Raw genomic sequence first — 54,406 nt, 5'->3', positions numbered from 1 at the left:
ATCGCAGGAAAAGACGTCGCGTTGACGAGCAGCGAAGCCGGTCTCGAGAGGGTCGTCAGAGACCTCAAGGCTGCCGGCCAGACGGCGCAGTCCGGCAAGTCCCGGACGAAGGGCATCCCGTTCTGCACGTTGGAGACGACCAAGGACGAGAAGAACGTCCTGTCCATCACCTTCCGTGAGGCGCTCGCCCTTCCGAGGGGCCGAACCAACACGGACGGGTCAACCGGCTACGCCACGGGTGAACGAGCCACGTCGTCCGACTCTTTTGCCTCGATCTACTTCGCTTGTCGGATGGAGCCGCCGGCTCACGAGATCGTCGTCGTCGCCGAGCTCGAGCGCTCGGACGAGAACGAAGCCGACCACCAGGGCCTCCGGGATGACCAGATCACTCTGGCCAACGCCGCCGCAAGCGATGTGGCCGAAGCGCTGGGCTGCCAGAACACCGGACTGGCGACCGGAGTGCCGGCGAAAGCCGTCGGCTAGCAGGGTCGACGATCAGCATCCCTGACGTCCTGGCTCTGACGCTTCGTCCGTCAGTCGGTCACCCGTCCTCGGTCGGGCGTGGGACGCCGACGAGGGACAGGGCGAGGATCGAGGCGCGGGTGATCAGGGCTGCCAGGAGGATGGTGGTCACGCCGGTCACCTCGAAGGGGGCGATCTTGCTGCCCAGCCAGGACAGGAGCCACCAGATCAGGGCGTCCTGGACGAAGCCTGCCGCTGCGAAGGCCAGAAGCGGGAGGGCGGGGACCTGGGCCGACGGGCCGATGAAGATGAGTTGGGTGAGGACGGCGATCACCACGCCCGCGATCACCACGGAGAGGATCGCGTCCGCCGTGTCCGCGCCCAGGGTGATGCCCGGCAGCAGGGCGCCGGAGAGACCGGCTCCGATCATCGCGCCCAGTCGGCGTCTCTTGCCGGTGTCAGTCATGCGACGGACTCTGGCATACCCCCGACGTGCCTGTGAAGATCCTATGGAGGCCGTGATCGGAATCGAACCGACGTAACTCGCTTTGCAGGCGAGTCCCTGAGCCACTCGGGTACACGGCCGTGTGGGGTACGGATACGACCGTAGGGCGGGGGTCGGGGGCGCTCAAGGGTTTGCTCGGGCGTGCAACATGACTGACATGGGGCGTTCATGGTCGTACGCCGAAGGGACCAGGACGGACCCGACTCCAGACAGGGGTCATCCAGGGGTACGCCACTTACTCTGGGGACATGAGTGCCCTCGAACCCCGTGACTCCGACGTCGCGCCGAAGACCCCTACCGCCGCCCCCGTGGGCGGCGGGTCCGTGCTCGATCGGGAGCATCGGGCGCTCAGTGTCGGGATCGTCTCCGTCGTGCTGCTGATCGCCTTCGAGGCGACCGCCGTCGGGACCGCCATGCCGGTCGCGGCGCGCGAGCTGAACGGCATCCCGCTGTACGCCTTCGCCTTCTCCGCGTACTTCACCACCAGCCTCTTCGCCATGGTCCTGTCCGGGCAGTGGTCCGACCGCAGCGGGCCCCTCGCGCCGCTCACCGCCGGCATCAGCTCCTTCGCCGCCGGACTGCTGCTCTCCGGGACCGCCGGCACGATGTGGCTGTTCATCCTCGGGCGGGCCGTGCAGGGGCTCGGGGGTGGGCTGGTGATCGTCGCGTTGTACGTCGTCGTCAGCCGCGCGTACTCCGAGCAGCTACGGCCCGCGATCATGGCCGCCTTCGCCGCGAGCTGGGTCGTCCCCTCCGTCGTCGGGCCGCTCGCCTCCGGGACCATCACCGAGCACCTGGGGTGGCGGTGGGTCTTCGTGGGGATTCCGGTGTTGGTCGTCTTTCCGCTTGCCCTTGCTCTGCCGGCCATCCGCCGAACCGCCTCCGGGCCCGCCGATCCCGGCGCGCCCCTCCCTCCGTACGACCGGCGGCGCATACGGCTCGCTCTCGGTATCTCCGCCGGCGCCGGTCTCCTCCAGTTCGCCGGGCAGGAGCTGCGCTGGCTCTCGCTGCTCCCGGCGGCCGTGGGCGCCGCGCTGCTCGTGCCCGCCGCGCTCGGGCTGCTGCCGCGCGGGACCTACCGGGCTGCCCGTGGGCTGCCGTCCGTGGTGCTGCTGCGGGGGATCGCGGCGGGGTCCTTCATCGCCGCCGAATCCTTCGTACCGCTCATGCTCGTCACCCAGCGCGGCCTGAGCCCCACGCTCGCGGGCCTCTCGCTCGCCGTCGGTGGCGCGACCTGGGCGCTCGGCTCCTGGGTTCAGGCCCGGCCGTGGACGGAGCCGTACCGGGAGCGGCTCGTGGTCGTCGGGATGCTGCTCGTCGCGGCCGCGATCGCCGCCGCGCCGAGCGTCCTGATCCCCTGGGTGCCCGCCTGGATCGTCGCCTGCGCCTGGGCCTGGGGTTGTCTGGGGATGGGCCTGGTCATCTCCTCCACCAGTGTGCTGCTGCTCAAGCTCTCGGCGCCGGAGGAGGCCGGCGCGAACTCGGCGGCCCTGCAGATCTCGGACGGGCTGTCCAACGTGCTGCTGCTCGCGGCGGGCGGGGCGGCGTTCGCCGCGTTGGGCGGAGGAGAGGTGGGGCATGCGGTGACCACGACGACGGCCGCGCACCCGGCCGCCTTCGCCGCCGTCTTCCTGCCGATGGCGGGGGTGGCGCTGGTGGGGGCGTGGGTCGCCACGCGGCTGGGGGAGCGGAGTAGGTAGTACCACTCTGTCGCGGCTGGGGGAGCGGGGTAGGTAGTGCCGCCCTGTCCCCGTGGCCGTACAGCCACGCCCCGACCCCGAGGCTGCTCAGCGCCTGGTCAGCGCCGTGACGGCGGGTGAGCTGGCCGAAGTGGAGGCGATCTCCGGGGCGCTGCGCGAGCCGAGCCTCCCCGACGTGAGCTGAGTCGCACCCGCCCGACCCCCGGGGCGTTCGTACGAGGTTCCGGTCGGGCCGCCGGTAAGGTGGCCCGGTTGTCATATCTGGACGAGCGTCGAACCGGAGACCGTGACTACCACCGCCACCTCCTCCCATCACCTCTCTCCCGCCTTCCCCGGCCGGGCCCCCTGGGGCACCGCCAACAAGCTGCGTGCCTGGCAGCAGGGGGCGATGGAGAAGTACATCCAGGAGCAGCCCCGTGACTTCCTCGCGGTCGCGACACCCGGCGCCGGAAAGACCACCTTCGCGCTGACCCTCGCGTCCTGGCTGCTGCACCACCATGTCGTGCAGCAGGTCACGGTCGTCGCGCCCACCGAGCACCTGAAGAAGCAGTGGGCCGCCGCCGCCGCGCGGATAGGGATCAAGCTCGACCCCGACTACAGCGCCGGGCCGCTCAGCAAGGAGTACCACGGCGTCGCCATCACCTATGCCGGTGTCGGCGTGCGCCCCATGCTCCACCGCAACCGGTGCGAGCAGCGCAAGACCCTCGTCATCCTCGACGAGATCCACCACGCCGGTGACTCCAAGTCCTGGGGCGAGGCCTGCCTGGAGGCCTTCGACCCGGCGACCCGCCGCCTCGCGCTGACCGGTACGCCCTTCCGGTCCGACACCAACCCCATCCCCTTCGTCACGTACGAGGAGGGGAACGACGGCATCCGGCGGTCGTCCGCGGACTATACGTACGGCTATGGGAACGCCCTGGGCGACGGCGTCGTCCGGCCCGTCATCTTCCTCTCCTACAGCGGCAACATGCGCTGGCGCACCAAGGCCGGTGACGAGATCGCCGCCCGCCTCGGCGAGCCCATGACCAAGGACGCCATCTCGCAGGCCTGGCGTACCGCCCTCGACCCGCGCGGCGACTGGATGCCGAACGTCCTGCGCGCCGCCGACCAGCGGCTCACCGAGGTCAGGAAGGGCATCCCCGACGCCGGCGGGCTCGTCATCGCCTCCGACCAGGACTCCGCCCGCGCCTACGCCAAGCTGATCCGCGAGATCACCGGCACCAAGGCCACCGTCGTCCTCTCCGACGAGGCCGCCGCCTCGAAGCGGATCGACGAGTTCAGCGAGAACAACGACCGCTGGATGGTCGCCGTCCGCATGGTGTCCGAGGGCGTCGACGTCCCCCGCCTGGCCGTGGGTGTCTACGCGACGACCATCTCGACTCCTCTCTTCTTCGCCCAGGCCGTCGGACGTTTCGTACGTTCGCGCAGGCGCGGCGAGACCGCGTCGGTGTTCCTTCCCACCATCCCCAACCTCCTCGGCTTCGCCAACGAGATGGAGGTCGAGCGCGACCACGTCCTCGACAAGCCGAAGAAGGACGGCGAGGAGGACCCGTACGCCGAGTCCGAGAAGGAGATGGCGGAGGCCGAGAAGCAGCAGGACGAGGACACCGGCGAGCAGGACATGCTGCCCTTCGAGGCGCTGGAGTCCGACGCCGTCTTCGACCGCGTGCTCTACGACGGCGCCGAGTTCGGCATGCAGGCGCACCCGGGCAGCGAGGAGGAGCAGGACTACCTCGGCATCCCCGGCCTCCTCGAACCCGACCAGGTCCAGCTCCTCCTCCAGAAGCGGCAGGCCCGGCAGATCGCGCACAGCCGCAAGAAGCCGGACACCGAGGCGGATCTGCTGGAGCTGCCGGCGGAGCGGCGGCCCGTCGTTTCCCACAAGGAGCTCCTTGAGCTGAGGAAACAGCTCAACACGATGGTCGGTGCGTACGTTCACCAGAGCGGCAAGCCGCACGGCGTCATCCACACCGAGCTACGTCGGGTGTGCGGCGGCCCGCCGAGCGCGGAGGCCACGGCCGGGCAGATCCGCGAGCGGATCAAGAAGGTGCAGGAGTGGGCCACGCGGATGCGGTGAGGTGGGGCCGGTGAGGTGGGTTCGGTGAGGTGGGCCGCCTGAGGTCGGTCTCGTGAGGGCCGGTGCTTTTCATCCCTTGCTACGACGGCCCCGGCTGGCCTGAATCAGTCGAAAGACAAAGCCGATCTTGTCCGCAGAAGTCCTCCGACGCGCCGACTTACGACCCGAACCGGCACTATCGGGGCGCACGCGCCCGGATTCTGGACGAGGTCTTCCGCTGAGCGGAGTGGCTCGCTAATGTCCCGGCACATGCAACCGCCCCGTGGCAGCGCCGCCGCGGAGCGCAGCCGGTGCGCATGGCCTGCCGGCGGCCTCTGACGTGCGTCGCCGCGGGACCGGCGCCGCAGCTCTCGTTTGAAGGTCCGCCGTCACTCACTCCGAAGGAGAGGGCGTCGTGACCGCGGAAACCTCCCAGACGCTCGACCGGGGCCTCAGGGTCCTCAAGCTGCTCGCCGACACCGACCACGGCCTGACCGTCACCGAGTTGTCCAACCGACTCGGGGTCAACAGGACCGTCGTCTACCGTCTGCTCGCCACACTCGAACAGCACGCGCTCGTCCGACGGGACCTGGGCGGTCGCGCCCGAGTGGGCCTCGGCGTGCTGCGGCTGGGCCGCCAGGTCCATCCGCTGGTACGGGAGGCAGCGCTGCCCGCGCTGCGTTCGCTGGCCGAGGACATAGGCGCCACCGCCCATCTGACCCTGGTCGACGGTGCGGAGGCGCTGGCGGTCGCCGTCGTCGAACCGACCTGGACGGACTACCACGTGGCCTACCGCGCCGGTTTCCGCCACCCGCTGGACCGGGGCGCGGCAGGCCGCGCCATCCTCGCCGCCCGGCAGGGCAACCTGATCGAGCCCGGGTTCACCCTGACCCACGGCGAACTTGAGGCAGGCGCCAGCGGCGCGGCGGCCCCGCTGGTCGGCATCACCGGCATCGAGGGCAGCGTCGGCGTCGTCATGCTCGCGGACGCCGTCCCGGAGCGTGTCGGCCCGAGGGTCGTGGACGCGGCCAGGGAAGTGGCGGACGCCCTGCGCTAGGGCGTGCGGAGGTTTACGGGACCCCAGTGCGCCGACCCTGGTTCCGGGCCCGACTTGCCCGCCCCCGGCACCGGCCTCTTCTGTCGTGACCACCCGTTCCCGCAACAGGTCAGGTGCCGCCCACCAACATCGTCCCCAGTGCCGTCCTTCGGTGTTCCACCGAGCGGCCCGACCGGGCCGTCGTGATCAGGCCCGCGCCGCGGAGGGCCGCGGTGTGGGACGAGGTTGTCGCGTTGCTGATGCCCAGGCGCCGGGCCAGGGTCGTCGTCGTGTGGGGGGTTGAGAGGGCGCGGAGGAGTTCGAGGCGCGTGCGGCCCAGGACCGCCGCCAGGGAGTCGTCCGTGCCGGGGGAGACGTCGGGGGTGAGCGGCAGGCCCGGGCCCGCCGCGTACGTCACCACCACCGGGCGGTCCGGGAGGTCCTGGACCAGAGGGTGGCCCGTCCAGTGGAAGGTCGGGAGGAGGAGCAGGCCTCGGCCGGTGAGCGCGATCTCCCGCTCACCCTCGGCGGCCGGCGCCGGCCACTCCCACACGCCGTTCCGTAGCCGCGTGCCCGGGACCAGGGCCGGCAGGGCCGCGCCGATCCCGTGTTCGGCGACCGTCAGAGCCTGCCGGGTGAACTCCGCCCGGTGCAGGTCCTGCACCAGGGGCCACACCGGTGCGACGACCGTCTCGAACGCCGCCCGCTGCGCGCGGCGCAGCACCCCCCGGGCGCCCGGCTCGCCCGCGTGGAGCTCGCGGACCCAGCGCGGGGAGCCCCGGCCCGCGTACACCCGTTCCAGTTCCGCCCGCACGAGCTCCGCCCGTGCCGCTTCCACCAGGTCCAGGCCCTCCGCCACCGTCTCGCCGAGGACGTCGAGGAAGCGCGGGGGATCGCCCGCCGGAACCAGGTCGGCGAGGGGGGCCACCGCGTCCGGCAGGGAACGCAGCACCCGTCGTCGCCAGCGGCCGAAGAGCAGCTCGTCGCCCCCGCCGAACATCATCATGAAGGCCGCGTTCAGCTCCTGGACCGGCGCCGGCCGGGTGGCGAAGCGCACCCGGGCGAAGTCCTCCGCCGCGAAACGGATCCGGATCACCACGCAAGCCTTTCGATCATGGCCTTAAGGTTCGTGCGAGAGCCCTGTCCGGCGCCAGCCTCTGCGTATGAAATCTCCCGCGACAACTCCGCCGACGGCTCCCGCGACGACTCGCCTCATTCGACGACGCGTCGTCCACCAAGCCGGTCTCCTCGCCGCCGTCCTCGCCTTCGCGCCTACCGACGCCCACGCCTTCGCGCCCGCCGCGCTCCGGCTGCCCGCGCCCACCGGCCCGTACCGGATCGGCGCCACCACCCTCCACCTGGTCGATCCCTCCCGTAACGACCCGTGGGACCCCGCGATCGGGATACGGGAGGTCATGGTCACCGTGCTCCACCCCGCCCGCACCGTCCGCGGCTTTCCCCGCGCGCCCCAGCTGACCCCGGACGCCGCCGAGCTCTTCGCCCTCCTCGGCCCCGAGATCCACCCCGGGCTGCCCCGCGCCGGCGTCGACTGGGCGGCCACGCCCACCCACACCCACCCGGGCGCCCCCGTCGCGCCCGGCCGACGGCCGGTGCTCCTCTACAGTCCCGGCGGCGGCGAGGCCCGCACCATGGGTACGTCGCTCGCCGAGGAGCTGGCGAGCCACGGCTGGATCGTCGTGACCGTCGACCACCCGGGTGACGCCAGTCAGGTGGAGTTCCCCAGCGCGCGGCCGACGCGCCCGCAGGTGCGCCCCACCGTCCTCCTCGGCCCGCCCGACGCCGAGCAGTTCCGCACCATGATCGACACCCGGCTCGCCGACCTCCGCTTCGTCCTCGACCGGCTCGAAGCCCTGGAGGGGCCTCTCGGCCGCGCCCTCGACCTCGGGCGGGTCGGGATCTACGGGCACTCGGCCGGAGGGACCGCAGCCGCCCAGGCGCTGTACGACGACGGGCGCGTCGCCGCCGCCGTCAACCTGGAGGGGTACCTGGACCAGGCCGACGGCACGCTCCTCCCCGTGGCCCGGGACGGCGTCGACCGGCCGTTGCTGCTGCTCGGGACCGACGGCTTCCGTGACGCCCGGCTCGACCGCTCCTGGAGCGCACTCCTCGCCCACCCCGGTGGCCGTACCCGACGGCGTCAGCTCGACGACGCCGACCACCTGGTCTTCACGGACTACGCCGCCCTCGTGCCGCAGCTCCAGGCCGCCGGGCTGGTGACCGCCGCCGACCGGGTCCGGCTCGTCGGCGCGATCGAGCCCGGCGTCGCCGTGCGGGCCGTGCGCCGTCAGGTGCGGTCGTTCTTCGGCCGTCGGCTGCCGGTCGGGGCCGACCAGTAGATTGGGGGCGTGCTCACCAGTCTCACGCGTAACCGTGCGCTCGCGCTCTGCGCCCTGCCCGTCGCCGCGCTCTTCGCCGTCGTCGGGCTCGCGCCGTTGCCGTTCGCCATCGCCTCGCCCGGTACGACCGCCGATGTGCTGGGCGCCGTCGACGGGCGTCCGGTGATCACGATCAGCGGGGCGCCCGTCGAGAAGACGGACGGCAAGCTCCTGATGACCACGATCGTGGCCACCGGGCCGAGCGTCGACAACGACTTCGCCGACATCGCCGACGCCTGGTTCCGTACCGACCAGGCCGTGCTGCCGCGCGACTCCGTCTACCCGCCCGGCAAGTCGGACGCCGAGGTCCAGAAGCACAACCTCGGTGAGATGAAGGCGTCGCAGGACACCGCCACCGCCGCCGCCCTCGGCTATCTGAAGCTCGACCCGAAGGACGTGAAGGTCACCCTCCACCTCGCCGACATCGGCGGGCCGAGCGCCGGGTTCATGTTCTCCCTCGGGATCGTCGACAAGCTCGACGGTGACGGTGACATCACCGGCGGGCGGACCATCGCCGGTACGGGCACGATCGCCCCGAACGGTGCGGTCGGCGCCGTCGGCGGGGTCTCCCTGAAGACCCAGGCCGCCGCACGGGACGGCGCGAGTGTCTTCCTCGTGCCGAAGGCGGAGTGCTCCGACGCGCAGGCGGAGCTGCCGAAGGGGATGCGGCTGATTCCGGTGACGAACCTCAGCGACGCGGTGGACTCGCTCCGGGCGCTGGAGCAGGGGCAGGACGCCCAGGTTCCGAGCTGCTGAGCGGCCCGCTCTTCGCTGGTGCCGCTGGTGCCGGCGGTGGCGCCAGTGTTCCCGGTGTCCCCGGTGGCGCCAGCGTTCCCGGTGTTCCCGGAGGTGCCGGAGCCCGTGTCGTCGGTGCTTCCATCGTGCGCCAGGACGGGAAGACCGTCGGGGAGAGCGTCGCCAGGAAGTAGATCCCGCCGAACGCGAGCAGCGCCGTCGTCAGGCCCGTCCGTTCGACCAGCTGCCCGGCGGCCAGGCCGCCCAGCGGGGTGGCCAGGAGAACCCCGGCCGTGGTCACACCGGAGACCCGCGTGCGCAGCTCCTCCGGGACGACCTCGTACATCACCGTGGTCAGGATCGGGTTCAGCACCCCCGCCCCGAACCCGCCCGCCGCCATGACGACGAGCAGCGGCGCCGTGGTGTCGGTGAGGGCGGCCACGACGTACGGCGGTGCGCCGCACAGCAGGAAGCCGCCGGTGAGAACCGCCCGGCGCGGGAAACGGTGCCCTACGGCTCCGTACGCGAGAGCCCCGAGCAGCGCGCAGCCGCCGAAGACGGACGCCAGCAGACCGAGGGCGGCCGGGCCCCCGAGGTCTTCCCGGGCGTGGACCGGCAGCAGCACCGAACTCCAGCCCTGGCTCAGCCCGTTGGTGACCATCACCAGCAGCATGACGCCGAGGAGCAGCCGGGAGCGCAGGACGAAGGTGTAGCCCTCGCGGAGTTCGGCGCGGTACGCGGGGAGGGAGAAGGGGGCCGGGTCGCGGCTCGGCGCGGCGGCCGGCAGGCCCCGCAGGCCGACGAGGACCAGCAGGGCGGAGAGCCCGAAGGTGCCCGCGTCGAGGAACAGGACGGTGTCCGCGCCGAGGACCGCGACGAGGACGCCGGCGAGGGCCGCGCCGGTCATCCGGGCGCCCCGGGACACCGCGTCGTAGAGGCTCGCCGCCCGGGTGAGCGGCGTTCCCGCGTGGCGGGCGAGGTCGGGGATCAGGACGGAGCGCGCGGTCTCGCCGGGCGCGTGGAAGAGGCCGGTCACGGCCATCAGCGCGCACAGCATCCAGAACTCCAGCAGTCCGGCACCCTGCAGGAGCGGGATCGCGGCGAGGGCGAGCGCGCAGACGAGATCGGAGGCGACACTGATCCGCCGACGGCCGATCCGGTCGATGACCGGGCCGCCGACGATCGCGGAGACGACGACGGGGGCGGCCGCGCAGAACGCGACCAGGCCCGCCTTGCCGGGGCTGCCCGTGGTGTCGAGCGCGAACCACGGGACCCCGATGAGGGTGAGCGAATTGCCGGTGACGGAGATCGCGTTGGCGGCGAGCACCGTCGCCAGCGGGGCACGTAACGGCGTTGTGCCTTCCGGTTCTGCGCGTACCGGCTGTGGCCGTCCCCCCTGCGCGCTCATGCCGCGAAGGTGACCGGCCGGGCGGTGGCCGCCTTGCCCGGGAGGGCGAGCCGCAGGCCCAACGCGACCAGGGTCCAGCCCAGTTGGGTGCGGACCGGGGTGCGGGGAGCGGGCGGGCGCGGGTTCGCCTGGTGGGCGGCGGTGCTGTGGAGTTCGGCGGCCCTCAGGTCGTGGAGCAGGAGGTGGACATCGGCGTGCATGGCTTCGTGATCCCTTCCGGCTGTGGTGCGTGGCCGTGTCGGTGTCAGTTCTCGGCTTGCGGGAAGGCGTGCAGATGCACGCGTACGCGGTTGGCGTCCGGTGCCTGGGAGGCGGCGGAGTCCCGGTAGCTGTCGATGAGTTCGTGGACCTTGTCGCTGAGCTCGCGCAGCGCCGCCGGAGGCAGGCGCAGCGTGAAGTCGCTCATGTCGGAGGCGCCGAGCCAGTTCTCGTCCCAGTCGTGCCGGGTGCCGAGGTAGGTGTTCAACTCCTGGGTGTGGATGGTCGCGATCTCGTGCAGATAGACCTCCACGGCGCCCTGCACCTCGGGGTCCCGGTTCCGGTACAGCGACTCGTCGAACGTCGTGCCCTCCTGGGCCGCCTTCCACCACCGCTCCCTGCCCTTGCCCCGGGTCGGGTCGTCCTCGACGAAGCCGTGGACGGCCAGCTGACGGAGGTGGTAGCTGGTCGCGCCGCTGGACTCGCCCAGTCGCTCGGCCAGTTGGGAGGCGGTCGCGGGGCCGTGCCGGCGCAGGGCGCGCAGCAGCTGGATGCGCAGGGGGTGGGCGAGCCCGCGCAGGGAGCGCGGGTCCAGCGGGCGAATCAGATGCTTTTCGGGCTCGGGGCCGGGCTCGGACTGGGGGGCGGGCTCGGGCGCGAGGCCGGGCTCGGGCTTCGGGTCGGGCATGGCATGAGCGTATGTGTGCAAAGAAGTAGTTGCAAGGATTCTTTGCAACTACTTCTTTGGAACTTCCCCGCCCTCGGGCCGAGGGCTACTCCGCTCCGTCCTCCGCCGCCTGCTCCACCAGCGGGATGATCCGCAACGGCACGGGGTTCTCCATCACGATCGCCGTCGACGCCCGCACGATCCCCTCGAAGCCGACGACCCGGTCGATCACCCGCTGAAGGTCGGCGTTGGAGCGGGCGACCAGCCGGCAGAGCATGTCCCCGTGGCCGGTCGTCGTGTGCAGTTCGAGCACCTCGGGCACGGTCGCCAGGTGCCCCCGTACGTCCGCCCCTTGCCCCTGCTTGATCTCCAGCGTCGCGAACGCCGTCACCGGGTACCCCAGCGCCGCCGGGTCCACCTGCGGGCCGAAACCCCTGATCACCCCGTTCGCCTGGAGCCGGTCCAGGCGCGCCTGCACGGTGCCGCGTGCCACCCCGAGCCGACGTGAGGCCTCCAGGACCCCGATCCTCGGCTCCCGTGCCAGGAGCACGATCAGCCGGCCGTCCAGATGATCGATCGCCACAGCCGTCTCCCCATGGTCATCCTGTACAAGTCTTCCGGCCATACTGGCCCGTCGCTGTACACATTGCCCAGTGGCTCGGCGAACTATTGCGCAGCTTGCCGATCGGCGGGACTCTGCCGTCATGACTGAGACCATCGATCACACCCCCTCCACGGCGCGGCAGGCCGATCCCTTCCCCGTGAAGGGAATGGACGCGGTCGTCTTCGCCGTCGGCAACGCCAAGCAGGCCGCGCACTACTACTCCACGGCCTTCGGCATGAAGCTCGTCGCGTACTCCGGACCGGAGAACGGCAGCCGCGAGACCGCCAGTTACGTCCTGACGAACGGCGCCGCCCGCTTCGTGTTCACCTCCGTCATCAAGGCCTCCACCGACCGGGGCCGCTTCCTCGCGGAGCACGTCACCGAGCACGGTGACGGCGTCGTCGACCTGGCGATCGAGGTGCCCGACGCCCGCGCCGCGTACGCCTACGCCGTCGAGCACGGCGCCACCGGCCTCACCGAGCCGCACGAGGTCAAGGACGAGAACGGCACCGTCGTCCTCGCTGCCATCGCCACGTACGGCAAGACCCGCCACACCCTCGTCGAGCGCTCCGGCTACGACGGTCCGTACCTGCCGGGCTTCGTCGCCGCCAACCCGATCGTCGAGCCGCCGGCCAAGCGCACCTTCCAGGCCATCGACCACTGCGTCGGCAACGTCGAGCTCGGCAAGATGAACGACTGGGTCGGCTTCTACAACAAGGTCATGGGCTTCACGAACATGAAGGAGTTCGTGGGCGACGACATCGCGACCGAGTACTCGGCGCTGATGTCGAAGGTCGTCGCCGACGGCACCCTGAAGGTGAAGTTCCCGATCAACGAGCCGGCGATCGCGAAGAAGAAGTCGCAGATCGACGAGTACCTGGAGTTCTACGGCGGCGCGGGTGTCCAGCACATCGCGCTGGCCACGAACGACATCGTCGCGACCGTCCGCTCGATGCGTGCGGCGGGCGTGCAGTTCCTGGACACGCCGGACTCGTACTACGACACGCTCGGCGAGTGGGCGGGCGAGACGCGCGTGCCTGTGGAGACGCTGCGCGAGCTGAAGATCCTCGTGGACCGTGACGAGGACGGCTACCTGCTGCAGATCTTCACCAAGCCGGTCCAGGACCGGCCGACGGTCTTCTTCGAGATGATCGAGCGGCACGGGTCGATGGGCTTCGGCAAGGGCAACTTCAAGGCGCTCTTCGAAGCGATCGAACGCGAACAGGAAAAGCGCGGCAACCTGTAGTCGGCGTCGGCCGCCGGCCCCGGGCGGCCGCCCCGCTGGGCCCCTTTTGCGGGCGTCCCACCCGCCCGTCGCCCTGGTTGTGGGCAGGCGTTCCGCATGGCGGAACGGGTGGGCACAACCCCGACGGCGCCGCACCTGTAGGCACCGCAGGGCACCGGGAGCCTGGGCCCGGCAAGGGGCGTTGTCCCGTGTGCCCACCCGTCCCGCCCAGCGGGACGATTGCCCACACGGGGGTGGGCGCCGCTCAGTAGGGCGGATGGGCTCAGGTCGTCGTTTGGGCCGGCTGCTGGGCCTTGGGCGGGTTCGGGAGCGTTGGGGCCGGCTCCGGGAGGAGTTCCTTCGGGAGGGTGGCCGGGGGGTCGCCGAGGGCTGCCGCCGCCTCGCGGGCCTTCGGGGCCAGCAGCGGCGAGAAGGCCGGGTTGATGCGGAGTGCCTCCGCGAGGTGGCGGCGGGCGGGGCCGTCCGCCGCCACGGCCCGCTCGATCTCCCCCCGGTGGTACGAGAAGAGCGCGCTGCGCAGCCCCTCGTCCGTCGCCCTCTTCGCGTACTCCAGCGCCTCCTTCGGCTCCCCGGCCCGGAACAGCGCCCACCCCAGCGCGTCCGCCACCTGCACCGACCGGTGCCCCCGCGCCCACTCCGCCTTCAGCCGCCGCACCGCCGCCGCCGGATCGCCGTGGTCCGCCTCGAAGAGACCGAGGACCACCTCCGCGCCCACCCACGGACCCGTTCGCAGCCGCTCGTACTGGATCCGCGCGTCCTCGTCCATGCCCAGCGACTCGTAGAGTTCGCCCGCCTCCAGGACGTACTCCGGGCTCGGCATCCGGGCCAGGGCCGCGCGGTAGTCGGCCAGCGCCTCGGCCGTGCGGCCCAGGGCGGCGAGCGCGCGGGCCCGCCCGGCCAGCGACGGGGCATGGTCCGGTACGAGACCCAGCGCCGTCCCGTACTGCGCCACCGCCTCCTCCGGCTCTCCCCGCTCCCACGCCAGATCCCCGAGCCGCGCCACCGCGGCCGCCTTGTCCGCGCCGGACTCGGCCCGCGCCACCGCGTCGCTCGCCGCCGCCGACGCGTCCTCGCGCCAGCCCCGGTTGCGGTACATCTGCGCCGCCCGCGCGCTCACCGCCGGCCCCGAGTGCAGCTCCTCCAGGGTGGACAGCGCCTTCTGGGCGGCCTTGTAGTCGCCGAGCCCGTTGTACGCGTCGATCAGCACCGGGTACGCCGACCAGCGCTTCGGGTCCTCCTTGCGGACCGCCTCGCCCCAGGTCCGCGCCGTCCGCCAGTCGCCCCGCGCGCTCGCCAGGGCACCGAGCCCCAGCTGTGCGTCGAGGTTCCCGCGCGTGGCGGGCCGTACCTCCAGCGAGCGCTTCAGGGCGTGTTCGGCCCGCGGGTAGTACGTGGCGTCGGCGAGCCGCGCGCCCCGCTCCGCGTACGCCGTTCCCAGCACCGCCCATGACGCCTCGTCCGCCGGATGCTCCTTCAACCACTTCTCCCGATCGCCGATCAGCGCGGCCAGGTCGGGCAGTGAGGCCTGCGCCCCGGCGTTCGCCGCGAGCACCGCACGGTCCGCGGGGCCCGGCGGGGGCGGTTCCCCCTGGCCGAACAGACCGGGTGCGAGATCGGGGGCGTAGAGCAGTGCCGTCGCCGCGAGCACCGCGCCCACCCCGGCGGCCAGGACCGACCGCGACACGTTCTCCGTCTTCATGCCGCTCACTGTGCGCCCGAGGGCGCCTGTACGAAGAGCACACGAAGGGGCATGGCGGGCGGGTTCACACCGATGGCCCCGGGTGCCACGCTGGTCGCATGGACGATCTTCTGACGCGGCTCCACACCGATCTGCGTGCGGGGCTGCCCGCCGAGGCGCTGATCACCGATCCGGACGTCACCGCCTCCTACGCGAACGACATGGCGAGCTTCTGCGCGGCCGGTACCCCCGCGGTCGTCGTGCTCCCGCGCACCGTCGAGCAGGTCCAGCACGTCATGCGCACCGCGACCGCGCTGCGCGTCCCGGTCGTTCCGCAGGGCGCCCGTACCGGCCTGTCCGGCGCGGCGAACGCCTCCGACGGCTGCATCGTGCTGTCCCTCGTCAAGATGGACCGGATCCTGGAGATCAACCCGGTCGACCGGATCGCCGTCGTCGAACCGGGCGTCGTCAACGCCGTCCTTTCCCGCGCCGTCGACGAACACGGGCTCGCCTACCCACCGGACCCCTCCAGCTGGGAGATGTGCACGATCGGCGGCAACATCGGCACCGCCTCCGGCGGTCTGTGCTGCGTGAAGTACGGCGTGACGGCCGAGTACGTCCTCGGCCTGGACGTCGTCCTCGCCGACGGACGGCTGCTCTCCACCGGCCGGCGCACCGCCAAGGGCGTCGCCGGATATGACCTGACCCGGCTCTTCGTCGGCTCGGAGGGCAGCCTCGGCATCATCGTCGGAGCGACCCTCGCGCTCCGGCCGCGACCGCCCCAGCAGCTCGCGCTGGCCGCCGAGTTCCCCTCTTCGGCGGCCGCCTGCGAGGCCGTCTGCGCGATCATGGAGCGCGGCCATACGCCGTCCCTCCTTGAGCTGATGGACGGCACCACCATCCGCGCCGTCAACAAGCTGGCGAACATGGGGCTGCCCAACACCACCGAGGCGCTGCTCCTGTGCGCCTTCGACACCCCGGACCCCGCCGCCGATCTGGCCGCCGTCGGGGAGCTGTGCGTGGCGGCCGGGGCCACCCAGGTCGTACCGGCGGAGGACACCGCCGAGTCCGAACTGCTCCTGCAGGCCCGACGGCTGTCGCTCACCGCGCTGGAGACGGTCAAGTCCGCGACGATGATCGACGACGTGTGCGTACCGCGCACGAAGCTGGCCGCGATGCTCGACGGCACGGCCGCCATCGCGGCGAAGTACGGCCTGACCATCGGCGTCTGCGCGCACGCGGGCGACGGCAACACCCACCCGGTCGTCTGCTTCGACCACGCGGACGAGGACGAGTCGCGGCGGGCACGGGAGTCCTTCGACGAGATCATGGCGCTCGGCCTGGAGCTGGGCGGCACGATCACCGGCGAACACGGTGTGGGCACGCTGAAGAAGGAGTGGCTGGCACGGGAGTTGGGGCCGGTGGGGGTGGAGATGCAGCGGGGCATCAAGCGGACCTTCGACCCGCTCGGGATCCTGAACCCCGGAAAGCTCTTCTGACGCCGACGCCGACGCTGACGCCGACGCCGACGCCGGTGTTGACGTGGCCCGGTCCGTAGGGGGTGCCGTCACGACTCACCGTCCTGCGACTCGTCCGACGGCCACGGGTCGCGCAGCCACAGGTCGTCGGCGACCGAGGTGGTGGCGAGCAGCTCGGCCAGGCCGTCGTCGATGCCGAGCTGCTCGGCCTCCGTGCCCGGCGGGACGGCGCGCAGGGTCCGCTCCAGCCAGGCGGACACGTGAGTGGAGGGCGCCTCCAGGAGCGCGTCGCCGTCGGGGGAGGAGAGCGCCATCAGGATGACGTTGCGGCCGTCGACCTTCGTGGGCCAGATGCGGACGTCGCCGTGGCCGCAGGCCCGGAAGACGCCTTCGACGAGCAGTTCGCGGGCGAACGTCCAGTTGACCGGGTACTCCGAACCGACGTGGAAGGTGATGTGGACGGCGTACGGGTCGTCGGTGCGGTACGCGAGGCGGGCCGGGACGGGGATGGAGCGCTCGGGGGAGAGCACCAGCTTCAACTCCAGCTCGCGCTCGACCACGGTGTTCTCGGTGTTCTGCATGGCGGTACGTCCTCTCCGGTCCGGGGCCCCGGGTGGGCCCGCACAGGGAGAGAGCGCGGTGGCCGCCGGTCATTACGCGACTTCGAGGAAGTTTTTTTCAGGAGATTTTCCGGGGGGATCGTCGGCCTGAACGTGACGGTGAGTCGCGGGTTCTGTGGGTATGTCGCTCGAAGGCGGGTTTCTCGTAGCCACTTTCTTCTCGCGGCGTCGTTCTTCGTTACTGTCCTCCCTGGGGCCGTGGGCCCCTGAGTCGTAGAAGCGTCGTCACGGAACGGAGTCGGGGCAGTGGCTACTCCTCCTGGAGCCGGCGGGGAGGTACCGCAGGCCGGGTACTACCCGGACCCCTCCATTCCCGGATACATCCGGTACTGGAACGGGGGCGCCTGGGTACCGGGAACGAGCCGGCCCGCGCCCAAGGAGGGCGAGCTCCCGCCGGCCGCTCCGGCCTCGGCGGCGCCCGCGGGACCGGCGCTCGCACCTAACCCGGCGCCGGCGCCCGTGGTGCCGGCGGTGGAGGAGACGGGGCCCGTCTTCTTCGACGAGGAGCCGGCGTCGGAGCCGGAGCCCGAGCCCGCTTCGGCGTGGCAGGCGGACGTCTCCCGGCAGACGGGCTTCGGCGGCGACCGCGACCAGAAGGTCTCGTGGGGTTCCCCCGAGCCGTCGGCCGGTCCGGCCCCCGGCGCGCGGGACCCCCGCGTGCCCACCGACCCCGGGCCGCAGGCCCGCCTGGGCGGGATGCCGGTGACCCCGGCGACGCAGTCCCCCGACCCGACGGGCGGCGCCCTGCCCGGCGTACGCCGACCTCAGTCGCCCACGCCCGAGGGCACGATGACCATCCGCGCGCAGGGCGCGGGGCCCGGACCCGGCTCCGGTTCGCAGGCCGCGGCGTCGGCCGCGCGAACGGCGCAGGGCGCCCAGGGCGCGGCGGCGCCGCCCGGCTCCCAGGGCGCGGCGGGCCCGCAGGCCTCGACGGCTGTGCCGTCGCAGCACGGCGGGCAGGGCGCGACGGGCGGGGCGGCGACGTCGGCCGTCCAGGGACCGCAGGCCGCCCCCGCCGCGCGGGCGCCGCAGGCCGCGGCGGGAGCGCAGGCCGTCTCCCCGGCGCAGGGATCCCAGGGCGCCCCGGGCGCCCACGGCGGGCAGGCGCAGCCGACCGCCGCCCAGGGCCCGCAGGCCCTGACGACACCGCACGGCGCGCAGGCTGCCCCCGGAGCCCCCGGAGCCCCCGGAGCCCCCGGAGCCCCCGGAGCCCCCGGAGCCCCCGGCCACCAGGTGCCGCAGGTCGTGACGAGCGCGCCGAGTCCCCACCTGCCTCAGGGCTCCCACGCTCCCCAAAGTCCCCACGGACCGCAGAGCCCCTCCGGGCCCTCCGCCGCGCAGAGCGCGCCGCTCTCGCACGTGCCCGGGCAGGCGCCCGCGCCCGTGGCGGCCGCCGGGCCCGGTGGTGGGGCCGCTTCGTGGCCGCAGCAGGTGCAGCAGCTCGCGCAGTCCGGCGCCACGTCCGGTGAGGCCGAGCCGCCCGTGGTGCCCTGGAAGCCGCCCGTGGAGGACCCGTTCCTGAAGGCAGCGCGGGCCCAGGCGGCCGCGCGGCCCGCCGGGCTCGGGAAGCGGCTGGTCGCCCGGATCGTCGACACCCTCGTTCTCGGCGCGTTGGCGGGCGGGGCGGCGTTCCCCTTCGTCACGACCGCGCTCGACCACATCGACGCCAAGATCGAGGCGGCGAAGCAGTCCGGTGTCACCGTCCAGGTCTGGCTCCTGGACGGCACGACCTCCCTCAACTTCGGCATCGCGCTCGCCGCGCTCCTCGTCCTCGGCGTTCTGTACGAGGCGCTGCCCACCGCCAAGTGGGGCCGCACGCTCGGCAAGAAGCTCTGCGGTCTCCAGGTGCGGGACATCGAGGCGCACGAGCCGCCGACGTTCGGCGCGGCCCTGCGCCGCTGGCTCGTCTACAGCGTCCTCGGGCTCCTCGTCCTCGGTGTCCTCAACGTCCTCTGGTGTCTCTTCGACCGCCCGTGGCGCCAGTGCTGGCACGACAAGGCGGCCCACACCTTCGTGGCCGGCTAGCCACGGCCCGAGGGCGGCGGGCGACGCCCCCGTACGGCGGTCGCTCGAACGGGGGGCGAATCCTTGCGGGGGCCCGGTGGGCGGGATGCACTGCCCCCATGAGCAACGACCAGCCGACGCCCGGCCAGCCGCCCGAGGACGATCCGTTCGTCAAGAAGCCGCAGGAGCCCACGCCGCCGTCGGCGGGCTCTCCCTACGGGAGCGAGCCGCCTCCCCCCGAAGGGCCGCCACCGAGCGGCCCTCCGCCCGGTGGCGCTCCGCCTCCCGGCGGTCCGCCCCCTGGTGGTGGTCCGCCGCCCGGTGGCGGTCCCCCGCCCGGATCGCCGTACGACAACGTCCCGCCGCCGCCCCCGCCGTACGGCTCCCAGCCCTACGGCGGCGGAGGCGGCTACGGCGGGGCCGATCCGCTGGCCGGGATGCCGCCGCTCGCCGACTCCGGCAAGCGCATCCTCGCGAGGATCGTCGACTGGCTGCTCATCGCCATCCCGCTCGCCATCATCGGCATCCCGTTCAACGTGTACGACCGGGCGTCCGACAGCGACGACTTCGGTGACACGATCAGCGCGACCAGCACCGGCAGCGGTCTCGTCTTCCAGTTGATCACCATCGTCGCGTACGTCGCCTACGACACCGTGATGACCGCCAAGCAGGGCCAGACGCTCGGCAAGAAGTGGATGAAGCTGCGGGTCGCGATGCTCAACGACGGCTCCACACCGCAGATGAACGCCTCGCTGATCCGCGCCGTCGTGCTCTGGCTGCCCGCGCTGATCTGCTGCGCCTGCCTGTGGCCGCTGCTCCTGCTCATCCTGATCCTGGTCGACAAGCCCTACAAGCAGGGCCTGCACGACAAGGCCGCCAAGACCGTGGTGGTGGCCGTGCCGCAATAAGGCGCCACAGCGCTACGAGTTCGAACCGATCCGGGTATCGGCCCCCGCACCCACGCGGACGGCCGGTACCCGGATCGCTTCCGTCCGGGGGGCCGTGGGCGGCACCTGTGCGGGCGTCCCGCGGCGGGCGGCCGGCATCGTCATCGCGACGAGGACGCCGAGCAGGAGCCCGGCGGCGCTGATGACGGCGATGCCCAGCGCGTTCGTGGTGCCGGACAGCAGCAGCAGGGCGACGGTCGAGAAGACGACGGTGGCCGAACCATAGGCGAGTTGTGCGGCGTTCGGACGCGGCATGACGGGTACCGTCCCTCGATGCATCGGCTGGTCGCACTCCTTGGCGACTCTACGACGGTGGATGCCCGAGCGAAACGGGTAGTAAGCGTGACCTAACCCACGGTGCGGGTGCACGGGGGGCGCATGGAGTCACGTTTCCTCGAATGTCCCCTTCTGGTGCGCCTGGTGACCGTCCGGATAGCGGGAATCGACTTCTGCATAGTGCAGTTGGTCTGTTCAAGTCAAGGACTGTCTTTTCGCGCGCAACTCCGGTCGAATGTCGTCACTTGTGACGCGCGTACCCGCCAGCGGACAGCACCCCACCTCCGGTCCGTGGTCGCGGGCGCCGGGGAGGACAACATCAAGTGACCAGCAGACGACGGGCGATCAGAGCGTCCGCAGTCGTCGTGGCGCTCGCGGCCACCGCCGCCACCGCCTCGACTTTCGCCACCGCATCAGCCCATGACCAGGGTCCGGGCGCGCCGGCCGGTATCGAGCGCCACGACCCCGCCTCGGGCGCCGGCGTGGACAAGACCGCGGTGGACCACGACCTCGAAGGTCCGTACAGCAAGCAGCAGGAGCAGCAGCGCAAGGCCGCCCTCGAGCAGGTGCTGAGTGGCGAGACCAAGGTCGAGCGCCGCGGGGGCTCCCAGGTCGTCAAGCTCGACAGCAAGAAGTACGTCGAGCTGGGCCGGGAGAAGACCGACAAGATCTTCACGATCCTCGTCGAGTTCGGCGACAAGGTCGACGACACCACGCTGGTCGACCGCGCCGACGACGACACCGCCGAGCCGAAGCCGAAGTTCGGCGGCAAGCCCGGCCCGCTGCACAACCAGATAGCCGAGCCGGACCGTTCGGTGGACAACTCGACGGACTGGAAGAAGGACTACAACCAGCAGCACTTCCAGGACCTGTACTTCGGCACCGGCAAGGACAAGAAGGGTCAGCCGAAGCAGTCCCTGAAGACGTACTACGAGAAGACCTCCTCGGGCCGCTACTCGGTCGAGGGCGGCGTCTCCGACTGGGTCAAGGTCGAGTACAACGAGGCCCGTTACGGCTCCAACTACTGCGGCAACAGCAACTGCGCGAACGTCTGGGACGCCGTCCGCGACGGTGTCACCGCGTGGACCGCCGACCAGAAGGCCAAGGGCCGCACCGACGCCCAGATCAAGGCCGACATCGCCCAGTACGACCAGTGGGACCGGTACGACTTCGACGGCGACGGCAACTTCAACGAGGCCGACGGCTACATCGACCACTTCCAGATCGTCCACGCGGGCGAGGACGAGTCGGCGGGCGGCGGCGCCCAGGGCGGCGACGCCCTGTGGGCCCACCGCTGGTACGCGTACGGCACCGACGCGGGCAAGACCGGTCCGGCGCACAACAAGGCCGGCGGCACGCAGGTCGGCACCACCGGCATCTGGGTCGGCGACTACACGATGCAGCCGGAGAACGGCGGCCTCGGCGTCTTCGCCCACGAGTACGGTCACGACCTCGGTCTGCCCGACCTGTACGACACCTCCGGCAAGCCCGGCGCCGAGAACTCGACCGGCTTCTGGTCCCTGATGTCCTCCGGCTCCTGGCTCGGCCGGGGCAAGGAGTCCATCGGCGACCTGCCCGGCGACATGACCGCCTGGGACAAGCTGCAGCTCGGCTGGCTCAACTACACCAAGGTGAGCAACGAGCAGCGGGGTACGAAGTCCACCCACAAGCTGGGCGTGGCCGAGTACAACACCAAGAACCCGCAGGCGCTCGTCGTCGAGCTGCCGAAGAAGAAGGTCACCACCGACGTCGTCGCGCCCGCCGAGGGTGCCACGCAGTGGTGGAGCGGCATGGGTGACGACCTCAAGAACACCCTGACCCGTTCCGTCGACCTCACCGGCAAGTCGAAGGCCACCCTTGAGCTCAAGGGCTGGTACGACATCGAGCTGGACTACGACTACCTCTACACCGAGGTGTCGACGGACGGCGGCGCCAGCTGGACCGCGCTGGACGGCACCGTGGACGGCAAGCCGCTGCCGCGCGACGCGAGCGGTGCCCCGGCGCTGACCGACGTCTCCGGCGCGTACAAGCCGCTCGTCTTCCCGCTGGACGCCTACGCGGGCAAGAAGTTTGACCTCCGCTTCCGCTACCAGACGGACGGCGGCGCCGGCGGCAAGGGCTTCGCGGCCGACGCCATCACGCTGACCGCCGACGGTGCGCCCGTCTTCTCGGACACCGTCGAGGGCGGCGACAACGGCTGGACCGCGAAGGGCTTCTCGCGCATCGGCAAGGGCTTCACGAAGGAGTACGAGCAGTACTACCTCGCGGAGAACCGCCAGTACGTGTCGTACGACGCGACCCTCAAGGTCGGCCCGTACAACTTCGGCTTCACCGGTGAGCGGGCGAGCTGGGTCGAGCACTACCCGTACCAGAACGGTCTGCTCATCTGGCTGTGGGACACCTCGCAGAAGGACAACAACACGGCCGTCCACCCGGGCCAGGGCCTCGTCCTTCCGGTCGACGCGCACCCGACGCCGCTGAAGTGGTCGAACGGCACCCTGATGCGTAACCGCATCCAGTCGCACGACGCGACCTTCGGCACCTACCGCACCGACGGCTTCATGCTGCACAGCGCGGACGTCCCGGCGTGGATCAAGCCGCAGGCGGGCAACCCCGTCTTCGACGACCGCAAGGGTACGTACTGGTACCAGGAGACTGAGCGGGCCGGTGTCAAGGTAACTGACACCAACACCAAGATCGCGGTCGTCAAGGAGCCGAAGAACGGCGAGACGATCACCGTCCAGGTGGGTCCGTCCACGAAGTAATCTGCATCGTCGCAGGTCAAAGCATGATCGGCCGTCGCCCTCTAGCGGGCGGCGGCCGATCGTGTTTAGGTGCGTCTGACCAAACTCTTATTGACAGCGAACGCACAGGGGGAGTGGTTTCGGCATGCCCGGTGGAGGTTTCTGCAAGTTGCCAGGCGGCAGCGTCGTCGTCGCGATAGGGCTCCCGAGCCCGGCCGGCGACGGGGCCACGGTCCGTTTCCTGGTCCACGCGGCGAACCGGGCCCGCGCCCTGACCCGGCTGCGGAACCTGGGGCTGCGCGCGGTCTACCTGCGGGGCAACGCGGAACCCCCGACGCCCGACGAGATCACCGCCGTCCTCCACCACCCGGACGGCCTGCTGTGGCGCTCGTCGCCGGGCACGGCCCAGGAGCTGTGGCACCCGATACGGACCCTGCCCACGGCCTCCTAGCGGCCCTGGCGCGTCCACGCCGAGACGGGGGCCCGAGGGACGAGCTCCGGGGCGGCCCGGGGGATCAGCTCCGGGGCGGCCCGGGGACCAGCGCCGAGGTGGGCCCGGGATCAGCGCCGAGGCGGCCCGGAGGTCAGACGACGGGCTTGCCCGTCAGTTCCACGCCGGCCCCGCGCAGCTCCTCCAGGGCCCGCTCGGTCGTCTCCTTCGCGACGCCCGCCGTGAGGTCGAGCAGGACCTGCGTACGGAACCCCTCCCGGGCCGCGTCGATCGCCGTCGCCCGTACGCAGTGGTCGGTCGCGATCCCGACGACGTCGACCTCGTCCACGTCGTGCGCCCGCAGCCACTCGGCGAGGGTCGTCCCGTTCTCGTCGCGCCCCTCGAAGCCGCTGTAGGCCGCCTCGTACGCCCCCTTGTCGAAGACCGCGTCGATCGCCCCGGAGGCGACGGCCGGGGCGAAGTTCGGGTGGAAGCCCACGCCCTCGGTCCCGGCGACGCAGTGCACCGGCCAGGACGTCACGTAGTTCGGGGCGTCGGAGAAGTGGTCGCCCGGGTCGACGTGGTGGTCGCGGGTGGCCACCACGTGCCGGTACGCGGCGCCCGCCGCCTCCCCGACCAGGTCGGTGATGGCGGCGGCGACATCCGCTCCTCCCGCCACCGCGAGGCTGCCGCCCTCGCAGAAGTCGTTCTGAACGTCCACGACGATCAATGCGCGGTGCATGGCGGGTGTCCTTCGGTGGGCCGGCGGCGGGAGATGAGTCTTCGGACGGGCGTCGTACGGGGGAATGGCTTCGAGCCTAGAGACTTCCCCCTCCCTACGGGAGGGGGCCTCGCAGGGTGTTACACGCGGATGTCACACGTACTCGGTCGGGAGCACCGGCTCGCCCCGCGACAACTGGATCGCCGACATCGGCAGCCCGGCCCGCGCCGCGATGTGCCGGGCCCTGGCCGCCTCCAGCGGCTCCCGGGCCACCACGTCGCCGCCCTTCACCAGCTCGACCAGGAGCTGACTGTCGGCGAGTTCGGCCGGGACCGGGCCGACGCCGACGACCTCGGCCTCCGCGACGCCCTCGGCGTCGGTCCGGCGCGCCGCCCACTTGCGGCCGCCGACGGAGGCCTTGCCGCCGAGCGACTTCTTGGCGACCGCCGTCAGCGGCGCCTTCGGGTCGGCCGACTGGGCGCGGGCGACCAGCTTGTAGACCATCGAGCAGGTCGGGTGCCCGCTGCCCGTGACCAGCTGCGTGCCCACCCCGTACGCGTCGACCGGGGCCGCCGCCAGCGAGGCGATGGCGTACTCGTCCAGGTCCGAGGTGACCACGATCTTGGTGTCCGTCGCGCCCAGCTCGTCCAGCTGCGCCCGCACCCGGTGCGCCACGAGCAGCAGGTCCCCGGAGTCGATGCGCACGGCTCCGAGCTCCGTGCCCGCCACCTCGACGGCGGTACGGACGGCCTCGGCCACGTCGTAGGTGTCGACGAGCAGGGTCGTACCGCGGCCGAGGGTCTCCACCTGGGCCTGGAACGCGTCCCGCTCGCTGTCGTGCAGGAGGGTGAAGGCGTGCGCGGAGGTGCCGACGGTCGGGATGCCGTAGCGGAAGCCGGCGGCGAGGTCCGACGTGGAGTCGAAGCCGCCGACGTAGGCGGCGCGGGCGGAGGCGACGGCGGCCAGCTCGTGGGTGCGCCGGGCGCCCATCTCGATGAGCCGCCGCCCGCCGGCCGAGGCCGACATCCGGGAGGCGGCCGCCGCGATGGCCGAGTCGTGGTTGAGGATCGACAGGATCACGGTCTCCAGGAGCACGCACTCCGCGAAGGAGCCCTCGACCCGCAGGATGGGGGAGCCGGGGAAGTACACCTCGCCCTCGGGGTAGCCCCAGATGTCACCCGAGAAGCGGTAGGAGGCCAGCCACTGGAGCGTCGGCTCGTCCACGATGTCCTGCTCGCGCAGGAAGCCGAGGACGCCCGCGTCGAAGCGGAAGTTCTCGACGGCGTCGAGGACCCGCCCGATGCCCGCCACCACGCCGTAGCGCCGGCCCTCGGGCAGGCGGCGGGTGAAGACCTCGAAGACGGAGCGCCGGTCGGCGGTGCCGGCCCGGAGGGCCGCCTGGAGCATGGTCAGCTCGTACTGGTCGGTGAAGAGCGCGGTCGACGGCACGTCCACCGGGAGCCCAAGGTCCGCAGCGTTCATGTCAGAGATGCTACCGCAGAAATCGTCAGAGTGACGATTTCAAGGTGAGTCCGGGCGGCGCGCGGGCTGACCCGTTTGTGCGACGCCCCTCCTGAGGTGGCAGCATGGGGTGAGTGAGCGTCGCGCCAATTGAGATCGAACGCACGGAATCGGCCGAAGAGACCTTCGCCGTCGTGGAGCCGGACGTGCCGTGGGTGACCCTGGTCCACAACGATCCGGTCAATCTGATGAGCTATGTGACCTACGTCTTCCAGGCGTACTTCGGTTACTCCAAGGACAAGGCGCACAAGCTGATGCTCGACGTGCACAACAAGGGCCGCGCGGTGGTCTCCAGTGGGACGCGCGAGGAGATGGAGCGGGACGTGCAGGCGATGCACGGCTACGGCCTGTGGGCGACCCTCTCCCAGGACCGCGGCTGATGTCGGGGCACTTCGAGGCCCTGCCCGGCGGTGGCGCTGCCGTCGAGCTCGACGAGGTCGAGGTCTCCATCCTGCGCTCCCTCGCCGTCCAGCTCATGGAGCTGATCGGCCCCGGCGACGAGCCCGTCGAGGGCGAGGACCCGCTGGCCGCGCTCTTCGCCGAGGGCCCGAGCGAGGCTCCGAGCGATCCCGCGCTCAAGCGGCTCTTCCCCGACGCGTACGGGGACGAGGACGAGGAGCTGCGCGCGGCCGCGGCCGACTTCCGCCGCTACACCGAGAACGACCTGCGCGCCCGCAAGCGGCAGGACGCCCTCGCGGTGATCCGCAGCCTCGACGCGCTCAGCTCGACCGGCGAGGACGGCGTGGTCCTCAAGCTCACCGCCGACGAGTGCCGGGCCTGGCTCGGCGCGCTCAACGACCTGCGGCTGACGATCGGGACCCGTCTGGAGGTCACCGACGAGGACGAGAGCGGGGATCTGTACCGGCTGCCCGACTCCGACCCGCGCAAGCCGATGGTGATGGCGTACCTCTGGCTGGGCGCGCTCCAGGAGTCACTCGTGGAGACGCTGATGTCGGGGGCCTGATGTCCGCCGCCCGAATACCGGCCGGTAGGACGTCGTTCGCTCAGCGGACACTCAAATCCGGATAACGAATACGTCACCAAAGTGTTCGTACTGGTCCTCTTGAGTGCCTTTTGTCCACTTTTTCATGTGGCGTGCGCCACAACGCTCCTCCTCGATCACTGTTTCCCCCGTGATAAATCTTCACGACCGCCCGGGGACGCCACCCCTGTTCCCGGGGGCGCTTTGGCCGGCTGATCGCCGGTAGCACTCCATCCACATCCGGGGGGATCAGGACCTGATCCGCAGCCGAAAGCAGTCGGCGCGGATCAGCATGGAGAAAGGCGCACCACCATGACCTCAGTGCAGGTCGACAAGCAGCACGACGGCAATGAGGCCGCGGACTCCGCCGACGGCGAGGGGTACCACCGGGCACTCGGCGCACGCCAGATCCAGATGATCGCGATCGGCGGCGCCATCGGTACCGGCCTCTTCCTGGGCGCGGGCAAGGGCATCTCCAAGGCCGGACCCAGCCTGATCCTCGCGTACGCCATCGCGGGCCTCGTCATCTTCTTCATCATGCGGGCGCTCGGCGAGCTCCTCATGTACCGGCCCGTGTCCGGCTCCTTCTCGGAGTACGCCCGCGAGTTCATCGGCCCCTTCTGGGGCTTCGTGACGGGCTGGACGTACTGGCTCTTCTGGGTCGTCACCGGCATCACCGAAGTCACCGCGGCATCCGCGTACATGCAGTACTGGACGAAGAACGCCGACGGCTGGCTCAATCAGCCGCAGTGGGTCTTCGCCCTGATCTTCACGGTCGTCCTGTTCCTCGCGAACCTGATCTCGGTCAAGCTCTTCGGTGAGCTGGAGTTCTGGTTCTCGATGGTCAAGGTCACCGCGATCGTCGGCATGATCCTGATCTGCGCCGGTGTCCTCACCGTCGGTTTCTCCGACGCCGGCGACACCGCCTCGATCAGCCTGCTCTGGTCCGAGGGCGGCTTCTTCCCCAAGGGCATCGGCTCCACCCTCATGACCCTGCAGATGGTCATGTTCGCCTTCCTCGCGGTCGAGCTGGTCGGTGTGACGGCGGGCGAGTCCAAGGACCCGAAGACGGTCCTGCCGAAGGCCATCAACACCGTCCCGTGGCGCATCGCCGTCTTCTACGTCGGCGCGCTGATCATGATCCTCTCGGTCGTCCCGTGGACGCACTTCCAGCCGGGCATCTCCCCGTTCGTCGCGGCCTTCGAGAAGATGGGCCTCGGCATCGGCGCCGCGATCGTGAACTTCGTCGTCCTGACGGCGGCGCTCTCCTCCTGCAACTCGGGCATGTACTCCACCGGCCGCATGCTGCGCGACCTCGCGCTCAACGGCCAGGGCCCGAAGTTCTTCACCAAGCTCACCAAGAACGGCCTGCCGCTGGTCGGCACCTCGTTCTCGGCCGGCCTGATGATGGTCGGCGTCTGGATCAACTACCAATGGCCGGGCGAGGCGTTCAACTACGTCGTCTCCTTCGCGACCATCTCCGGCATGTGGGCCTGGATCATGATCCTGGTCTCCCAGGTCCGCTTCCGCCTCAAGGCCGACCGGGGCGAGCTGCCCCAGTCCTCCTTCAAGGCCCCCGGCGGCATCTGGCTCAGCCTGTTCTCGCTCGCCTTCATCGGCATGGTGATCGTGATGATGGGCATCGACAAGGACGCGCGGATCTCGCTGTACTGCGCGCCCCTGTGGGGCTTGATCCTGGGCGTCTCGTACCTGGTCCTGAAGGCGCGCAACCCGCAGGGCGCGGCCTTCGCCAAGCGCTCCTGACCTACTCGTCTCGGCATTCGGGCCGTTCCGTACCGCTCCTCGGTACGGAACGGCCCGTCTGCTTATCCTGTCGGACATGCTGACCATCACCCGGGCCCTGTACGACCAGATCGTGGAGCACTCCCGCAAGGACCACCCCGACGAGGCCTGCGGCGTGGTCGCGGGTCCCGTCGGCAGCGGCCGCCCCGAGCGGTTCATCCCGATGCTGAACGCCGCGCGCTCGCCCACGTTCTACGAGTTCGACTCGGCCGACCTGCTGAAGCTCTACCGCGAGATGGACGACCGGGACGAGGAGCCCGTGATCATCTACCACTCGCACACCGCCACCGAGGCCTACCCCTCGCGCACCGACCTCACCTACGCGAACGAGCCCGGCGCCCACTACGTCCTGGTCTCCACCGCCGACACCGACGGCGTCGGCCCCTTCCAGTTCCGCTCCTACTCGATCGTCGAGGGTGTGGTGACCGAGGAGGAGGTCAAGGTCGTCGAGGCGTACGACGCCTGAGAGACTGACCCGACACCAGGGCGGCAGGACCCAGGAAGCCGGTGCGAATCCGGCACGGTCCCGCCACTGTGACCAGCGAGCTCGGACGCTGGGAGCCAGGAACTGACCTGCCGCCTCTTCATCCCGACTGGGGACGTGGAAATCCCCGGAGGAGGCTCGTCCGTCATGACCTGGCGCCGCCGTACCCTGCTGCCCGCCGCCCTCGTCCCGCTGCTCGCCGCCTGCGCGGCCCCGGCGGAGCAGGCATCCCCCTCGGCGAAGGCCGGGCCGGGATTCCCGTACACCGTCTCCAACTGCGGCGTGAAGACGACCTACCAGGCGCCGCCCCGGCGGGCCGTGACCATGAACCAGCACGTCACCGAGGTCATGCTCGCCCTCGGCCTGGAGAAGTCCCTGGTCGGCACCGCCTATCTCGACGACCGGATCCTGCCCGCGTACAAGAAGGCCTACGACGCGGTGCCGGTGCTCGCCAAGGAGTACCCCTCCAAGGAGGCCCTCCTCGCCGCCAACCCCGACTTCGTCTACGGGGGTTACGCCAGCGCCTTCGACGCCAAGGCGGGCCGCGGCCGCGACGACCTGAAGAAGGCGGGCATCGACAGCCGTCTGAACATGGAGTACTGCCCCTCGGGCGCCTCCTCGCTCGCCGACCTCTACCGGGAGGTCGACGAGGTGGCCAGGACCTTCGGCGTCCCCGAGCGCGGCACCCGCTGGACCGACGGGGCGAAGAGGACCGTCACGGCGACCGAGCAACGGCTCAAGGGCCTCGCCCCGGTCTCCGTCTTCGTCTACGACAGCGGCGACAAGACCGCGTTCACCGCGGGCGGCAAGGGCATCGGCAACGAACTGATCACCCGGGCCGGTGGCCGCAACGTCTTCGCCGACCTCGACAAGACCTTCGGCGACGCGGCATGGGAGCAGGTCGTCGCCCGCAAGCCCGACGTGATCGTCATCTACGACTACGGCTCCACGACCGTCGAACAGAAGAAGAAGCGCCTCCTGGACGACCCGGTCCTCAAGGACGTCCCGGCGATCAGGAACAAGCGCTTCGCCGTCATGCCCCTCTCGGACGCGGTCCTCGGCGTCCGGGTCCCGGCCGCCGTCGACAAGCTGGCCGCCCAGCTCCACCCGGGCCGATGACGGCCCTCACCGGACCGGGGGCGACCGCGCAGGCCGCGGCCGCCCCCGCCCGGCGCGGCCCGCTCCCCTACGGGCTCGTCGTCGCGGGCCTGCTCGCCGCCCTCGCGGCCGCCGTCGTCGCGGGCGTGGCGCTCGGGTCCGTACGGATACCCGTGGGCCAGGTCGTCGAGATCCTCACCGGCCGCGCCGCCCCCTCCCCGTACCGCACGATCGTGTTCGACGTCCGGCTGCCGCGCGTGCTGCTCGGCGCGGTCGTCGGGGCGGGGCTCGCCGTCGTCGGCGCCGTCCTCCAGGCCCTGGTCCGCAACCGGCTCGCCGACCCCTTCCTCCTCGGGATCTCCTCCGGGGCGTCCAGCGGGGCCGTCCTCGTCCTGGTCCTCGGCATCGGAGGCGGGGTCACCACCACCGTCGCCATGCCCGCCGGGGCCTTCGCCGGCGCCCTGTTCGCCCTCGTCCTCGTCTACGCCCTGGCCCGGAGCGGCTCGACCATGACCGGTGCCCGGCTGGTCCTCGCGGGTGTCGCCGTCTCGTACATCCTGACGGCCCTGACCACCCTGCTCCTGGTCCTCTCCGCCCGCCCCGAGCACTTCCAGGAGGCGATGTTCTGGTCCCTGGGCGGCCTCGGCAGCGCCCGCTGGGACTCCCTCGCCGTGCCCGCCACCGTCGTCGCCCTCGGCACCGCCCTGCTCGTCGCCCTCGCCCGCCCCCTGGACCTGCTCCTCGTCGGGGAGGAGGGCGCGACCGTACTCGGCCTGGACACCGCCCGCTTCCGCGCGGCCGTCTTCGTCCTGGCCTCCCTCGTCACCGCCGTCATGGTCTCCGTCAGCGGGGCCGTCGGCTTCGTCGGCCTGATGGTCCCGCACGCCGCCCGGATGGCCGTCGGCGCCCCGCACCGCCGCCTGTTGCCGGTCGCCGCGCTCGGCGGCGCGCTCGCCCTGATCCTCGCCGACCTCGCCGCCCGGACCGTCGCCGCGCCCCAGGACATCCCCGTCGGCGTGCTCACGGCCCTCATCGGCGGCCCGTTCTTCCTCTGGCTCATGCGCCGGCGCCCGGAAGGGAGCCCGGTATGAGGGAGAAGCCCGACATGGCCGAACTGGTCCTCCGGGGAGTCTCGTACGGGACCCGGCTCCTGGACGCCGACCTGACCGCACGCCCCGGTGAGACCGTCGGGCTCGTCGGTCCCAACGGCAGCGGCAAGTCCACCCTCCTGCGCTGCGTCTACGGCACCCTCACCCCCACCTCCGGCCGCGTCCTCCTCGACGGCGACGACCTGTCCGCCCTCGGGCCCAAGACGCGCGCCCGCCGCGTCGCGACCGTCCCGCAGGACGGCTCCACCGAGTTCGAGCTGACCGTCCACGAACTGGTCGCCCTCGGCCGCTCCCCGCACAAGCGCTTCTGGGAGGGCGACACGGCCGCCGACCGCGTACGCGCCGAGGCCGCCCTCGCCCGGGTCGGCATCGCCGAGCTCGCCGACCGGCCGTACCCCACCCTCTCCGGCGGGGAGCGCCAGCGCGCCCTGGTCGCCCGCGCCCTCGTCCAGGACCCGGCGCTCCTCGTCCTCGACGAGCCCACCAACCACCTCGACATCCGCTACCAGCTCGAAGTCCTGCGGCTCGTCCGCCACTTGGGCACCACCAACCTCCTCGCCCTGCACGACCTCAACCTCGCCGCCGCCTACTGCGACCGGTTGTACGTCCTGGAGCGCGGCCGGATCGTCGCCGAAGGGGCCCCGACGGAGGTCCTCACCCCCGCACTGCTGGCCACCGTCTACGGTGTGGAAGCCGAGGTCATCCCGCATCCGAGGACCGGCACGCCGACCGTCCTCTACGTCCCAGGTCCGCCAGTCGAGCGCGAATCGTCCGACATGTGAGATCACATTCCGGAACCCGGACCGGGAATCGATACGATGACCGCATGGTTTCCCACGACGTGAGCGAAGTGACGACGCCGGGCAGCGCGCTGCTCGTGGCGCGGCTGCACGTCGACCTGTGCCGTCTCGCCAGCGCGATGTGAGCGCGGGGCGGCCCACCGACCGGCGCCCCGAGAAGCACCACCCCGCGCGGGGGACCACAGCCGCGCGCCTTTCACGCCACTCCCGACAGGAGCCCACGCCATGGCCATCGAGGTCCGCATCCCGACCATTCTCCGCACCTACACCGACGGCGAGAAGGCCGTCACGGGCAACGGTGCGACGCTCGCCGAGCTCTTCGCCGACCTGGAGACGCGCCACGCCGGGATCGAGGCCCGCATCGTGGACAACGGCCAGCTGCGCCGCTTCGTCAACGTCTACCTCAACGACGAGGACGTCCGCTTCCTCGACGGCATCGACACCAAGCTGACCGACGGCGACAACGTCACGATCCTGCCGGCCGTGGCCGGCGGCATGGTCTGATCCACATGCGTTACGACTCCCCGCTCGCGGCGGTCGGCAACACGCCCCTGGTCCGGCTGCCCCGGCTCTCCCCGTCGGACGACGTCCGCATCTGGGCCAAGCTGGAGGACCGCAACCCCACCGGCTCGGTCAAGGACCGCCCCGCGCTCCACATGATCGAGCAGGCCGAGAAGGACGGCCGGCTCACCCCCGGCTGCACCATCCTGGAGCCGACCAGCGGAAACACCGGGATCTCGCTGGCGATGGCGGCGAAGCTCAAGGGCTACCGCATCGTCTGCGTCATGCCGGAGAACACCAGCGAGGAGCGTCGCCAGCTGCTCGCCATGTGGGGCGCCGAGATCATCTCGTCCCCGGCGGCGGGCGGGTCGAACACGGCGGTACGGGTCGCCAAGGAGATCGCGGCGGAGAACCCCACCTGGGTGATGCTCTACCAGTACGGCAACCCGGACAACGCGGGCGCCCACTACGCCACGACGGGCCCGGAGATCCTGACGGACCTCCCCTCCATCACCCACTTCGTGGCGGGCCTGGGCACCACCGGCACCCTGATGGGCGTCGGCCGCTACCTGCGCGAGCACAAGCCGGACATCAAGATCGTCGCCGCCGAACCCCGGTACGACGACCTGGTCTACGGTCTGCGGAACCTGGACGAGGGCTTCGTCCCCGAGCTGTACGACGCCTCGGTCCTCACCACCCGCTTCTCGGTCGGCTCGGCCGACGCGGTCACCCGCACCCGGGAACTCCTCCAGCAGGAGGGCATCTTCGCCGGCGTCTCCACGGGCGCGGCACTGCACGCGGCGATCGGCGTCGGCCAGAAGGCGCTGAAGGCGGGCGAGAGCGCGGACATCGTCTTCGTGGTGGCGGACGGCGGCTGGAAGTACCTGTCGACGGGTCTGTACACGGCGAAGACGACGGAAGAAGCGATCGAAACGGTGCAGGGCCAGCTCTGGGCGTAGCCCTCTCGGTTGGATCATGCCAGGCTCGCAGGGCCTGGCACCGCGCGCTCGACCGGCCTACGACGGGCCCAGGGCGCGCTCACGGCGCGCTCACGACGCCAAATGGCGGACCTGGTCCCACACGACCGGGTCCGCCGTTCCCACCTTCCGCCGGAACTCCCACACCGGGACCTCCCGCAGCTCGTCGGTCTCCAGGAAGCTCGGCCGCCCCTGCGCGTCCCCCACGGAGCCCGGCGGCAGCGCGATCACGGCCGGCCGCTCGTCGTGGTACTTGCTCGTGATCTTGACGACGAGGGCGCAGTCGCCCCGGAGCGAGAGCACCAGGCACGGCCGGTCCTTCGCCCGCCCGTCTCCGGCCACCGCCCTACCCGACGCGCTGCGCGCGGCACCTTCTGATGTCGGCCCGTCCTCGTAGGGCACGTCGGCCCACCAGATCTCGCCCGCACGGGGGAGCCGCTCCGGCAACCGGCCGGGGGCGGAGGGCCGTGTGGAGGGCCGCGCCGGCGGGCGCGTCCGGCCACCGGGCCGCCGGGCGGACCGCTTCCAGCCGTCCGCCAGTGCCACCACCAGCGCGATCACCACGACCGCGACGAGCGCCGGCCACCAGGACGTGTCCATACCCCAAGACGTTACCGGCCGCCCGTACCCCGCGCTCTCCCGCTCCAGGTCCATCCGAACCGGTGACAGAGCCCGTGAGTTCGCCCACAACGAGCCGCCGCGGAGGAGCGACGGGCGGGGTGGCGCCTTACGCTCGACGCATCGCAAGACCTCCCCCGCCGCTCTCCGCCCTCGGAGGTTCACGCTCCATGAAGCTCACCGTCGTCGGCTGCTCCGGGTCGTTCCCGTCCGCGGACTCGGCCTGTTCGAGCTACCTCGTAGAGGCCGACGGCTTCCGGCTGCTCCTCGACATGGGCAATGGCGCCCTGGGCGAGCTGCAGCGCCACATCGGTCTGTACGACCTCGACGCGATCTTCCTCAGCCATCTGCACGCCGACCACTGCATCGACATGTGCGGGTACTTCGTCGCGCGCTACTACCGCCACGAGGGCGGGCGCTGCGCCGCGATCCCGGTCTTCGCCCCGGAGGGCGCCGAACAGCGCCTGACCACGGCGTACGCCGACACCCCCTCGGACAAGTCGATGAGCGAGGTCTTCGACTTCCGCACGCTGAAGTCGGGCTCCTTCGAGATCGGCCCGTTCTCCGTCCGCACGGAGAAGGTGTGCCACCCGGTGGAGGCGTACGGCATCAGGATCGAGCACGGCGGCCGTTCGCTGACGTACTCCGGCGACACGGGAGCCTGCGACGCCCTGCACGAACTGGCGGAGGGCGTGGACCTGTTCCTCTGCGAGGCGTCGTTCACGCACGGCAAGGAGGACGTCCCGGACCTCCACCTCAACGGCCGCGAGGCGGGCGCGGAGGCGGCCCGCTCCTCGGTGGGCCGCCTGGTGCTGACCCACATCCCGCCGTGGACGGACGGTGCCCAGAACCTGGCGGACGCGCGGGCGGTGTACGACGGGCCGTCGGAGCTGGCGTACGCGGGCGCGGTCTACGAGGTCTGAGCGCCTTCGGACGTACGGGAAGGGCCCCGGAACCTGTTCGGTTCCGGGGCCCTTCCGCCGTACGGGCGAGGCTCACGCCTTGGTGAGGTCCTCGACCTCCTCCTCGGGCTCGCGGCCCGGGGTGGTGAGGTTGAACTTGGTGATCGCGAAGCGGAAGACCGCGTAGTAGATCGCGGCGAAGACCAGACCGATCGGGATGATCATCCAGGGCTTCGTGGCGAGGTTCCAGTTCAGCGCGTAGTCGATGAAGCCCGCGGAGAACGTGAAGCCGGCGTGGACCCCAAGGGCCCAGGTCACGGCCATCGAGATGGCGGTGAGGATCGCGTGGATCACGTACAGGACCGGCGCGATGAACATGAAGGTGAACTCGATCGGCTCGGTGATACCCGTGACGAAGGAGGTCAGCGCGAGCGAGAGCATCATGCCCATGACGGCCTTGCGGCGCTCCGGGCGGGCGGAGTGCGCGATGGCGAGCGCGGCGGCCGGGAGGCCGAACATCATGATCGGGAAGAAGCCCGACATGAAGATTCCGGCGCTCGGGTCACCGGCGAAGAAGCGGTTCAGGTCACCGTGGACGACCTCGCCGGCCGCATTGGTGAAGTCACCGATCTGGAACCAGGAGACGGTGTTCACGAACTGGTGCATGCCGACCGGGATCAGCGCGCGGTTGATCAGGCCGAAGAGGCCGGCGCCACCGGCGCCGAGGCCGGTCATCCACTCGCCGAAGCTGGAGATGCCGTTGCCGATGGGCTCCCAGACCAGGCCGAAGACCACACCGACGAGGGTGCCGACGAAGGCCATGATGATCGGGACGAGACGACGGCCGTTGAAGAAGCCCAGCCAGTCGACCAGCTTGGTGCGGTGGAACTTCTGCCACAGGATGGCGGAGAGCAGACCCATGAGGATGCCGCCGAGGACGCCCGGGTTGTTGTACGTCGCGGCGACGTCGACACCCTTGTTGGCGGTCGTGTTGATCACCGCGTCGGTGACCGGGAACGCCTTGAGGACGTTGCTGTAGACCAGGAAGCCCACCAGGGCGGCGAGGGCGGTGGAGCCGTCGGCCTTCTTGGCGAAGCCGATGGCCACGCCTATGCAGAACAGCAGGGGCAGGTTGGCGAAGACTGCGTCACCGGCCGTGGCGAACACGGAGGCGACCTTGTCCCATCCGAGGCCGTCCTTGCCGAAGACGTCGGGCTGGCCGAGACGGAGCAAGATACCCGCGGCCGGCAGCACGGCGATCGGCAGCTGCAGGCTGCGACCGACCTTCTGCAGGCCCTGGAACAGGCCGGATCCGCGCTTCTTCGCGGGAGCGGCGGCCTGGGCGGTGGCCGTACTCATCAACTTCCTCCAGTAAGGCAAGGCGCCGCCAGAGGTCAGTGAAAAGGGGGTGACGGCGGCGTCTCGTGGAACGCGGTGGACTGGACCGCGTGGTCTACACCAATGAGTGGTGTAGACCAGTTTTAGCACGTGAGACTTAGATAAGGAACCTGCGAATTCTGTGTACTCGGGCCATAGCTGGGTGTGAACGACGAAAGGCCCCCGGACCGTGAGGTCCGAGGGCCTTTGGGCGTACTTCGTAGGTCTCTGGCGGGTTATGCCTTCGTCGTGTCCCGGTCCATCTCCTCCTCCAGCTCCTCCGGTTCACGGCCCGGGGTCGGGAGGTCGAACTTGGTGATCGCGAAACGGAAGATCGCGTAGTAGACGACCGCGAAGGCGAGGCCGATCGGAATGATCAGCCACGGTTTCGTCGCGAGGTTCCAGTTGATGACGTAGTCGATCAGGCCCGCCGAGAAGCTGAAGCCGTCCTTCACGCCCAGCGCCCACGTCACCGCCATGGACACACCCGTCAGCACCACGTGGATCACGTACAGCAGCGGGGCGATGAAGAGGAACGAGTACTCGATCGGCTCGGTGATGCCGGTGACGAACGAGGTCAGCGCGACCGAGAGCATCATGCCGCCCACCTGCTTGCGCCGGTGCGGCTTCGCGCAGTGGGTGATGGCCAGGGCCGCCGCGGGGAGCGCGAACATCATGATCGGGAAGAAGCCGGTCAGGAACTGGCCGGCGTTCGGGTCGCCCGCCAGGAACATGGGGATGTCGCCGTGGACCACCGTGCCGTCCGGCTTCTCGTACGTGCCGAACTGGAACCAGATCGGCACGTTCAGGAACTGGTGCAGGCCGATGACCAGCAGCGCGCGGTTCGCCAGGCCGAAGATGCCCGCACCCCAGGCGCCGAGCCCGACCAGCCAGTCGCTGAAGCTCTCCAGCCCGTCGCCGATCGGCGGCCAGATCCAGAGGCAGAGCGCGGCGAAGGCGATCGCGACGAACGTCATGATGATCGGGACCAGTCGGCGGCCGTTGAAGAAGCCCAGCCAGTCGACCAGCTTCTTGCGGTGGTACCGCTGCCAGAACCAGGCCGCCAGCAGCCCCATGACGATGCCGCCGAAGACGCCCGGATTCTGGTACGTGTACCCCGCGAAGGAGTCGTCCGCCCCCAGGCAGCCGCCGCTGATGTCCCTCGTGCCCTCCGGGCAGTCCTTCGGGAACTGGCGCAGCACCGTGTAGTACACGAGGAAGCCGACCACGGCCGCCAGGGCCGTCGAGCCGTCCGCCTTCTTCGCCATGCCGATGGCGACACCGATGCAGAACAGCAGGGGCAGGCCGAGGCTGCCGTCGAGCAGCGCGCCGCCCGCGCCCGCCATGACCTTGGCGACGTTGTCCCAGCCGAGGCCGTCGGCCCCGAAGACGTCCGGCTGGCCGAGCCGGTTGATGATGCCGGCCGCCGGGAGTACGGCGATGGGGAGCTGGAGGCTCCGCCCCATCTTCTGCAGCCCCTGGAAGAGTCCGCCCCATGTCGACTTCTTCGGCGCGGCGGCTGCTCTGTCCGTACTCATCGGCGTCCTCCCTGGCCGGAACGGACCCGGAACAGAACGGGCCCGACTCACGTTGCAGACTGGTGTAGACCAGTTGCGATAGGCTCCCGGAGCCCGCTGAGGGCAGGTCGCCGGTGATCGTCATCATTCGGCAGAACGAGGGCACTCGCTCGCGAAGTTGGGCCAACCGTGGGTTACCGTGACAAAGCGGACCATCGGTGCGCCGAGACTCACGTTCTTTGAACGGGAACGGACAGGGAGAAAACATGGCCAGCAAGGCTGAGAAGATCGTCGCCGGGCTCGGCGGCATCGACAACATCGAAGAGGTCGAGGGCTGCATCACCCGCCTGCGCACCGAGGTCGTCGACGCGAGCCTGGTCGACGAGGCCGCTCTCAAGGCCGCCGGCGCCCACGGCGTCGTGAAGATGGGCACCGCGATCCAGGTCGTCATCGGCACCGACGCCGACCCGATCGCCGCCGACATCGAAGACATGATGTGAGCAGCTGACTCCCGGCTGCAGCACGCCCACGGGGGCCCGGTCCGACAGGGGACCGGGCCCCCGTCCGCGTACGGCCATGACGGCGAACCGTGCCCCCGTCGCGTACGGCTACGCTCGTGACATGTCTCGTATCGACGGCCGTACCCCCGAACAGCTCCGCCCCGTCACCATCCAGCGCGGTTGGAGCAAGCACGCCGAGGGCTCCGTCCTCATCTCCTTCGGCGACACCAAGGTCTTCTGCACCGCCTCCGTCACCGAAGGCGTCCCGCGCTGGCGCAAGGGCAGCGGCGAGGGCTGGGTCACCGGCGAGTACTCGATGCTCCCGCGCGCGACCAACACCCGCGGCGACCGCGAGTCCGTCCGCGGCAAGATCGGCGGCCGCACCCACGAGATCTCCCGGCTCATCGGCCGCTCGCTGCGCGCCGTCATCGACTACAAGGCCCTCGGCGAGAACACCATCGTCCTCGACTGCGACGTCCTCCAGGCCGACGGCGGCACCCGCACCGCCGCCATCACCGGCGCGTACGTCGCCCTCGCCGACGCCGTCGCCTGGGCCCAGGGCAAGAAGCTCGTCAAGGCCGGCCGCAAGCCCCTCACCGGCACCGTCGCCGCCGTCTCCGTCGGCATCGTCGACGGCGTCCCCCTCCTCGACCTCTGCTACGAGGAGGACGTCCGCGCCGAGACCGACATGAACGTCGTCTGCACCGGCGACGGCCGTTTCGTCGAGGTCCAGGGCACCGCCGAGGCCGAGCCCTTCGACCGCAAGGAGCTCAACGCCCTCCTCGACCTGGCGTCCGGCGGCTGCGCCGAACTCGCCGAGATCCAGCGCAAGGCGCTCGAAGGAACTCTGTAGGCCGCGGCGGCGTCTTCCTATGCACGGGCGTACGACGAACCGCTGTACGCCCGTGCATCCACATCTTCTGGGGAGGACCCGTCTTGAAGCGCCGCCTCGCACTCGCCCTCGCCTCGGCAGCCGTACTCACCACCACCCTCGTCGGCTGCGGAGCACTCGACAAGGCCATGGACTGTGTCGCGACCGCCGACGCGATAGCCACCAGCGTCGACAAGCTCTCGCAGGCGGCCTCCAACGCCTCCAACGACCCGACGCAGCTCAACGAGGCCCTGAACGAGATCTCCACCGAGCTCGGCAAGCTCAAGGACACGACCGACAACGCGGACCTGTCCAAGGCCGTGGACGACCTCACCAAGGGCGTCGAGACCGTGCGTACGGCCGTCAAGGAGGGCGACACCACCCCGGACATCAAGCCGATCACCGACGCGGCCACCGAGATCGGCAAGGTCTGCACCCCGGGATAATCGGGAGCATGACCCGTCTGATCCTCGCCACCCGCAACGCCGGGAAGATCACCGAACTCCACGCGATCCTCGCCGACGCAGGCCTCACCCATGAGCTCGTCGGCGCGGACGCGTACCCGGAGGTCCCCGACACCAAGGAGACCGGCGTCACCTTCGCCGAGAACGCCCTCCTCAAGGCCCACGCTCTCGCCCGCGCCACGGGCCTGCCGGCCATCGCCGACGACTCCGGCCTCTGCGTCGACGTCCTGAACGGCGCCCCCGGCATCTTCTCGGCCCGCTGGTCCGGCACCCACGGCGACGACCGCGCCAACCTGGACCTGCTCCTCGCCCAGATCGCCGACATCGACGACACCCACCGCGGAGCCCACTTCGCCTGCGCGGCGGCCCTGGCACTCCCCGACGGCACGGAGCGCGTGGTCGAGGGCCGGATGCGAGGGGTCCTGCGCCACACCCCGGTCGGCACGAACGGCTTCGGCTACGACCCGATCCTCCAGCCCGAGGGCTACGAGGTGACGTGCGCCCAGCTCTCCCCGGAGGAGAAGAACGCGATCAGCCACCGGGGCAAGGCGTTCCGCGCGCTGGTGCCGGTGGTACGGGAGCTGGTGGGCTGAGGGCCGCCGACGACAGAGCCCGTCACCTTGGAATCAAAGGTGACGGGCTCCCCGTAGCCGTACGCCCGGTCGGATTCGAACCGACAACACATGGCACCTAAAGCCATTCTCTCTTCCATTGGAGTACGGGCGCGTACAGTGCTGTTCACTTTACCCGCTGCCCTCCCCGACACCAGGTGCCTGCGACCGCCTGACAGTTGGGGCCCAGGAGCGGGGAGTCGGCGTCAGAACTTCGGTTCGGGGGCCTGGGCCAGGACGAGCTCGGCCGCTTCCTCCGGGGTCTCCACCGACGGGGGCGAGCCCTCCAGCGGGCGCTGCGCGGTCTCCTTCATGCAGGCCACCGCGACCACGCCGACGAGCGCCGCCGCCATGGCGTAGTACGCCGGCATCAGGTTGCTGCCGGTCGCGCCGATCAGCGCCGTGATGACGAGCGGGGTCGTACCGCCGAAGAGCGAGGTCGACAGGTTGTAGCCGACGGACAGGGAGCCGTAGCGCACATCGGTCGGGAAGAGCGCCGGGAGCGCCGCCGACATCGTGCCGAGCATGCAGACCAGCGACAGACCGAGCATCAGCATGCCCGCCGTGATGGCCGGGATGCCGCCCTGGCCGATCAGCAGGAACGCGGGCAGCGACAGGAAGAGGAAGCCCAGCATCCCCGCCATCAGGACGGGCTTGCGCCCGAACCGGTCGTTGAGCCGCCCCACCTGAGTGATGATCAGCATCAGGAGGACCATCACCAGCAGCAGGATCAGCAGGCCGTGCGTCTCGCTGTAGCCGAGCTCGTCGGAGAGGTACGTCGGCATGTACGACAGCAGCATGTAGTCGGTGATGTTGTACGCGCCCACGAGCGCGATGCACAGGATCAGCGTCGGCCACTGCTGGCGGAAGATCTTGGCCAGGTCGCCCTTGGTGGAGGTCTCCACCGCGTCCGCCGCCTCCGAGGCGCGCGCCGACTCGCTCTCCAACTTCTGGAAGGCGGGTGTCTCGTCGAGGCGCATCCGCAGGTAGAGGCCGACCAGGCCGAGCGGCCCCGCCACCAGGAACGGCACGCGCCAGCCCCACGCCTCCATCGTCTCGGAGCCGAGCCAGGTGGTGAGCGCCGTGACCAGGCCCGCCGCCGCGACGTAGCCGGCGAGGGTGCCGAACTCCAGGAAGCTGCCGAAGAAGCCACGTCGGCGGTCGGGCGCGTACTCGGCGATGAACGTCGACGCGCCGCCGTACTCCCCGCCCGTGGAGAAGCCCTGCAGCATCCGGAAGAGGACGAGCAGGACGGGCGCCCAGAAGCCGATCGACGCGTACGACGGGATCAGACCGATCGCGAACGTGCCGACCGCCATGAGGATCATCGTCAGGGCCAGGACCTTCTTGCGGCCGATCCTGTCACCCATCGGGCCGAACACCATGCCGCCGAGGGGCCGCACGAGGAACGCGACCGCGAAGGTCGCGAACGACGACAGCAGCTGCACGGTGTCGTTCCCGGCCGGGAAGAAGACATGGCCGAGCGTGACGGCCAGATAGGCGTAGATGCCGAAGTCGAACCACTCCATGGCATTGCCGAGCGAGGCCGCCTTCACGGCGCGCTTGACCGCCGCCTCGTCGGTCACCGTGATGTCCGACCGGCGCAAGGGCGGCTGCTGCCGCCGTGTGATGGCCCGGAACAGCCGCGGATGCCGTCTGCGAGCCTCCGGGTCGGCCTCGATCGTGGTGCGGTCGGTGGCCGACATGGCCGTACGTCCTTTCTCGGGGGGTAGCTCCAAGAAGGACGTCTGCGCGGCGATGGCGATCGCAAACGCAGCGGCCGGAGAAGTGAGGCCTCCGTCACATTCCGGGCCTCGGGCTCGTCGTCAGGCCTGGATGCCCAGGTCCTTGAGGATCTTGGCGACGTGGCCGGTCGCCTTCACGTTGTAGAGAGCGCGCTCGACCTTGCCGTCCTCGTCCACGACGACCGTCGAGCGGATCACGCCCGTCACCGTCTTGCCGTACAGCTTCTTCTCGCCGAACGCGCCGTACGCCTCCAGCGTCTCCTTCGACGGGTCACCGACCAGCGTGACCTTCAGGGACTCCTTGTCGCGGAACTTCGCCAGCTTCTCCGGCTTGTCCGGCGACACGCCGATGACGTCGTAGCCCGCGCCGGCCAGCACGTCCAGGTTGTCCGTGAAGTCGCAGGCCTGCTTGGTGCAGCCCGGGGTGAGCGCCGCCGGGTAGAAGTAGACGATGACCTTGCGGCCCTTGTGGTCCGCGAGCGAGACCTCGTTGCCGTCCGCGTCGGGCAGGGTGAAGGCGGGGGCGGTGTCGCCGGGCTGAAGTCGCTCGCTCATGGCTCTCCTCGGGAATGTCGGGCGTACACACACGAGCCTAATGGGGGCCTGAGACAGACCACGGAGCGAGAAACTGAGAGACTGTCCGTCAAGGACCGATTACGTCAAGGACCGATTACGACTACGGAGGCAGCGCGGTGTCGGACGCCAGGACCCCTGCGCAGATCGAGGCGGACATCGTCCGCCGGCGCGAGCAGCTCGCCGTCACTCTCGACGAGATCGGCATTCGGGTGCACCCCAGGACGATCGTCGGCGACGCGAAGGCGAGGGTCGCCTCCACGGTCGACCACACCGCCGGTCGCGCGTTCGCCGCGGTCAACCGGACCGTGTCCGACGTGAAGGCCCGCTTCACGTACGAGGACGGCGCCCCGCGCCTGGAACGGGTGGTTCCGGTGGCGGTCGTCGCCGTGGCCCTCGTCGGGCTGCTCGCGGTCTCCGCGCGCAAGCGCGGGCGATGACACGAGGGTGGCGCGGACAGTCCCGGGCGACCACGTCCGGCCAGACCCGGGTGACGGCGTCCGGCCGGTCCCGGGTGACTGCGTCCGGATGACGCCTCCCGAGTACGGTCGACACGCCCGGGCAGGTAGGTTCGGACCGTGAGCGAGAACACCCACGACAAGCTGCCCATCCGGATGCTCCACGACCGGGTGCTGGTCCGGACCGACACCCCCGAGGGGGAGCGGCGCTCGGGCGGGGGCATCCTGATCCCCGCGACCGCCGCCGTCGGCCGCCGGCTGGCCTGGGCGGAGGTCGTCGCGGTCGGCCAGAACGTCCGTACGGTCGAGACCGGTGACCGGGTCCTGTACGACCCCGAGGACCGTGCCGAGGTGGAGGTGCGGGGCGTCGCGTACGTCCTGATGCGGGAGCGCGACCTGCACGCGGTCGCGGCGGACCGCTTCGAGGGGTCCAAGGACACCACGGGGCTCTACCTGTAGCGGCCGGAGCGGACCGAGCAAGGCCTGGTGACCGGTGTCACCAGGCCTTTCGTCTGCTCTTTGCTAGCCTGGAGAGACCCGACGAGACGCGCCGTACCGGGCCATACGCAAAGACGACGCACCCTGTTGATCCGTCTCGCGGAGGTGTTCGTCGTCATGGCCTGGGTTCTTCTGATCGTCGCCGGTCTGCTCGAGGTCGGCTGGTCCATCGGCATGAAGTACACGGACGGGTTCACCCGCCTGTGGCCGAGCGTCTTCACGGGCGCCGGGATCGTCGCCTCCATGATGCTGCTCTCGCACGCCGCCAAGACGCTGCCGATCGGTACGGCGTACGGCGTCTGGGTCGGCATCGGCGCGGCCGGCGCGGCGGTGGTCGGCATGGTGCTGCTCGGTGAGCCGGCGACCGCCGCCCGAATCTTCTTCGTCTGCCTGCTGCTGGTGGCCGTGGTCGGCCTGAAGGCGACCTCGGGTCACTGACGGTCACTGACGCGGCAGGGGGCCGTCCGGGATCGGTTGGTACGGGTTTCGCTGGTCGTGGCCAGGTCGGATCGGGTCCTGTGGCTCAGGGCCCGGCCGGCCCGGGCGCTCCGGGCCCGCCTGGGCCGTGTCCTCCTGCGCGGCCCCCTGATCCCCTCCCGTTCCTTCGCCTTCCTCCCCTTCCGCCGGCAGGTCCGGCCGCGGGGGAGCGATGGGTTCCAGCCACTCCTCGGCGCCCTCGCCCAGCTGGAGTTCGAACTCCCGCGGCTCGGTGCCCGCCAGTGCGTCCCGGGTGAACTGGGCCCAGATGTCCGCCGGCTCCCCGCCCCCGTTGATCCGGGGCTGCCCGAGCGCTCCGTACAGCGGCTTCTGCTCGCCCGTCTCCGGGTCCTGGCCCATCATCGTGACGACCGTCGCCAGGTCCGGGGTGTAGCCCGCGAACCAGGCGGCCTTGTCGTCCTCGGCCGTGCCCGTCTTGCCCGCCGCCGGCCGTCCGGCCGCCAGCGCCGCCGTGCCCGTACCGCTCTCCACGACGCTCCGCAGGACCGCCGTCGTCGTGTCGGCGGCCTCCCTGCTCACCGCCTGCCGGCCGCCGGACGCCGGCAGGTTGACGACCTCGCCGTCCTTGGTGACCTTCTCGACGAGGGTGTACGTGCCGTGGCGGCCGTGGTTGGCGAGGGTGGCGTACGCCTCGGCCAGGTCGAGGGCGCTCGCGGTGGCCGGGCCGAGCGCGATGGAGGGGGAGGCGTTGAGGTCGGGGGTGTGGGCGGGCAGGCCGAGGGCGACGGCGGTCTCCCTGACCTTGGCGGGCCCGACGTCCACGGCCATCTGCGCGTACACCGCGTTGACCGAGCTGTCGGTGGCGGTGCGGACGGTGATGTCGCCGAACGAGGCGTCGTCCTCGTTGCCGGGCGCGTAGGAGCCGCCGGTCCAGCCTTGTACGGGGCGCTTGTCGGTGCCGTCGTAGTACGTGTTCGGGGTGATCGGCTCGCCGTCCTGGGTCTGCGAGGCGTTCTGGAGGGCGGCGGCGAGGACGAACGGCTTGAAGGTGGAGCCGACCTGGTAGTCGCGGCGGGTGGCGTTGTTGACGTACTGCTTGGTGAAGTCGATGCCGCCGTACAGGGCGACGACGCGGCCGCTCGCCGGGTCGATGGACGCGCCGCCGACCCGGACGAAGCGGTCGGTGGGGTTCCGCGCCGGGTCGAGCCGGGACATGACCTGCTCGTCCACGGCGTTGACGAAGGCCTCCTGCTTCTCCTTCTCCAGGGTGGTGGTGATGCGGTAGCCGCCGCCGGCGAGGGTCTTCTCGTCGATGACGTCGTGCGCGGTGAGGTACTCCTCGACGGCCTGGACGAGGTAGCCGCGCTGGCCGGAGAGGCCGGTGGCGGGCCGGGCGGCCTGCGGCGTGGGGAAGGCGGCGGCGGCCCGGCCGGCGGGGGAGAGCCACCGCTCCTTGACCATGCCGTCCAGGACGTAGTGCCAGCGGGCGAGCGCCTTGGCCCGGTTCTCGGGGTGGGTCGCCACGTCGTAGGCGCTGGGCGCCTTGAGGAGGGAGGCGAGGTACGCGCCTTCGGCGGTGTCGAGGTCGCCGGCGTCCTTGCCGTAGTAGGCGCGGGCGGCGGCCTGGATGCCGTAGGCGTTGCGGCCGAAGTAACTGGTGTTCAGGTAGCCCTCGAAGATCTGGTCCTTGCTCTTCTCGCGGTTGAGTTTGATCGCGATGAAGAACTCCTTCACCTTGCGGGTGACGGTCTGTTCCTGGCCCAGGTAGTAGTTCTTGACGTACTGCTGGGTGAGGGTGGAGCCGGACTGGCGGCCCTTGCCGGTGAGGGTGTTCCAGGCGGCGCGGACCATGGCCTTGGGGTCGACGGCGCGGGCGGAGGAGAAGTCGCGGTCCTCGGCGGCGAGTACGGCGTGCCGGACGGTGAGCGGGACCTGGGCGAGGCGCACGTTCTCGCGGTTGACCTCGCCGTCGCGGGCGATCGCGGTGCCGTCCCGGTAGAGGTACACGTTGGACTGGGCGAGCGCGGCGGCGTTGGCGGGCGGGATGTCGACGAGCAGGTAGCCGGCGAGGAAGCCGCCGGCCCCCAGCAGGGTGGTGAGGAGGACCGTGCCGAAGACCGCCCGCAGAATGCGCCGGGAGCGCGAGCGGCGCGGACGGCGGGGAGGCGGGGGGACGGTGGGGTCCCTGGGCGCCCAGCCGGGCTCGTGGGGACGATCTGGCTGGTCGTCACTCATGTCTGGAGCTCCCGTACCGGATGAAGGAGGCATGACCTCCCCATAGTGCACGTATCGGGCCAAATACTACGTAATACGACTCGAAAAGCACTCGCGGTGGCGGAGCGGGGGCCGCTAAGGTCGTGCGCTTTGGTGCGTTCGGGCGGGTGCGTTCGGGCGTAAGCGATCGGGCGGGTGCACTCGGGCGTACGCGTGCGGGGCGTAGGCGAGCGAGGCGGACAGGAGGGGGTCGGGGCGTGCTGCGTCTCTACGCGACGGTGGCCGCGCATGGGTTCCGGCGCCATGCCACGTACCGGATGGCCACGGCGGCGGGGGTGTTCACCAACACCGTCTTCGGCTTCGTCCTGTCGTTCACCTATATCGCCCTGTGGGACGAGCGGCCCCAGCTCGGTGGCTACGACATGGCGGACGCGCTCGCCTATGTGTGGATCGGCCAGGGGCTGCTGGCGGTGTGTGGGCTGATGGGCGGCGGGTTCGAGGACGAGCTGATCGAGCGGATCCGTACGGGTGACATCGCCGTCGACCTCTACCGGCCCGCGGACCTCCAGGCCTGGTGGTTCTCGGCCAACGCGGGCCGGTCGGCGTTCCAGTTGCTCGCGCGCGGGGTGGTGCCGATGGCGGTCGGCGCGCTCGCCTTCGACTTCCGGCTGCCGTCGAGGCCGGCGACCTGGCTCGCGTTCGTGCTGGCCGTCGCGCTGGGGTCGTTCGTCAGCTTCGCGATCTGGTACCTGGTGGCGATGTCCGCCTTCTGGCTGATGGACGGTCAGGGGGTCGTGCAGGTCGCCTGGCTGGGCGGGCTGTTCTTCTCGGGGATGCTGCTGCCGCTGAACGTCTTCCCCGGCGTGCTGGGGGAGGTGGCGCGGGTGCTGCCGTGGGCGTCGATGCTGCAGGTCCCGGCGGACGTCTATCTGGAGAAGTACCAGGGGTGGGGGCTCCTCGGGGCGTACGCCTTCCAGCTCGCCTGGGCGGCCGCCCTGCTCACGGCGGGCCGGCTGGCGCAGGTGCTGGCGACGCGGAAGGTGGTGGTGCAGGGTGGGTGACGCGCTGCGTACGTACGGGATGGTCGCGGGGATGTGGATCCGCTCGACGATGACGTACCGCACCTCCTTCGCCCTGACGCTCTTCTCCTCCTTCACGGTCACGTTCTTCGACTTCGTCGTGATCCTGCTGATGTTCGGTCAGGTGGAGGGCCTGGGCGGCTTCGCGTTCGCCGAGGTCGCGTTCCTGTACGGGACGACCAGCACGTCCTTCGGCATCGCGGACCTGACGATGGGCTCGCTCCAGCGCATGGGCAGGCGGGTGCGGGACGGCTCGCTGGACATGTTCCTGATGCGACCGGCGCCGGTGCTCGCGCAGGTGGCGGCGGACAAGTTCGCGCTGCGCAGGCTGGGGCGGGTGGCGCAGGGCCTGTTCGTGCTGGTCTGGTCGCTGTGCATCGTGGACGTGGAGTGGACGGCGCTGAAGGTGCTCCTGCTGCCCGTGATGCTGGTGAGCGGCGCGGTGATCTTCGGCGCGGTGATGGTGGTGGGCGCGGCGGCGCTGTTCTGGGCGCAGGACGCGGCGGAGGTGACGAGCTCGTTCACGTACGGGGGGAACACGCTGCTCCAGTACCCGCCGACGATCTTCGCGCAGGACCTGGTGCGGGGGGTCGTGTACGTCGTGCCGCTGGCGTTCGTGAACTGGCTGCCGGCGCTGTACGTGCTGGGGCGGGAGGCGCCGGCGGGGGCGCCGGGCTGGACGGCGTTCGCGTCCCCGCTGGTCGCGGCGGTGTGCTGCGGGCTCGCGGCGCTGGCGTGGCGGGCGGGACTGCGGGCGTACCGAAGTACAGGAAGCTGAGGCTGAGGATCGTATGACGTCGGACTTCATCGAACTGGAGAAGGTGGAGAAGGTCTTCGCGGTGCGCCGGAAGACGGGGCTTCTGCGCCGGGAGAAGCGCGAGGTGCGGGCGGTCGACGGGATCAGCTTCGGGGTGGGCCGGGGCGAGATGGTCGGCTACATCGGCCCCAACGGCGCGGGGAAGTCGACGACGATCAAGATGCTGACGGGCATCCTCACGCCGAGCGGGGGCCGGCTGCGGGTGGCGGGGATCGACCCCTCGAGGGAGCGGACGCGGCTGGCGCAGCGGATCGGGGTGGTGTTCGGGCAGCGGACGACCCTCTGGTGGGACCTGCCGCTGAAGGACTCGTACCGGCTGATGCACCGGATGTACCGCATCCCGGACGAGCGCTACGCCGAGAACCTGGCGCGCTGTGTGGAACTCCTCGAACTGGGCGACCTTCTGGACGTCCCGGTCCGGCAGCTGTCGCTGGGCCAGCGGATGCGCGGCGACATCGCGGCGGCGCTGCTGCACGACCCGGACGTGCTGTACCTGGACGAGCCGACGATCGGTCTCGACGTGGTGTCGAAGGCACGGGTACGGGAGTTCCTGCGCGAGCTGAACGCGACCCGGGGCACGACGGTCCTCCTGACGACCCACGACCTGACGGACATCGAGCAGCTGTGCAGCCGGGTGATGGTGATCGACCACGGCCGGCTGATGTACGACGGCGAGCTGACGGGTCTGCACGAGGCGGGTGAGAGCGAACGGACGCTGATGGTGGACCTGGAGCGTCCGCTCCCCCCGATCGACCTGCCGGGCGCCCGTTTCGTTCGCGCGGAGGGCCCGCGGCAGTGGCTGGCGTTCCCGTCGTCGTCCTCGGCGGCGCCTCTGGTGGCGGCGGTGGCGGCGAGGTACCCGCTGGTCGACCTGTCGGTGCGGGAGCCGGACATCGAGGCCGTGATCGCGAAGATGTACGGGGAAAAGCGGGAAAAGGGCGGGCTCCGGGAACTCGGAGTGCGTCCGGAAAGTCAGTGATGTAGGGAGGTGGGGTGATGAGCGAGACGACGAGCGAGTCGCGGCGGCCGCCGCTGGTGGCGTTCTCGTACACGGCCGCGGACGCCGAGCGACACCGCGGCGTACGCCGGATGAAGGCGCTGGCCACGGGCCTGCTCGCGCTGGTCGCCGTCGTCTACGCGCTGGCGACCTGGGCGGAGCACGCGGGCTGGGGCGCCTGGTCCGGCTATGTGGCGGCGGCCGCGGAGGCCGGCATGGTGGGCGCGCTGGCGGACTGGTTCGCGGTGACGGCGCTGTTCCGGCGCCCGATGGGCCTGCCGATCCCGCACACGGCGATCATCCCGACGAAGAAGGACCAGCTGGGAGCGACACTGGGCTCCTTCGTAGGCGAGAACTTCCTCTCGGCGGACGTGGTCCGAGGAAGGCTGCACGCACTGGGCATCGCGGGCCGCCTGGGCGCGTGGCTGGCGGAACCGGACCACGCGGACCGGGTGACGCGCGAGCTCTCCACCGCTCTACGGGGCGCCCTGACGGTCCTGAGGGACGCGGACATTCAGGCGGTGGTGGGCGAGGCGATCACGCGGCGGGCGGAGGCGGCGGAGGTCGCGCCGGGCATCGGGACGATGCTGGAGAAGATCGTCTCGGACGGGGCGCACCACCGGGCCGTGGACCTGGTGTGCGCGCGGGCGCACGACTGGCTGGTCTTCCACGCGGACTCGGTGATGGACGCGGTCCAGGGCGGCGCACCGGGCTGGACGCCCCGTTTCGTGGACCGTCGCGTCGGCGAACGGGTCTACAAGGAGCTCCTCCGCTTCGTGACGGAGATGCGGGACATGCCCGCGCACCCGGCGCGCGGCGCGATCGACCGCTTCCTGACGGACTTCGCGGCGGACCTGCAGGGGGACACGGAGACCCGGGCCCGGGTGGAACGCCTGAAGGCGGACCTCCTGGCACGCCCGGAGATCCAGGACATCATCGCGTCGGCGTGGTCGTCGGTGCGCGCCATGATCATCGCGGCGGCGGAGGACGACCGCAGCCAGCTCCGCCTGCGCGCGCGGGCCTCCCTGCTCTCCCTGGGCGGCCGCCTGGTGACGGACGGCCGCCTCCAGGCGAAGGTCGAGGGCTGGGCGGAGGACGCGGCGGCCTACGTGGTCACGACGTACAGGGACGAGATCACGTCCCTGATCAGCGACACGGTGGCGGGCTGGGACGCGACCCAGACCTCGAAGAAGATCGAGGCAAACATCGGCCGCGACCTCCAATTCATCCGCATCAACGGCACGGTGGTGGGCGCTCTGGCGGGCCTGTTGATCTACACGGTGAGCCACGCGGTGGGCGGGTAGGGGGTAGGGGCCCCACCCACCCACCGCTCAAGGGGGAAGGCACACTCCCATACGGCCGGGAGCGCCGCCGCGTTCAGTCTCCTCAGCCCTTGTTACGGGTAACGGCCCAGGAGGCCCCGGCCACGACCCCGGCCACGGAGAACACGGCCGGCCAGGCCCCGACCTTCTTGGCGAGCGGATGCGAGCCGGCGAAGGCGGCGACGTACGTGGCGGTCAGCGCGGCAGCCACCTTGGGCCCGGCAACCCGCCGCCACTCCCTGGCAGCCACCCCACCGGCAACCACAAGCACAACCCCACCCAGCGGCCGCTTCTCGGTCCACCGAGCAACGGCGTAACCGCCGACGAGCCCGACGGCGGCTATGGCGGGGGAGGGGGTGGGGGGCATGGTGGTGGCCTTTCCGTTCGACACGTCGTTCTGGCGAGCCTAACGTCCGGCCTCGCGGCTTCCCCGCCCCGACCCAGCATCTCCCGCCTACGTGCGCGCAGTCCGGGGAGTCGTCACCCTGCTGCGATCCGGCCGGCAGCCTCGGCGGCATCGTGGCACAGGGTGATCCCGAGCGACTCGACCACACCCTGCGCTCGGCCCTCCACCGTTCCCGTTGGCGTTCCACCGATCCGCTGTGCATGGATTCCGAGGCGGGCGGTTGCCGACAGTCCTTCTCGACCGAGCGACCCTGATCTGCACGCCGGACAGCTCCGTTCCGGGCTTCTTCGGTGGAGCGGGTGCGCAGTTCTGCCGGCGGTGCCACGCCGGCGGTCGTCCGCCTGACGGCCGGCCGCCGGGCAGGCGCTACGATCCCTGGCCGTCCGCAGCCGGTCGGCGGGCGTGCTTCACAGGCGCCTTGGCTCGCGCATTCGACACCGTGAGAGCCACGGTCGCCGGACTCTCGTGCTCCCAGAAGCGCAGCACGGTCCATCCCTGGGCTTCGAGATGTGCGGTCGTCTCGCGGTCGCGTGCCATGTTCTTGTCGAGCTTCGTCCGCCACCACTCCGCGTTCGCCTTCGGATGCGTCGCGTGTTGGGGGCAGCCGTGCCAGAAGCAGCCGTCCAGGAAGACCGCGATCTTGGCGGGACCGAACACGATGTCGATCGTGCGGCGGGGCATGCCCGGGACGGGGACGTTCACGCGGTAGCGGAGGCCCGAGGCGTGCAGGAGGCGGCGAACCGCCAGTTCCGGGGCGGTGTCGCGCCGGCCTTGGCGGCTCATGCGGGCGGAGACGAACGGGGAGGAGGGCACGGCTTCGGACACGACAACATTGTGCCGCTTCCGACCGGTGGTCACTCCGCCCCGTGGCACTCCCCATAAGTCCGGCCCGACCCGCACCAGCAAGCCGCGCCTCGGGACGGGGGCCAGGGGGTGGCTCGGGCTCTGGCTGCGAGGGTGGTGGCGTATTGGGGGAGCAGGTCTGCGTTGGCGGGGGAGCTGGATTCGGAGGCGGCGAAGGCTTCGTAGGAGGGGACCGTGGCGGGGACGATGCCCAGGTTGGGGGTGCCGGCTGCGGACAGTTCGCGGAGGCTGGCTTCGATGTCCGTGAGGTGGGCCCTGTACGTGGGGTACTCGGATTCCAGTTCCGGGTACGAGGCGAGGAGTTCGTCCAGTTCCCGTTCCGGCCAGTGCAGGACCGCCACCGGGAAGGGGCGGGAGAGGGCCGTGCGGTAGGAGCCCAGTTCGCTGCGGAGGCGGGTGATCTCGGCCTGGAGTTCCGCCGGGTCCGACGACCCCAGCGACCACAGGCGCTTCGGGTCGTGCAGCTCGTCCAGCGGGACCGCCGCCGTGTGGAGGGTGTCCGCCCACGTGTCCCAGTCGTCATGGGGGAGCGCCAGCATCCTGCGGATCCTGTGGCGGGTCACCAGGAGGGACTGGGTGGCGTGGGGGAGGTCGTTCGGCGCTGCGGTCAAGGGGGCCAGGGGCCTTGCCGCTTCCGTTGCCACCGTTTCCGCGAGCGTCAGCTCGTCGTGGGCCTCCAGCGTCTCCGCCATGATCTCCCACGGAGCCGCTTCCGACGGGTGGGCGGCCCGGAGGCCCTCGATGATCGCCCTGGCCTCCGCCTCGTGGCCGTACTCCCACAGGTTCGCCGCCTTCAGCGCGCGGATCAGGTGAGGGTTCGACGACGGTGCCGACAGGAGCGTGTCGTACAGCGTCGTCGCCCGCGCGCGGTCGCCCGCCAGTTCCAGGTGGGCCGCGGCCTGGAGCAGCAGGGCTTCCTGGTCCTCCGGGTACCGCGCTGCGGTGCGCAGCAGGCGCTCGGCTTCGGTGACGTGGTCGGCAGGCATGTCGGGGCGCATGTCGACCACCGTACTGCTGTACGCCCCTGGAGAGTTGGTGGACGAACACCTATCGTGCCCCGCGTGCGGGACAGGGTGCGGGAGAGGGTGCCGGTCGTCGTCCAGACGCGCGGGGTGCGGAGCACGCCCGCCCGCCTGCTGTGGGCCGGCGCCGAGGCCGCCGTCACCTGCGGGGTCGTTCTTCTTCTGCTCGTCGTCCACCAGCTCTGGTGGACCAACCAGCAGGCCCGCGCCCAGGCCGGCGAGCAGGTGCGGGTCCTCGAGCGGGAGTGGGAGGGATCACCCGGCGAAGCCTCGGCCTCGGCTCCTTCCGTCCCTCCCGTTGTGACCGTTCCGCCTTCCACATCGCCTTCCTCCGATGACGTTTCCGCGGAGGAAGGGGCGACCGCTGCTCCCTCCCGACGCCCCTCGTCCTCCCCTGCCTACGCCATCCTTCGGATTCCCCGCATCGGCCTCACCGCCCCCGTCGCCCGCGGCATCTCCAAGCGGTCCGTCCTCGACCGGGGCTTCGTCGGGCACTACCCGAACACCGCCGGCCCCGGGCAGAACGGCAACTTCGCCCTCGCCGGCCATCGCAACACCCACGGCGAGCCCTTCCGGTACATCAACCGGCTCGTGAAGGGCGACCGGATCAGCGTGCAGACCAGGGGCCGCACGTACGAGTACGTCGTCGACCGCGTCCTGCCCCAGACCTCTCCCCGCGACACGGGCGTCATCCAGCCCGTCCCCCGCTCCCTGGTCAAGCCCTCCTACGGCTACTCCCAGCCCGGCGCCTACCTGACCCTCACCACCTGCACCCCCGAATTCAGCTCCACCTACCGGCTCATCGTCTGGGCCAAGCGTGTATAACGGCATCAGGAAACAGACCGGGGAGGAGGCGTACGTGATCGGGAATCTGCTGCTGCGCCTCGCCGCTCCCGTCTTCTTCCTCCTCGCCCTCGGCGACCTGCTCCTCGCCGACGGCTCCAGCCTCTCCGCCGCCGTCGCCCTGGCCGCGACCGGCTTCGTCTGCGCCCTCATCGGCGCCCCCGCGCCCGCGCCCGTACCCCCCACCCGGGTACGCACCGCCCTGCGCGACCGCGAGCAACGCACCGCCTTCCTGCCCCAACGCGACCCCGACGCCTCCGGGCGCCGCAGGCCCCGGGCACCCGGCCGTCCCCTCCCGACGGTCGCGTAGGCAGGCACACCGCACGTACATCGCCAGGCCCTGCGCGGATCCGTCATGCCGACCTTTCCTTTCCCGGCACGACGAGACCCCCGGAGGGTCCCCATGTCCGTTTTCGCCACCCTGGTCGAGCAGCTCGCCGACCTGCTCCAGCCGCTCTTCGCCACCACCGCGACCGCCGCCGCGATCGTCCTCTTCACCATGGCCGTCCGGCTCGCCGTCCACCCCCTCTCCCGCGCCGCCGCCCGCGGACAGCAGGCCCGCACCCGCCTCGCCCCGCAACTCGCCGAGCTGCGCACCCGCCACGCCAAGCAGCCCGAGCGGCTCAGGCAGGCGGTCATGGAGCTGCACGCGAAGGAGAAGGTCTCGCCCTTCGCCGGCTGCCTGCCGAGCCTTCTCCAGGCGCCCGCCTTCCTCCTCATGTACCACCTGTTCTCCGGCGACCGCATGGCCGGACACAGCCTCTTCGCCGCTCCGCTCGGCGACCGCTGGATCGACGCCCTCGGCCACGGAGGCCTCGTCGGGCCCGCCGGGCTCGTCTATCTCGTTCTTTTCGCGATCGTCGCCGCCGTCGCCGCCTTCAACTACCGGCGTACGAAGGCGCAGCTCTCCGCCCAGCCCCTGGACACCGGCCTCCCCGCCACTCCCGGCGCCGAGACCATCAACAAGCTGATGCCGTTCTTCTCCTTCGCGACCCTCATCACGGTCGCCGTCGTCCCGCTCGCCGCCGCCCTCTACGTCGTCACCAGCACCACCTGGACGGTGCTGGAGCGCGCCGCCCTCTAC

The 54,406-nt window shown here is 70.9% G+C and carries 58 protein-coding genes, 2 tRNA genes, 1 pseudogene and 2 riboswitches (2 of these 63 only partly in view); of the genes and pseudogenes, 39 read left to right on the top strand and 22 right to left on the bottom strand.

Going from position 1 to position 54,406, the window contains the following annotated elements:
* On the top strand, positions 1–483 hold the 3' portion of the coding sequence (locus tag ACWF79_RS19170; protein WP_453729277.1) for a hypothetical protein. The gene continues 117 nt to the left of window position 1, outside the view; 483 of the gene's 600 nt are visible here — the last part of the coding sequence; the start codon falls outside the window, past its left edge; the stop codon is at positions 481–483.
* A 58-nt stretch (positions 484–541) separates the two neighbouring features.
* Here the strand turns inward: ACWF79_RS19170 and ACWF79_RS19165 are convergent, their stop codons facing one another.
* Positions 542–928 (bottom strand): hypothetical protein, encoded by a 387-nt coding sequence (locus ACWF79_RS19165; protein ID WP_453729276.1) that lies wholly within the window; start codon positions 926–928, stop codon positions 542–544.
* Positions 929–972: 44 nt separating this feature from the next.
* A tRNA-Cys gene (locus tag ACWF79_RS19160) sits at positions 973–1,047 on the bottom strand.
* A 168-nt stretch (positions 1,048–1,215) separates the two neighbouring features.
* Between ACWF79_RS19160 and ACWF79_RS19155 the strand changes: the two genes are divergently transcribed.
* The 4 genes from ACWF79_RS19155 (at position 1,216) to ACWF79_RS19140 (ending at position 5,780) form a co-directional block, all read left to right on the top strand.
* Positions 1,216–2,667, top strand: coding sequence for an MFS transporter (locus tag ACWF79_RS19155; protein WP_453729275.1), 1,452 nt, complete (start codon positions 1,216–1,218; stop codon positions 2,665–2,667).
* Positions 2,668–2,719: 52 nt separating this feature from the next.
* Positions 2,720–2,851 carry a hypothetical protein gene (locus ACWF79_RS19150; RefSeq protein ID WP_453729274.1) on the top strand — a complete coding sequence of 44 codons (132 nt, stop codon included), beginning with the start codon at positions 2,720–2,722 and terminating at the stop codon, positions 2,849–2,851.
* 102 nt (positions 2,852–2,953) lie between these two features.
* Positions 2,954–4,744: a DEAD/DEAH box helicase gene (locus ACWF79_RS19145; protein ID WP_453729273.1), complete on the top strand. Its 1,791-nt coding sequence runs from the start codon at positions 2,954–2,956 to the stop codon at positions 4,742–4,744.
* A gap of 394 nt (positions 4,745–5,138) precedes the next feature.
* Positions 5,139–5,780 carry an IclR family transcriptional regulator gene (locus ACWF79_RS19140; protein ID WP_362011826.1) on the top strand — a complete coding sequence of 214 codons (642 nt, stop codon included), beginning with the start codon at positions 5,139–5,141 and terminating at the stop codon, positions 5,778–5,780.
* Between the two features lie 109 nt (positions 5,781–5,889).
* Here ACWF79_RS19140 and ACWF79_RS19135 read toward each other — a convergent pair whose 3' ends face one another.
* Entirely contained in the window at positions 5,890–6,855 is a 966-nt protein-coding gene (locus tag ACWF79_RS19135) for an ArsR/SmtB family transcription factor (RefSeq protein ID WP_453729272.1), read from the bottom strand.
* 67 nt (positions 6,856–6,922) lie between these two features.
* Here ACWF79_RS19135 and ACWF79_RS19130 point away from each other — a divergent pair, with 67 nt between their 5' ends.
* On the top strand, positions 6,923–8,116 hold the full coding sequence (locus ACWF79_RS19130) for an alpha/beta hydrolase family protein (RefSeq protein ID WP_453729271.1): 1,194 nt from the start codon (positions 6,923–6,925) through the stop codon (positions 8,114–8,116).
* Positions 8,117–8,125: 9 nt separating this feature from the next.
* On the top strand, positions 8,126–8,911 hold the full coding sequence (locus ACWF79_RS19125; RefSeq protein ID WP_453729270.1) for a S16 family serine protease: 786 nt from the start codon (positions 8,126–8,128) through the stop codon (positions 8,909–8,911).
* Here the strand turns inward: ACWF79_RS19125 and ACWF79_RS19120 are convergent.
* The 4 genes from ACWF79_RS19120 to ACWF79_RS19105 all read right to left on the bottom strand — a co-directional run bounded on the left by ACWF79_RS19120 (position 8,844) and on the right by ACWF79_RS19105 (position 11,746).
* Positions 8,844–10,298 (bottom strand): MFS transporter, encoded by a 1,455-nt coding sequence (locus tag ACWF79_RS19120; RefSeq protein ID WP_453729269.1) that lies wholly within the window; start codon positions 10,296–10,298, stop codon positions 8,844–8,846. The genes ACWF79_RS19125 and ACWF79_RS19120 overlap by 68 nt on opposite strands.
* Complete coding sequence (locus ACWF79_RS19115) at positions 10,295–10,498, bottom strand: hypothetical protein (protein WP_453729268.1); 204 nt, start codon at positions 10,496–10,498, stop codon at positions 10,295–10,297. Before ACWF79_RS19115 ends, ACWF79_RS19120 begins: the two co-directional genes overlap by 4 nt.
* A 44-nt stretch (positions 10,499–10,542) precedes the next feature.
* Positions 10,543–11,184 carry a helix-turn-helix domain-containing protein gene (locus ACWF79_RS19110; RefSeq protein ID WP_453729267.1) on the bottom strand — a complete coding sequence of 214 codons (642 nt, stop codon included), beginning with the start codon at positions 11,182–11,184 and terminating at the stop codon, positions 10,543–10,545.
* A gap of 85 nt (positions 11,185–11,269) precedes the next feature.
* Entirely contained in the window at positions 11,270–11,746 is a 477-nt protein-coding gene (locus ACWF79_RS19105) for an Lrp/AsnC family transcriptional regulator (protein WP_361962594.1), read from the bottom strand.
* Between the two features lie 121 nt (positions 11,747–11,867).
* Between ACWF79_RS19105 and hppD the strand changes: the two genes are divergently transcribed.
* Positions 11,868–13,013, top strand: coding sequence for a 4-hydroxyphenylpyruvate dioxygenase (gene hppD / locus ACWF79_RS19100; RefSeq protein WP_453729266.1), 1,146 nt, complete (start codon positions 11,868–11,870; stop codon positions 13,011–13,013).
* A gap of 262 nt (positions 13,014–13,275) precedes the next feature.
* On the opposite strand, the gene ACWF79_RS19095 is transcribed toward hppD, so the two are convergent.
* Entirely contained in the window at positions 13,276–14,712 is a 1,437-nt protein-coding gene (locus ACWF79_RS19095; RefSeq protein WP_453729265.1) for a tetratricopeptide repeat protein, read from the bottom strand.
* 98 nt (positions 14,713–14,810) lie between these two features.
* Between ACWF79_RS19095 and ACWF79_RS19090 the strand changes: the two genes are divergently transcribed.
* A complete protein-coding gene (locus ACWF79_RS19090; RefSeq protein WP_453729264.1) occupies positions 14,811–16,190 on the top strand; it encodes an FAD-binding oxidoreductase in 1,380 nt (459 codons plus the stop codon).
* A gap of 68 nt (positions 16,191–16,258) precedes the next feature.
* Here ACWF79_RS19090 and ACWF79_RS19085 read toward each other — a convergent pair whose 3' ends face one another.
* Complete coding sequence (locus ACWF79_RS19085) at positions 16,259–16,750, bottom strand: SsgA family sporulation/cell division regulator (protein ID WP_453729263.1); 492 nt, start codon at positions 16,748–16,750, stop codon at positions 16,259–16,261.
* Between the two features lie 285 nt (positions 16,751–17,035).
* Here ACWF79_RS19085 and ACWF79_RS19080 point away from each other — a divergent pair, with 285 nt between their 5' ends.
* Both ACWF79_RS19080 and ACWF79_RS19075 read left to right on the top strand, forming a co-directional pair.
* Positions 17,036–18,814: an RDD family protein gene (locus ACWF79_RS19080; protein ID WP_453729262.1), complete on the top strand. Its 1,779-nt coding sequence runs from the start codon at positions 17,036–17,038 to the stop codon at positions 18,812–18,814.
* A gap of 98 nt (positions 18,815–18,912) precedes the next feature.
* Positions 18,913–19,701 carry an RDD family protein gene (locus ACWF79_RS19075; protein WP_453729261.1) on the top strand — a complete coding sequence of 263 codons (789 nt, stop codon included), beginning with the start codon at positions 18,913–18,915 and terminating at the stop codon, positions 19,699–19,701.
* A 12-nt stretch (positions 19,702–19,713) separates the two neighbouring features.
* Here the strand turns inward: ACWF79_RS19075 and ACWF79_RS19070 are convergent, their stop codons facing one another.
* On the bottom strand, positions 19,714–19,995 hold the full coding sequence (locus tag ACWF79_RS19070; protein WP_453729260.1) for a hypothetical protein: 282 nt from the start codon (positions 19,993–19,995) through the stop codon (positions 19,714–19,716).
* A 344-nt stretch (positions 19,996–20,339) separates the two neighbouring features.
* Here ACWF79_RS19070 and ACWF79_RS19065 point away from each other — a divergent pair, with 344 nt between their 5' ends.
* Positions 20,340–22,781: an immune inhibitor A domain-containing protein gene (locus ACWF79_RS19065; RefSeq protein WP_453729259.1), complete on the top strand. Its 2,442-nt coding sequence runs from the start codon at positions 20,340–20,342 to the stop codon at positions 22,779–22,781.
* A gap of 124 nt (positions 22,782–22,905) precedes the next feature.
* On the top strand, positions 22,906–23,211 hold the full coding sequence (locus tag ACWF79_RS19060; protein ID WP_453729258.1) for a hypothetical protein: 306 nt from the start codon (positions 22,906–22,908) through the stop codon (positions 23,209–23,211).
* 133 nt (positions 23,212–23,344) lie between these two features.
* On the opposite strand, the gene ACWF79_RS19055 is transcribed toward ACWF79_RS19060, so the two are convergent.
* The gene (locus ACWF79_RS19055) at positions 23,345–23,932 is read right to left on the bottom strand and encodes an isochorismatase family protein (protein ID WP_453729257.1); all 588 of its coding nucleotides are present in this window, start codon (positions 23,930–23,932) and stop codon (positions 23,345–23,347) included.
* A gap of 132 nt (positions 23,933–24,064) precedes the next feature.
* On the bottom strand, positions 24,065–25,393 hold the full coding sequence (locus tag ACWF79_RS19050) for a nicotinate phosphoribosyltransferase (RefSeq protein WP_453729256.1): 1,329 nt from the start codon (positions 25,391–25,393) through the stop codon (positions 24,065–24,067).
* Between the two features lie 113 nt (positions 25,394–25,506).
* Between ACWF79_RS19050 and clpS the strand changes: the two genes are divergently transcribed.
* The 10 genes from clpS to ACWF79_RS19000 all read left to right on the top strand — a co-directional run bounded on the left by clpS (position 25,507) and on the right by ACWF79_RS19000 (position 33,168).
* A complete protein-coding gene (gene clpS, locus ACWF79_RS19045; protein ID WP_361962621.1) occupies positions 25,507–25,812 on the top strand; it encodes an ATP-dependent Clp protease adapter ClpS in 306 nt (101 codons plus the stop codon).
* Positions 25,812–26,396: a DUF2017 domain-containing protein gene (locus ACWF79_RS19040; RefSeq protein WP_453729255.1), complete on the top strand. Its 585-nt coding sequence runs from the start codon at positions 25,812–25,814 to the stop codon at positions 26,394–26,396. The genes clpS and ACWF79_RS19040 overlap by 1 nt, the downstream gene beginning before the upstream one ends.
* 330 nt (positions 26,397–26,726) lie before the next feature.
* A complete protein-coding gene (locus ACWF79_RS19035) occupies positions 26,727–28,178 on the top strand; it encodes an amino acid permease (RefSeq protein ID WP_453729254.1) in 1,452 nt (483 codons plus the stop codon).
* 76 nt (positions 28,179–28,254) lie between these two features.
* Positions 28,255–28,683, top strand: a complete 429-nt coding sequence (locus ACWF79_RS19030) for a Mov34/MPN/PAD-1 family protein (RefSeq protein WP_453729253.1) — start codon at positions 28,255–28,257, stop codon at positions 28,681–28,683.
* Positions 28,684–28,691: 8 nt separating this feature from the next.
* Positions 28,692–28,808, top strand: a riboswitch (cobalamin riboswitch).
* 40 nt (positions 28,809–28,848) lie between these two features.
* Positions 28,849–29,820, top strand: coding sequence for an ABC transporter substrate-binding protein (locus ACWF79_RS19025; protein ID WP_453729252.1), 972 nt, complete (start codon positions 28,849–28,851; stop codon positions 29,818–29,820).
* Complete coding sequence (locus tag ACWF79_RS19020; protein WP_453729251.1) at positions 29,817–30,890, top strand: FecCD family ABC transporter permease; 1,074 nt, start codon at positions 29,817–29,819, stop codon at positions 30,888–30,890. Before ACWF79_RS19025 ends, ACWF79_RS19020 begins: the two co-directional genes overlap by 4 nt.
* Positions 30,891–30,904: 14 nt before the next feature.
* Positions 30,905–31,690: an ABC transporter ATP-binding protein gene (locus ACWF79_RS19015; RefSeq protein ID WP_453729290.1), complete on the top strand. Its 786-nt coding sequence runs from the start codon at positions 30,905–30,907 to the stop codon at positions 31,688–31,690.
* A gap of 44 nt (positions 31,691–31,734) precedes the next feature.
* Positions 31,735–31,833 carry a putative leader peptide gene (locus tag ACWF79_RS19010; RefSeq protein ID WP_361962636.1) on the top strand — a complete coding sequence of 33 codons (99 nt, stop codon included), beginning with the start codon at positions 31,735–31,737 and terminating at the stop codon, positions 31,831–31,833.
* A 100-nt stretch (positions 31,834–31,933) separates the two neighbouring features.
* Complete coding sequence (locus tag ACWF79_RS19005; protein WP_453729250.1) at positions 31,934–32,212, top strand: MoaD/ThiS family protein; 279 nt, start codon at positions 31,934–31,936, stop codon at positions 32,210–32,212.
* A 5-nt stretch (positions 32,213–32,217) separates the two neighbouring features.
* On the top strand, positions 32,218–33,168 hold the full coding sequence (locus tag ACWF79_RS19000; protein WP_453729249.1) for a PLP-dependent cysteine synthase family protein: 951 nt from the start codon (positions 32,218–32,220) through the stop codon (positions 33,166–33,168).
* A 90-nt stretch (positions 33,169–33,258) separates the two neighbouring features.
* Here the strand turns inward: ACWF79_RS19000 and ACWF79_RS18995 are convergent, their stop codons facing one another.
* Entirely contained in the window at positions 33,259–33,786 is a 528-nt protein-coding gene (locus ACWF79_RS18995) for a type II toxin-antitoxin system PemK/MazF family toxin (RefSeq protein ID WP_453729248.1), read from the bottom strand.
* Positions 33,787–33,974: 188 nt separating this feature from the next.
* Between ACWF79_RS18995 and ACWF79_RS18990 the strand changes: the two genes are divergently transcribed.
* Positions 33,975–34,727: an MBL fold metallo-hydrolase gene (locus ACWF79_RS18990; RefSeq protein WP_453729247.1), complete on the top strand. Its 753-nt coding sequence runs from the start codon at positions 33,975–33,977 to the stop codon at positions 34,725–34,727.
* A gap of 72 nt (positions 34,728–34,799) precedes the next feature.
* Here the strand turns inward: ACWF79_RS18990 and ACWF79_RS18985 are convergent, their stop codons facing one another.
* Positions 34,800–36,065 (bottom strand): PTS transporter subunit EIIC, encoded by a 1,266-nt coding sequence (locus ACWF79_RS18985; RefSeq protein ID WP_453729246.1) that lies wholly within the window; start codon positions 36,063–36,065, stop codon positions 34,800–34,802.
* Between the two features lie 254 nt (positions 36,066–36,319).
* Positions 36,320–37,621, bottom strand: a complete 1,302-nt coding sequence (locus tag ACWF79_RS18980) for a PTS transporter subunit EIIC (RefSeq protein WP_453729245.1) — start codon at positions 37,619–37,621, stop codon at positions 36,320–36,322.
* Between the two features lie 218 nt (positions 37,622–37,839).
* Between ACWF79_RS18980 and ACWF79_RS18975 the strand changes: the two genes are divergently transcribed.
* The 4 genes from ACWF79_RS18975 to rdgB all read left to right on the top strand — a co-directional run bounded on the left by ACWF79_RS18975 (position 37,840) and on the right by rdgB (position 40,028).
* Positions 37,840–38,100 (top strand): glucose PTS transporter subunit EIIB, encoded by a 261-nt coding sequence (locus ACWF79_RS18975; protein ID WP_453729244.1) that lies wholly within the window; start codon positions 37,840–37,842, stop codon positions 38,098–38,100.
* 121 nt (positions 38,101–38,221) lie between these two features.
* Positions 38,222–38,953 carry a ribonuclease PH gene (gene rph, locus ACWF79_RS18970; RefSeq protein WP_453729243.1) on the top strand — a complete coding sequence of 244 codons (732 nt, stop codon included), beginning with the start codon at positions 38,222–38,224 and terminating at the stop codon, positions 38,951–38,953.
* A gap of 83 nt (positions 38,954–39,036) precedes the next feature.
* Positions 39,037–39,417 (top strand): hypothetical protein, encoded by a 381-nt coding sequence (locus tag ACWF79_RS18965; RefSeq protein WP_453729242.1) that lies wholly within the window; start codon positions 39,037–39,039, stop codon positions 39,415–39,417.
* 8 nt (positions 39,418–39,425) lie between these two features.
* Entirely contained in the window at positions 39,426–40,028 is a 603-nt protein-coding gene (rdgB, locus tag ACWF79_RS18960) for an RdgB/HAM1 family non-canonical purine NTP pyrophosphatase (RefSeq protein WP_453729241.1), read from the top strand.
* Positions 40,029–40,088: 60 nt separating this feature from the next.
* Here rdgB and ACWF79_RS18955 read toward each other — a convergent pair.
* The 3 genes from ACWF79_RS18955 to bcp all read right to left on the bottom strand — a co-directional run bounded on the left by ACWF79_RS18955 (position 40,089) and on the right by bcp (position 42,346).
* Positions 40,089–40,161 (bottom strand) — tRNA-Leu (locus ACWF79_RS18955).
* A gap of 91 nt (positions 40,162–40,252) precedes the next feature.
* Positions 40,253–41,752 carry a glycine betaine/L-proline transporter ProP gene (gene proP, locus ACWF79_RS18950; protein WP_453729240.1) on the bottom strand — a complete coding sequence of 500 codons (1,500 nt, stop codon included), beginning with the start codon at positions 41,750–41,752 and terminating at the stop codon, positions 40,253–40,255.
* Positions 41,753–41,872: 120 nt separating this feature from the next.
* Positions 41,873–42,346, bottom strand: a complete 474-nt coding sequence (bcp, locus tag ACWF79_RS18945; protein ID WP_453729239.1) for a thioredoxin-dependent thiol peroxidase — start codon at positions 42,344–42,346, stop codon at positions 41,873–41,875.
* 137 nt (positions 42,347–42,483) lie between these two features.
* Between bcp and ACWF79_RS18940 the strand changes: the two genes are divergently transcribed.
* From ACWF79_RS18940 to ACWF79_RS18930, 3 genes are all read left to right on the top strand, one after another.
* Positions 42,484–42,804: a DUF3618 domain-containing protein gene (locus tag ACWF79_RS18940; RefSeq protein ID WP_453729238.1), complete on the top strand. Its 321-nt coding sequence runs from the start codon at positions 42,484–42,486 to the stop codon at positions 42,802–42,804.
* 138 nt (positions 42,805–42,942) lie between these two features.
* The gene (locus ACWF79_RS18935; RefSeq protein WP_453729237.1) at positions 42,943–43,281 is read left to right on the top strand and encodes a GroES family chaperonin; all 339 of its coding nucleotides are present in this window, start codon (positions 42,943–42,945) and stop codon (positions 43,279–43,281) included.
* A 52-nt stretch (positions 43,282–43,333) separates the two neighbouring features.
* Positions 43,334–43,404, top strand: a riboswitch (guanidine-III (ykkC-III) riboswitch).
* A 33-nt stretch (positions 43,405–43,437) separates the two neighbouring features.
* On the top strand, positions 43,438–43,758 hold the full coding sequence (locus tag ACWF79_RS18930) for a DMT family transporter (protein WP_453729236.1): 321 nt from the start codon (positions 43,438–43,440) through the stop codon (positions 43,756–43,758).
* Between the two features lie 3 nt (positions 43,759–43,761).
* Here ACWF79_RS18930 and ACWF79_RS18925 read toward each other — a convergent pair whose 3' ends face one another.
* The gene (locus ACWF79_RS18925) at positions 43,762–45,993 is read right to left on the bottom strand and encodes a transglycosylase domain-containing protein (protein ID WP_453729235.1); all 2,232 of its coding nucleotides are present in this window, start codon (positions 45,991–45,993) and stop codon (positions 43,762–43,764) included.
* Positions 45,994–46,232: 239 nt separating this feature from the next.
* Here ACWF79_RS18925 and ACWF79_RS18920 point away from each other — a divergent pair, with 239 nt between their 5' ends.
* Genes ACWF79_RS18920 through ACWF79_RS18905 form a run of 4 tightly spaced genes read left to right on the top strand, consistent with a single transcriptional unit; the run spans position 46,233 to position 50,169 of the window.
* Positions 46,233–47,033, top strand: a complete 801-nt coding sequence (locus tag ACWF79_RS18920; RefSeq protein ID WP_453729289.1) for an ABC transporter permease — start codon at positions 46,233–46,235, stop codon at positions 47,031–47,033.
* A gap of 19 nt (positions 47,034–47,052) precedes the next feature.
* Positions 47,053–47,829, top strand: coding sequence for an ABC transporter permease (locus ACWF79_RS18915; protein ID WP_453729288.1), 777 nt, complete (start codon positions 47,053–47,055; stop codon positions 47,827–47,829).
* Positions 47,830–47,842: 13 nt separating this feature from the next.
* Positions 47,843–48,847, top strand: a complete 1,005-nt coding sequence (locus tag ACWF79_RS18910) for an ABC transporter ATP-binding protein (RefSeq protein WP_453729234.1) — start codon at positions 47,843–47,845, stop codon at positions 48,845–48,847.
* A gap of 17 nt (positions 48,848–48,864) precedes the next feature.
* Positions 48,865–50,169, top strand: a complete 1,305-nt coding sequence (locus ACWF79_RS18905) for a DUF445 domain-containing protein (protein ID WP_453729233.1) — start codon at positions 48,865–48,867, stop codon at positions 50,167–50,169.
* Positions 50,170–50,251: 82 nt separating this feature from the next.
* Here ACWF79_RS18905 and ACWF79_RS18900 read toward each other — a convergent pair whose 3' ends face one another.
* A complete protein-coding gene (locus ACWF79_RS18900; protein ID WP_453729232.1) occupies positions 50,252–50,554 on the bottom strand; it encodes a hypothetical protein in 303 nt (100 codons plus the stop codon).
* A 125-nt stretch (positions 50,555–50,679) separates the two neighbouring features.
* Here ACWF79_RS18900 and ACWF79_RS18895 point away from each other — a divergent pair.
* Positions 50,680–50,882: pseudogene (locus ACWF79_RS18895) on the top strand (DUF1998 domain-containing protein); the annotation flags it as partial.
* Positions 50,883–50,959: 77 nt separating this feature from the next.
* On the opposite strand, the gene ACWF79_RS18890 reads toward ACWF79_RS18895, so the two are convergent.
* Both ACWF79_RS18890 and ACWF79_RS18885 read right to left on the bottom strand, forming a co-directional pair.
* Entirely contained in the window at positions 50,960–51,376 is a 417-nt protein-coding gene (locus ACWF79_RS18890) for a very short patch repair endonuclease (protein ID WP_453729287.1), read from the bottom strand.
* A gap of 71 nt (positions 51,377–51,447) precedes the next feature.
* Entirely contained in the window at positions 51,448–52,455 is a 1,008-nt protein-coding gene (locus ACWF79_RS18885; protein WP_453729231.1) for an SEC-C domain-containing protein, read from the bottom strand.
* A 63-nt stretch (positions 52,456–52,518) separates the two neighbouring features.
* On the opposite strand from ACWF79_RS18885, the gene ACWF79_RS18880 reads away from it, so the two are divergent.
* The 3 genes from ACWF79_RS18880 to ACWF79_RS18870 form a co-directional block, all read left to right on the top strand.
* Complete coding sequence (locus ACWF79_RS18880) at positions 52,519–53,304, top strand: class E sortase (protein ID WP_453729230.1); 786 nt, start codon at positions 52,519–52,521, stop codon at positions 53,302–53,304.
* Between the two features lie 34 nt (positions 53,305–53,338).
* Positions 53,339–53,632 carry a DUF6412 domain-containing protein gene (locus tag ACWF79_RS18875; RefSeq protein ID WP_453729229.1) on the top strand — a complete coding sequence of 98 codons (294 nt, stop codon included), beginning with the start codon at positions 53,339–53,341 and terminating at the stop codon, positions 53,630–53,632.
* Between the two features lie 93 nt (positions 53,633–53,725).
* A protein-coding gene (locus tag ACWF79_RS18870) for a YidC/Oxa1 family membrane protein insertase (RefSeq protein WP_453729228.1) crosses the window boundary here: on the top strand, positions 53,726–54,406 show its 5' portion. It continues 15 nt past the right edge of the window; 681 of the gene's 696 nt are visible here — the first part of the coding sequence; it begins with the start codon at positions 53,726–53,728; its stop codon lies beyond the right edge, outside the window.

Source organism: Streptomyces sp. NPDC054975, assembly GCF_053609105.1.
The sequence above is the reverse complement of the archived record's forward strand: the minus strand, read 5'-3'. Positions and strand labels throughout refer to the sequence as shown.

Excerpts from the sequence above, each read along its gene's own strand:
- ACWF79_RS19165 (WP_453729276.1), bottom strand. The coding sequence starts at position 928 with ATGACTGACACCGGCAAGAGACGCCGACTGGGCGCGATGATCGGAGCC.
- ACWF79_RS19155 (WP_453729275.1), top strand. The coding sequence starts at position 1,216 with ATGAGTGCCCTCGAACCCCGTGACTCCGACGTCGCGCCGAAGACCCCT.
- ACWF79_RS19130 (WP_453729271.1), top strand. The coding sequence starts at position 6,923 with ATGAAATCTCCCGCGACAACTCCGCCGACGGCTCCCGCGACGACTCGC.
- ACWF79_RS19120 (WP_453729269.1), bottom strand. The coding sequence starts at position 10,298 with ATGAGCGCGCAGGGGGGACGGCCACAGCCGGTACGCGCAGAACCGGAA.
- ACWF79_RS19115 (WP_453729268.1), bottom strand. The coding sequence starts at position 10,498 with ATGCACGCCGATGTCCACCTCCTGCTCCACGACCTGAGGGCCGCCGAA.
- ACWF79_RS19110 (WP_453729267.1), bottom strand. The coding sequence starts at position 11,184 with ATGCCCGACCCGAAGCCCGAGCCCGGCCTCGCGCCCGAGCCCGCCCCC.
- hppD (WP_453729266.1), top strand. The coding sequence starts at position 11,868 with ATGACTGAGACCATCGATCACACCCCCTCCACGGCGCGGCAGGCCGAT.
- ACWF79_RS19095 (WP_453729265.1), bottom strand. The coding sequence starts at position 14,712 with ATGAAGACGGAGAACGTGTCGCGGTCGGTCCTGGCCGCCGGGGTGGGC.
- ACWF79_RS19090 (WP_453729264.1), top strand. The coding sequence starts at position 14,811 with ATGGACGATCTTCTGACGCGGCTCCACACCGATCTGCGTGCGGGGCTG.
- ACWF79_RS19085 (WP_453729263.1), bottom strand. The coding sequence starts at position 16,750 with ATGCAGAACACCGAGAACACCGTGGTCGAGCGCGAGCTGGAGTTGAAG.
- ACWF79_RS19075 (WP_453729261.1), top strand. The coding sequence starts at position 18,913 with ATGAGCAACGACCAGCCGACGCCCGGCCAGCCGCCCGAGGACGATCCG.
- ACWF79_RS19070 (WP_453729260.1), bottom strand. The coding sequence starts at position 19,995 with ATGCCGCGTCCGAACGCCGCACAACTCGCCTATGGTTCGGCCACCGTC.
- ACWF79_RS19060 (WP_453729258.1), top strand. The coding sequence starts at position 22,906 with ATGCCCGGTGGAGGTTTCTGCAAGTTGCCAGGCGGCAGCGTCGTCGTC.
- ACWF79_RS19055 (WP_453729257.1), bottom strand. The coding sequence starts at position 23,932 with ATGCACCGCGCATTGATCGTCGTGGACGTTCAGAACGACTTCTGCGAG.
- ACWF79_RS19050 (WP_453729256.1), bottom strand. The coding sequence starts at position 25,393 with ATGAACGCTGCGGACCTTGGGCTCCCGGTGGACGTGCCGTCGACCGCG.
- ACWF79_RS19040 (WP_453729255.1), top strand. The coding sequence starts at position 25,812 with ATGTCGGGGCACTTCGAGGCCCTGCCCGGCGGTGGCGCTGCCGTCGAG.
- ACWF79_RS19035 (WP_453729254.1), top strand. The coding sequence starts at position 26,727 with ATGACCTCAGTGCAGGTCGACAAGCAGCACGACGGCAATGAGGCCGCG.
- ACWF79_RS19030 (WP_453729253.1), top strand. The coding sequence starts at position 28,255 with ATGCTGACCATCACCCGGGCCCTGTACGACCAGATCGTGGAGCACTCC.
- ACWF79_RS19025 (WP_453729252.1), top strand. The coding sequence starts at position 28,849 with ATGACCTGGCGCCGCCGTACCCTGCTGCCCGCCGCCCTCGTCCCGCTG.
- ACWF79_RS19020 (WP_453729251.1), top strand. The coding sequence starts at position 29,817 with ATGACGGCCCTCACCGGACCGGGGGCGACCGCGCAGGCCGCGGCCGCC.
- ACWF79_RS19015 (WP_453729290.1), top strand. The coding sequence starts at position 30,905 with ATGGCCGAACTGGTCCTCCGGGGAGTCTCGTACGGGACCCGGCTCCTG.
- ACWF79_RS19010 (WP_361962636.1), top strand. The coding sequence starts at position 31,735 with ATGGTTTCCCACGACGTGAGCGAAGTGACGACGCCGGGCAGCGCGCTG.
- ACWF79_RS19005 (WP_453729250.1), top strand. The coding sequence starts at position 31,934 with ATGGCCATCGAGGTCCGCATCCCGACCATTCTCCGCACCTACACCGAC.
- ACWF79_RS19000 (WP_453729249.1), top strand. The coding sequence starts at position 32,218 with ATGCGTTACGACTCCCCGCTCGCGGCGGTCGGCAACACGCCCCTGGTC.
- ACWF79_RS18995 (WP_453729248.1), bottom strand. The coding sequence starts at position 33,786 with ATGGACACGTCCTGGTGGCCGGCGCTCGTCGCGGTCGTGGTGATCGCG.
- ACWF79_RS18990 (WP_453729247.1), top strand. The coding sequence starts at position 33,975 with ATGAAGCTCACCGTCGTCGGCTGCTCCGGGTCGTTCCCGTCCGCGGAC.
- ACWF79_RS18985 (WP_453729246.1), bottom strand. The coding sequence starts at position 36,065 with ATGAGTACGGCCACCGCCCAGGCCGCCGCTCCCGCGAAGAAGCGCGGA.
- ACWF79_RS18980 (WP_453729245.1), bottom strand. The coding sequence starts at position 37,621 with ATGAGTACGGACAGAGCAGCCGCCGCGCCGAAGAAGTCGACATGGGGC.
- rph (WP_453729243.1), top strand. The coding sequence starts at position 38,222 with ATGTCTCGTATCGACGGCCGTACCCCCGAACAGCTCCGCCCCGTCACC.
- rdgB (WP_453729241.1), top strand. The coding sequence starts at position 39,426 with ATGACCCGTCTGATCCTCGCCACCCGCAACGCCGGGAAGATCACCGAA.
- proP (WP_453729240.1), bottom strand. The coding sequence starts at position 41,752 with ATGTCGGCCACCGACCGCACCACGATCGAGGCCGACCCGGAGGCTCGC.
- bcp (WP_453729239.1), bottom strand. The coding sequence starts at position 42,346 with ATGAGCGAGCGACTTCAGCCCGGCGACACCGCCCCCGCCTTCACCCTG.
- ACWF79_RS18930 (WP_453729236.1), top strand. The coding sequence starts at position 43,438 with ATGGCCTGGGTTCTTCTGATCGTCGCCGGTCTGCTCGAGGTCGGCTGG.
- ACWF79_RS18925 (WP_453729235.1), bottom strand. The coding sequence starts at position 45,993 with ATGAGTGACGACCAGCCAGATCGTCCCCACGAGCCCGGCTGGGCGCCC.
- ACWF79_RS18915 (WP_453729288.1), top strand. The coding sequence starts at position 47,053 with ATGGTCGCGGGGATGTGGATCCGCTCGACGATGACGTACCGCACCTCC.
- ACWF79_RS18910 (WP_453729234.1), top strand. The coding sequence starts at position 47,843 with ATGACGTCGGACTTCATCGAACTGGAGAAGGTGGAGAAGGTCTTCGCG.
- ACWF79_RS18905 (WP_453729233.1), top strand. The coding sequence starts at position 48,865 with ATGAGCGAGACGACGAGCGAGTCGCGGCGGCCGCCGCTGGTGGCGTTC.
- ACWF79_RS18900 (WP_453729232.1), bottom strand. The coding sequence starts at position 50,554 with ATGCCCCCCACCCCCTCCCCCGCCATAGCCGCCGTCGGGCTCGTCGGC.
- ACWF79_RS18890 (WP_453729287.1), bottom strand. The coding sequence starts at position 51,376 with ATGAGCCGCCAAGGCCGGCGCGACACCGCCCCGGAACTGGCGGTTCGC.
- ACWF79_RS18885 (WP_453729231.1), bottom strand. The coding sequence starts at position 52,455 with ATGCGCCCCGACATGCCTGCCGACCACGTCACCGAAGCCGAGCGCCTG.